This is a genomic window from uncultured Cellulomonas sp. (assembly GCF_963527515.1).
GTDB lineage: Bacteria > Actinomycetota > Actinomycetes > Actinomycetales > Cellulomonadaceae > Cellulomonas.
On record NZ_CAURTV010000002.1, the window covers coordinates 53,132 to 110,194 of the forward strand.

At 71.1% G+C, this 57,063-nt stretch carries 53 protein-coding genes (2 of these 53 only partly in view); 28 read left to right on the plus strand and 25 right to left on the minus strand.

The features are described from left to right. Positions 1–372: the 5' portion of a class I SAM-dependent methyltransferase gene (locus RYN42_RS01065; RefSeq protein WP_315092981.1), read on the minus strand. Its footprint begins 381 nt before the window's first position; 372 of the gene's 753 nt are visible here — the first part of the coding sequence; it begins with the start codon at positions 370–372; its stop codon lies off the left edge, out of view. Between the two features lie 127 nt (positions 373–499). Between RYN42_RS01065 and RYN42_RS01070 the strand changes: the two genes are divergently transcribed. Continuing rightward, a complete protein-coding gene (locus RYN42_RS01070; RefSeq protein ID WP_315092983.1) occupies positions 500–883 on the plus strand; it encodes a VOC family protein in 384 nt (127 codons plus the stop codon). Positions 884–1,003: 120 nt separating this feature from the next. Then, the gene (locus RYN42_RS01075; protein ID WP_315092985.1) at positions 1,004–1,522 is read left to right on the plus strand and encodes a sigma-70 family RNA polymerase sigma factor; all 519 of its coding nucleotides are present in this window, start codon (positions 1,004–1,006) and stop codon (positions 1,520–1,522) included. Positions 1,523–1,535: 13 nt separating this feature from the next. On the opposite strand, the gene RYN42_RS01080 is transcribed toward RYN42_RS01075, so the two are convergent. Continuing rightward, a complete protein-coding gene (locus RYN42_RS01080) occupies positions 1,536–2,450 on the minus strand; it encodes a helix-turn-helix transcriptional regulator (protein ID WP_315092987.1) in 915 nt (304 codons plus the stop codon). Positions 2,451–2,584: 134 nt separating this feature from the next. Here RYN42_RS01080 and RYN42_RS01085 point away from each other — a divergent pair, with 134 nt between their 5' ends. From RYN42_RS01085 to RYN42_RS01105, 5 genes are all read left to right on the plus strand, one after another. Further along, on the plus strand, positions 2,585–3,466 hold the full coding sequence (locus RYN42_RS01085; RefSeq protein ID WP_315092989.1) for an aldo/keto reductase: 882 nt from the start codon (positions 2,585–2,587) through the stop codon (positions 3,464–3,466). Between the two features lie 262 nt (positions 3,467–3,728). Beyond that, positions 3,729–4,265, plus strand: coding sequence for a sigma-70 family RNA polymerase sigma factor (locus tag RYN42_RS01090; protein ID WP_315092990.1), 537 nt, complete (start codon positions 3,729–3,731; stop codon positions 4,263–4,265). Beyond that, positions 4,262–5,524, plus strand: coding sequence for a hypothetical protein (locus RYN42_RS01095; protein ID WP_315092991.1), 1,263 nt, complete (start codon positions 4,262–4,264; stop codon positions 5,522–5,524). Before RYN42_RS01090 ends, RYN42_RS01095 begins: the two co-directional genes overlap by 4 nt. Positions 5,525–5,660: 136 nt before the next feature. Then, the gene (locus RYN42_RS01100; RefSeq protein WP_315092992.1) at positions 5,661–5,840 is read left to right on the plus strand and encodes a hypothetical protein; all 180 of its coding nucleotides are present in this window, start codon (positions 5,661–5,663) and stop codon (positions 5,838–5,840) included. Positions 5,841–6,034: 194 nt separating this feature from the next. Next, positions 6,035–6,808: a phosphotransferase gene (locus tag RYN42_RS01105; RefSeq protein ID WP_315092993.1), complete on the plus strand. Its 774-nt coding sequence runs from the start codon at positions 6,035–6,037 to the stop codon at positions 6,806–6,808. Between the two features lie 191 nt (positions 6,809–6,999). Here the strand turns inward: RYN42_RS01105 and RYN42_RS01110 are convergent, their stop codons facing one another. From RYN42_RS01110 to dnaB, 5 genes are all read right to left on the minus strand, one after another. Beyond that, entirely contained in the window at positions 7,000–7,266 is a 267-nt protein-coding gene (locus RYN42_RS01110) for a helix-turn-helix domain-containing protein (protein ID WP_315092995.1), read from the minus strand. Next, positions 7,263–7,988, minus strand: a complete 726-nt coding sequence (locus RYN42_RS01115; protein ID WP_315092997.1) for a hypothetical protein — start codon at positions 7,986–7,988, stop codon at positions 7,263–7,265. Before RYN42_RS01115 ends, RYN42_RS01110 begins: the two co-directional genes overlap by 4 nt. 210 nt (positions 7,989–8,198) lie before the next feature. After that, complete coding sequence (locus tag RYN42_RS01120) at positions 8,199–9,185, minus strand: hypothetical protein (RefSeq protein WP_315092999.1); 987 nt, start codon at positions 9,183–9,185, stop codon at positions 8,199–8,201. Then, complete coding sequence (locus tag RYN42_RS01125) at positions 9,182–9,799, minus strand: sigma-70 family RNA polymerase sigma factor (protein WP_315093001.1); 618 nt, start codon at positions 9,797–9,799, stop codon at positions 9,182–9,184. The genes RYN42_RS01120 and RYN42_RS01125 overlap by 4 nt, the downstream gene beginning before the upstream one ends. 395 nt (positions 9,800–10,194) lie before the next feature. Beyond that, positions 10,195–11,568, minus strand: coding sequence for a replicative DNA helicase (dnaB, locus tag RYN42_RS01130; protein WP_315093002.1), 1,374 nt, complete (start codon positions 11,566–11,568; stop codon positions 10,195–10,197). 274 nt (positions 11,569–11,842) lie between these two features. Between dnaB and RYN42_RS01135 the strand changes: the two genes are divergently transcribed. Further along, positions 11,843–13,252, plus strand: coding sequence for an MATE family efflux transporter (locus RYN42_RS01135; protein WP_315093004.1), 1,410 nt, complete (start codon positions 11,843–11,845; stop codon positions 13,250–13,252). Positions 13,253–13,426: 174 nt separating this feature from the next. Here the strand turns inward: RYN42_RS01135 and rplI are convergent, their stop codons facing one another. The 5 genes from rplI to RYN42_RS01160 all read right to left on the minus strand — a co-directional run bounded on the left by rplI (position 13,427) and on the right by RYN42_RS01160 (position 17,672). Further along, positions 13,427–13,876, minus strand: coding sequence for a 50S ribosomal protein L9 (gene rplI, locus RYN42_RS01140; protein WP_315093005.1), 450 nt, complete (start codon positions 13,874–13,876; stop codon positions 13,427–13,429). 14 nt (positions 13,877–13,890) lie between these two features. Beyond that, complete coding sequence (gene rpsR, locus RYN42_RS01145; protein ID WP_056018476.1) at positions 13,891–14,127, minus strand: 30S ribosomal protein S18; 237 nt, start codon at positions 14,125–14,127, stop codon at positions 13,891–13,893. A 77-nt stretch (positions 14,128–14,204) separates the two neighbouring features. Continuing rightward, a complete protein-coding gene (locus RYN42_RS01150) occupies positions 14,205–14,747 on the minus strand; it encodes a single-stranded DNA-binding protein (protein ID WP_315093010.1) in 543 nt (180 codons plus the stop codon). Positions 14,748–14,821: 74 nt separating this feature from the next. Next, positions 14,822–15,115 carry a 30S ribosomal protein S6 gene (gene rpsF / locus RYN42_RS01155; RefSeq protein WP_315093011.1) on the minus strand — a complete coding sequence of 98 codons (294 nt, stop codon included), beginning with the start codon at positions 15,113–15,115 and terminating at the stop codon, positions 14,822–14,824. Between the two features lie 178 nt (positions 15,116–15,293). Next, positions 15,294–17,672 (minus strand): transglycosylase domain-containing protein, encoded by a 2,379-nt coding sequence (locus tag RYN42_RS01160; protein ID WP_315093012.1) that lies wholly within the window; start codon positions 17,670–17,672, stop codon positions 15,294–15,296. Between the two features lie 287 nt (positions 17,673–17,959). On the opposite strand from RYN42_RS01160, the gene RYN42_RS01165 reads away from it, so the two are divergent. From RYN42_RS01165 to RYN42_RS01175, 3 genes are all read left to right on the plus strand, one after another. Continuing rightward, on the plus strand, positions 17,960–18,610 hold the full coding sequence (locus RYN42_RS01165) for a PadR family transcriptional regulator (protein ID WP_315093013.1): 651 nt from the start codon (positions 17,960–17,962) through the stop codon (positions 18,608–18,610). Next, positions 18,607–19,698, plus strand: a complete 1,092-nt coding sequence (locus RYN42_RS01170; RefSeq protein ID WP_315093015.1) for an inositol-3-phosphate synthase — start codon at positions 18,607–18,609, stop codon at positions 19,696–19,698. The genes RYN42_RS01165 and RYN42_RS01170 overlap by 4 nt, the downstream gene beginning before the upstream one ends. Before the next feature lie 265 nt (positions 19,699–19,963). Then, positions 19,964–20,947, plus strand: coding sequence for a hypothetical protein (locus tag RYN42_RS01175; RefSeq protein WP_315093016.1), 984 nt, complete (start codon positions 19,964–19,966; stop codon positions 20,945–20,947). A gap of 98 nt (positions 20,948–21,045) precedes the next feature. Here the strand turns inward: RYN42_RS01175 and RYN42_RS01180 are convergent, their stop codons facing one another. From RYN42_RS01180 to RYN42_RS01195, 4 genes are all read right to left on the minus strand, one after another. Next, a complete protein-coding gene (locus RYN42_RS01180) occupies positions 21,046–22,425 on the minus strand; it encodes a hypothetical protein (RefSeq protein ID WP_315093018.1) in 1,380 nt (459 codons plus the stop codon). Beyond that, on the minus strand, positions 22,422–22,970 hold the full coding sequence (locus tag RYN42_RS01185; RefSeq protein ID WP_315093019.1) for a sigma-70 family RNA polymerase sigma factor: 549 nt from the start codon (positions 22,968–22,970) through the stop codon (positions 22,422–22,424). Before RYN42_RS01185 ends, RYN42_RS01180 begins: the two co-directional genes overlap by 4 nt. Before the next feature lie 79 nt (positions 22,971–23,049). Continuing rightward, positions 23,050–24,468 carry a hypothetical protein gene (locus RYN42_RS01190; protein ID WP_315093021.1) on the minus strand — a complete coding sequence of 473 codons (1,419 nt, stop codon included), beginning with the start codon at positions 24,466–24,468 and terminating at the stop codon, positions 23,050–23,052. After that, positions 24,458–25,012, minus strand: coding sequence for a sigma-70 family RNA polymerase sigma factor (locus RYN42_RS01195; RefSeq protein WP_315093023.1), 555 nt, complete (start codon positions 25,010–25,012; stop codon positions 24,458–24,460). The genes RYN42_RS01190 and RYN42_RS01195 overlap by 11 nt, the downstream gene beginning before the upstream one ends. A gap of 94 nt (positions 25,013–25,106) precedes the next feature. Between RYN42_RS01195 and RYN42_RS01200 the strand changes: the two genes are divergently transcribed. Continuing rightward, a complete protein-coding gene (locus tag RYN42_RS01200) occupies positions 25,107–26,417 on the plus strand; it encodes an MFS transporter (protein WP_315093024.1) in 1,311 nt (436 codons plus the stop codon). After that, positions 26,414–28,069 (plus strand): SpoIIE family protein phosphatase, encoded by a 1,656-nt coding sequence (locus RYN42_RS01205; RefSeq protein WP_315093026.1) that lies wholly within the window; start codon positions 26,414–26,416, stop codon positions 28,067–28,069. Before RYN42_RS01200 ends, RYN42_RS01205 begins: the two co-directional genes overlap by 4 nt. On the opposite strand, the gene RYN42_RS01210 is transcribed toward RYN42_RS01205, so the two are convergent. Further along, complete coding sequence (locus tag RYN42_RS01210; protein ID WP_315093108.1) at positions 28,044–29,495, minus strand: CCA tRNA nucleotidyltransferase; 1,452 nt, start codon at positions 29,493–29,495, stop codon at positions 28,044–28,046. The two genes, RYN42_RS01205 and RYN42_RS01210, sit on opposite strands and share 26 nt — an antisense overlap. A gap of 119 nt (positions 29,496–29,614) precedes the next feature. On the opposite strand from RYN42_RS01210, the gene RYN42_RS01215 reads away from it, so the two are divergent. The 8 genes from RYN42_RS01215 (at position 29,615) to RYN42_RS01250 (ending at position 39,761) form a co-directional block, all read left to right on the plus strand. Then, entirely contained in the window at positions 29,615–30,169 is a 555-nt protein-coding gene (locus RYN42_RS01215; protein WP_315093029.1) for an NUDIX hydrolase, read from the plus strand. Next, positions 30,166–32,328 (plus strand): DUF6049 family protein, encoded by a 2,163-nt coding sequence (locus tag RYN42_RS01220; protein ID WP_315093031.1) that lies wholly within the window; start codon positions 30,166–30,168, stop codon positions 32,326–32,328. Before RYN42_RS01215 ends, RYN42_RS01220 begins: the two co-directional genes overlap by 4 nt. Beyond that, positions 32,325–33,971 carry a murein biosynthesis integral membrane protein MurJ gene (murJ, locus tag RYN42_RS01225; RefSeq protein WP_315093033.1) on the plus strand — a complete coding sequence of 549 codons (1,647 nt, stop codon included), beginning with the start codon at positions 32,325–32,327 and terminating at the stop codon, positions 33,969–33,971. The genes RYN42_RS01220 and murJ overlap by 4 nt, the downstream gene beginning before the upstream one ends. A gap of 69 nt (positions 33,972–34,040) precedes the next feature. Further along, entirely contained in the window at positions 34,041–35,966 is a 1,926-nt protein-coding gene (locus tag RYN42_RS01230) for a hypothetical protein (protein WP_315093035.1), read from the plus strand. Between the two features lie 89 nt (positions 35,967–36,055). Continuing rightward, a complete protein-coding gene (gene trxB / locus RYN42_RS01235) occupies positions 36,056–37,051 on the plus strand; it encodes a thioredoxin-disulfide reductase (RefSeq protein WP_315093037.1) in 996 nt (331 codons plus the stop codon). Continuing rightward, complete coding sequence (trxA, locus tag RYN42_RS01240; RefSeq protein ID WP_315093038.1) at positions 37,048–37,380, plus strand: thioredoxin; 333 nt, start codon at positions 37,048–37,050, stop codon at positions 37,378–37,380. Before trxB ends, trxA begins: the two co-directional genes overlap by 4 nt. Before the next feature lie 44 nt (positions 37,381–37,424). Next, complete coding sequence (locus tag RYN42_RS01245) at positions 37,425–38,771, plus strand: PLP-dependent aminotransferase family protein (protein WP_315093040.1); 1,347 nt, start codon at positions 37,425–37,427, stop codon at positions 38,769–38,771. A 39-nt stretch (positions 38,772–38,810) separates the two neighbouring features. Further along, positions 38,811–39,761 carry a D-alanine--D-alanine ligase gene (locus tag RYN42_RS01250; RefSeq protein ID WP_315093042.1) on the plus strand — a complete coding sequence of 317 codons (951 nt, stop codon included), beginning with the start codon at positions 38,811–38,813 and terminating at the stop codon, positions 39,759–39,761. 37 nt (positions 39,762–39,798) lie between these two features. Here RYN42_RS01250 and RYN42_RS01255 read toward each other — a convergent pair whose 3' ends face one another. After that, on the minus strand, positions 39,799–40,944 hold the full coding sequence (locus tag RYN42_RS01255) for a ParB/RepB/Spo0J family partition protein (RefSeq protein ID WP_315093044.1): 1,146 nt from the start codon (positions 40,942–40,944) through the stop codon (positions 39,799–39,801). Next, positions 40,941–41,996, minus strand: a complete 1,056-nt coding sequence (locus tag RYN42_RS01260; protein ID WP_315093045.1) for a ParA family protein — start codon at positions 41,994–41,996, stop codon at positions 40,941–40,943. Before RYN42_RS01260 ends, RYN42_RS01255 begins: the two co-directional genes overlap by 4 nt. A gap of 244 nt (positions 41,997–42,240) precedes the next feature. On the opposite strand from RYN42_RS01260, the gene RYN42_RS01265 reads away from it, so the two are divergent. After that, a complete protein-coding gene (locus RYN42_RS01265) occupies positions 42,241–42,630 on the plus strand; it encodes a hypothetical protein (RefSeq protein WP_315093046.1) in 390 nt (129 codons plus the stop codon). A gap of 453 nt (positions 42,631–43,083) precedes the next feature. Here RYN42_RS01265 and rsmG read toward each other — a convergent pair whose 3' ends face one another. The 6 genes from rsmG to rpmH all read right to left on the minus strand — a co-directional run bounded on the left by rsmG (position 43,084) and on the right by rpmH (position 49,426). Further along, positions 43,084–43,818: a 16S rRNA (guanine(527)-N(7))-methyltransferase RsmG gene (rsmG, locus tag RYN42_RS01270; protein WP_315093047.1), complete on the minus strand. Its 735-nt coding sequence runs from the start codon at positions 43,816–43,818 to the stop codon at positions 43,084–43,086. A gap of 2,950 nt (positions 43,819–46,768) precedes the next feature. Continuing rightward, positions 46,769–47,284 (minus strand): R3H domain-containing nucleic acid-binding protein, encoded by a 516-nt coding sequence (locus tag RYN42_RS01275; protein ID WP_315093048.1) that lies wholly within the window; start codon positions 47,282–47,284, stop codon positions 46,769–46,771. Positions 47,285–47,320: 36 nt separating this feature from the next. Then, entirely contained in the window at positions 47,321–48,586 is a 1,266-nt protein-coding gene (gene yidC, locus RYN42_RS01280) for a membrane protein insertase YidC (RefSeq protein WP_315093049.1), read from the minus strand. A gap of 21 nt (positions 48,587–48,607) precedes the next feature. Continuing rightward, positions 48,608–48,904, minus strand: coding sequence for a membrane protein insertion efficiency factor YidD (gene yidD / locus RYN42_RS01285; RefSeq protein ID WP_315093050.1), 297 nt, complete (start codon positions 48,902–48,904; stop codon positions 48,608–48,610). Between the two features lie 7 nt (positions 48,905–48,911). Then, a complete protein-coding gene (gene rnpA, locus RYN42_RS01290; RefSeq protein ID WP_315093051.1) occupies positions 48,912–49,277 on the minus strand; it encodes a ribonuclease P protein component in 366 nt (121 codons plus the stop codon). An 11-nt stretch (positions 49,278–49,288) separates the two neighbouring features. After that, positions 49,289–49,426 (minus strand): 50S ribosomal protein L34, encoded by a 138-nt coding sequence (gene rpmH / locus RYN42_RS01295; RefSeq protein WP_043601468.1) that lies wholly within the window; start codon positions 49,424–49,426, stop codon positions 49,289–49,291. Positions 49,427–49,871: 445 nt separating this feature from the next. Here rpmH and dnaA point away from each other — a divergent pair, with 445 nt between their 5' ends. From dnaA to gyrB, 6 genes are all read left to right on the plus strand, one after another. Continuing rightward, positions 49,872–51,419 carry a chromosomal replication initiator protein DnaA gene (gene dnaA, locus RYN42_RS01300; RefSeq protein WP_315093056.1) on the plus strand — a complete coding sequence of 516 codons (1,548 nt, stop codon included), beginning with the start codon at positions 49,872–49,874 and terminating at the stop codon, positions 51,417–51,419. A 684-nt stretch (positions 51,420–52,103) separates the two neighbouring features. Further along, positions 52,104–53,234, plus strand: coding sequence for a DNA polymerase III subunit beta (gene dnaN / locus RYN42_RS01305; RefSeq protein ID WP_315093057.1), 1,131 nt, complete (start codon positions 52,104–52,106; stop codon positions 53,232–53,234). A gap of 28 nt (positions 53,235–53,262) precedes the next feature. After that, positions 53,263–54,228: a phosphogluconate dehydrogenase (NAD(+)-dependent, decarboxylating) gene (gene gnd / locus RYN42_RS01310; protein WP_315093059.1), complete on the plus strand. Its 966-nt coding sequence runs from the start codon at positions 53,263–53,265 to the stop codon at positions 54,226–54,228. Between the two features lie 7 nt (positions 54,229–54,235). Beyond that, a complete protein-coding gene (recF, locus tag RYN42_RS01315) occupies positions 54,236–55,417 on the plus strand; it encodes a DNA replication/repair protein RecF (RefSeq protein ID WP_315093061.1) in 1,182 nt (393 codons plus the stop codon). Further along, positions 55,407–55,973, plus strand: a complete 567-nt coding sequence (locus RYN42_RS01320; RefSeq protein ID WP_315093062.1) for a DciA family protein — start codon at positions 55,407–55,409, stop codon at positions 55,971–55,973. Before recF ends, RYN42_RS01320 begins: the two co-directional genes overlap by 11 nt. 170 nt (positions 55,974–56,143) lie before the next feature. Then, a protein-coding gene (gene gyrB, locus RYN42_RS01325; RefSeq protein ID WP_315093063.1) for a DNA topoisomerase (ATP-hydrolyzing) subunit B crosses the window boundary here: on the plus strand, positions 56,144–57,063 show its 5' end (the start). It continues 1,120 nt past the right edge of the window; the window shows 920 of its 2,040 coding nt (coding positions 1–920); it begins with the start codon at positions 56,144–56,146; its stop codon lies beyond the right edge, outside the window.

Here is a 57,063-nt window from a genome sequence, read left to right on the forward strand (position 1 = left end):
CACCGACCGGAAGCAGTCGACCAGGTCCCGCACCTCATGCAGATGGAGCAGCGAGTTGGCGGGGATGATCACGAGGTCGAACGTCCGGCCCAGGTCGAACGAGCGCATGTCGCCCTGCACCCACTCCAGCTCCACGCCGCGCTCGTCCGCCTTCCGCCGAGCCTCGGCAAGCATCGCCGGAGAGAGCTCGAGCCCCACGCACGGGTGTCCGTCGGACGCGATCGGGATCAGCTTGTGTCCGGTGCCGCACCCGAGCTCCAAGACGCGTCCGCCTTGCCGATCGGCCGCGGCCCTGTAGAAGTCGACGGCTGGCGCGCTGGCCGGGAACAACCGGTCGTACAGCCGCCCGTCCGAGTAGAACGGTTCGCTCATGACGCGCATCCTGCTACGACCGGCCTCGGCCAGGGCCCTTCCGCTGCGCTGCAGTCACTCGGTAGTCGCTCAACCGGCCGCTCCGTCTCGGCAGGCGCCGACAGCCCTCGACGACGAGACTCGTCGCATGCGTTCACGCACGGCCGGGATGTGGTGGGGCATGGCCATCGAGGCCCCTGACCCGCCGGTGCTGGCCGCCTTCTACTCCGCCTTGCTCGGCTGGCCCATCGGTCACGAGGAGCCGGGCACGTCGATCCTGCAGGGACCCGGCGGCGCGACGTTCATGGTGCTCCAACAAGCCGACGGCTACCGGGCACCCGTGTGGCCGCCGGTCGAGGGAGAGCAGCGGCCGATGATGCACCTCGACTTCCAGGTGGGCGACCTCGAGTCGGCCGTCGAGGAGGCCCGTGCGCTCGGCGCCCGAGAGGCCGAGGCCCAGTTCCAGCCGAACGTGCGCGTGATGATCGACCCGGCCGGGCACCCGTTCTGCCTCTGCCTCGACCAGGACTGACCCGACCACGCTGCACTGGCGGAAAGAGTTGACCGGAGCGCGGAGCCCGACGCGCCTGGCGGCTCGACATCCAACGCGCCAGTGGCTGTTACTTGTGACCTGTCCCGGACACTTCCCAGTGTGGACCGAGATCACCCGACCGACGCGGAGCGCTTCTCCGCGCTATGGGAACGTCATGCCGGGCGCGTCCAGGCGTACGCGATGCGGCACGTCGATCGCGAGACGGCTCAAGAGGTAGTGGCTGAGACGTTCCTCGTCGCCTGGCGTCGACTCGAGGATCTACCGGGCGAGGCGCTGCCGTGGTTGCTGGTCGTCGCCCGGAACACGGTGCGCAACCACAGCCGATCGGTGTACCGGGCTCGCCAGCTGCACGCGGCCCTCGCCGCCCTCGCGCCCGCTGGGCCCACGGATCCAGCCAAAGCGGTTCACGAACGACAGATGCCGCTGCGCGCCCTGGCAGCGATGGCCGCCAGCGATCGCGAGGCGATCCTCCTCGTCGCTGCGGCCGTCCTCGGATGCACCGAAGCTGCGTTCAAGATGCGGCTGTCCAGGGCACGGCGCCGGCTCGCCGGAGCAGTCGAGGAAGGAACCGCACCCACAGTCGCCGAACCGTCAGGGAGTGGCCGACGCCGGACCTGACCTCGATCAATGGCTACGCCGGGCGGGCCTCATCAGCTGACCCGTATGGGGCCCCCGCGTGCGCTGCCTCGTCGGCGTGGGCGCGGTCCGCGGTCCAGATGCGCAGCAGGTTCATGGCATCCGCGGACGCAGTCGCCGGCTCGGTCAGGTAGGAGGCGAGGGTCAGCCCGGGCGCGGACGCGACCATCAGGCTCTCGAAGATGAGCGTCATCTCGCCGACGACGGGGTGGTGGATCTTCTTGGTGCCGGACGAATGGGTTCGGACGGTGTGGCCGCCCCACCAGGTGCGGAACTCGGTGCTGCGGGTGGCCAGCTCACCGACGAGGGCCATCAGGGCCCGGTCGCTGGGATCGTGGCCGGCGACTAGACGCATCGCGGAGACCGCCTCGCGGGCGCTGGTCTCCCAGTCGGAGTAGAAGGCCTTGGAGCGTTCGTCGAGAAACAGGTACCGAGCGCTGTTCAGCGGTGCCTTCCCGGCCGGGAAGAGGTCGGGGAAGAGTGCGCGACCCAGCGCATTGGATCCGGCCGGGTCGCCGAGGCGAGTCATCGCGATCACGGGGACCTCGCCCATGGTGTCGATCAGCTGCGCGACGCGCGGTGACACCCGCGGCTCGGGCTTCGTGCGGGGCGCGCGGCGCGGCCCGGTGGCGGCGCGAGCGAGGTCGAACAGGTGCGCGGCTTCTGCCTCGTTGAGGTCCAGCGCGCGGACCAAGGCGTACAGCACGCTCTCGGAGACCCCGCCCAGGTCGCCACGTTCCATCCGCGTGTAGTACGCGGTGCTCACGCCGGCCAGCTGCGCGACTTCCTCACGGCGCAGCCCAGGCACACGACGCTCGCCGCCGAAGACGGTGAGCCCGGCCCTCTCCGGGGTGATGCGTGCGCGCAACGCGGTCAGGAACTGCTGCACGTCGCCGCGGGAGGTGGTCATACCCCGACGCTAGACGCACCGCCGCCCGCCCTGGGAGCCACTGGCGTGCACCCCCAGCAGGGACACCGGCTGCTGCCTGGGGGTCAATGACAGTGACTCTCACCCCGGGCATCTGCCGACCTAGCGTGGCTGTCATGACCAACACGACCATCACCTTGAACAACGGGATCGAGATCCCGACGATCGGGCTCGGCGTCTTCCAGACTGCGCCCGAGGACACCGTCTCTGCGGTCGAGCAGGCGCTGCGCGTCGGCTACCGCCACATCGACACCGCAGCCGCATACGGCAACGAGGTCCAGGTCGGCGAAGGCATCCGCAACTCCGGACTTGCCCGCGCCGAGGTCTTCATCGAGACCAAGATCTGGATCAGTGACTACGGGTACGACGCCACCCTGCACGCGTTCGACAAGAGCGCTGCGAAGCTCGGCGTCGAGACCATCGACCTGATCGTGCTGCACCAGCCGCTGCCGTCGGAGTTCGACCTCACGATCGACTCCTACCGCGCGCTCGAGCAGCTCCTGGCCGACGGCAAGGTCCGCGCGATCGGCGTCAGCAACTTCCTGCCCGAGCACCTCGAGCACCTCCTGGCCGAGACCACGGTCGTGCCGGCCGTCAACCAGATCGAGCTCCACCCCTACTTCCAGCAGAAGGACATGCAGGCCCTGCACGCCAGCCACGGCATCCTCACCCAGGCCTGGTCCCCGATCGGTGGCATCACCACCTACATGCCCGGCGCGACGAGCACCCTCGACGACGCAACACTCCAGGCGATCGCCGCTCAGCACGGCAAGTCCCCGGCGCAGGTGATGGTCCGCTGGCATGTCCAGGAAGGCCGTTCCGCGATCCCGAAGTCGACCAAGGCCGAGCGCATCGCGGAGAACTTCGACGTCTTCGACTTCGAGCTGACCGCGGACCAGGTCGCAGCGATCGACGCCCTCGACACCGGCGTGCGCGGCGGCCCTCCGGTCGAGGCCATCACCCGCGAGGCCTACGCGTTCGAGATCCCCGAGGCCTGACCGAATCCGATCGGGCAGCCCTGTGCTGCCCGGTCGGGCCACACCTCCGGCGGCCCCTGTTGCTGCCGTACTTCAAGTATCCGGGCCTGATCTTCAAACCATCTTGCATCTCGTGTCGAGATGCAGGACACATTGACCGGGGCTGAGCGTCGCACTTTGGTGATCTGGCCTGTCTCGACCCTGCCGAAGACGTCCGAACGGGTGACCAACGATTCGCCGTACCTCGTCGTCCTGGACCATGACACTCGGGAGTGGAGGGCCGATGGCGGCGTGGGAACAGGTGCTCGACGACCTGGTGCAGGTCCGCGGGCACGCGCTCGCCCGGTACGCGACGCTCCTGACGGGCAGCCGTGCGGAGGCGGAGGACCTGCTGCAGGAGGCGCTGGTGCGCTGCTTCGGCCAGGTCCGACCGCTGCGGGACGTCGTCGCCGCCGAGACGTACGTGCGGCGCGCGATGCTGAACGTCTTCCTCGACGGGCACCGGCGCCGTGAGCGCTGGACCGGCGTGCGGCACCTGATCGCACGGCCCGCGCAGGTTGAGTCGCCCGAGGCGGCTGCTGCCGACCGGGTCAGCGTCGAGTCGGCGCTCGCCTCGTTGCGGCCCCGGCTGCGTGCGTGCGTCGTCCTGCGCTTCTACGACGACCTCACCGTCCCGGAGATCGCGCAGCGGCTCGGCCTCGCCGAGGGCACCGTCAAGCGCTACCTGTCCGACGCCGTCGGGCGGCTCGAGGACGTCCTGGGTCCGGTGATGTCCAGCTCGGAACGTCCCGACACGGTCGACATCAAGGAGGCCCGATGACCATCGACCTGAGCTCTGCCCTGCACGACCTGGTGGACGGTCGCCGTCCCGACGGTCCGCCGCCGGTCGACGTCCCGCGGGTGCGGTCGCGCGCCCGTCGGCGTCGTGCGGTGCACGTCGGTGCCGCGGGAGCCGTGGGGGTGGGCACCGCGGGTGCCGTCGCCTTCGGCGCGATGTACGTCACCGGCACCCGGGACGTCCGCATCGTCCTGCCCGCCGACCCCTCGACGGCACCGAGTGACGCCGCCACCCTTGACTCCCCCGTCATCCTGCCCTCCGATCCCTCGGCGGCGCCCGGTGAGTGCGGATCGAACATCTCACCGCTGCTGGGCACCCCTGACCCGACGCTCGGCATGCGCGCGTCAGCGTGGTCCGACCCATCGGCGCAGTCGGGGGAGCGGTCGGTGCCGCAGCCGCGTCCGCTCGGCGCGTTCGCGTCGAGCACGGTGTACCTGGACGTCGTGAGCTCCCTGCCGGAGGACGGTGCAGGTCCGCCGTCGACCGAGCTCTCGTCCACGCAGGACACTCTCGCGATGGTCGAGCAGTCGTACTCCGACCGGCTCGCCGAGCGCGACGCCGGTGAGGCGGTCAAGCAGAGCGTGCTCGACGATCTCGCCGGGGCGGTAGAAAGCCTCCAGACGTCGGTCGAGAAGAAGCTCGCGGCAGGCGAGGAGACTGCCCCACCGACAGCCCTGGCACGGGTGCGCGTGCTCGTCACCCAGGACGACCGGGTGGTCGCGACGGCGACCCTGCCGCGAGAGGGTCAGTCGGATGCAGACGCCGCGTGGGACCGGACACCGAGCGGGCTGCTGCGCGAGACGGTCATTCTGGACCTGGTCACCTGCACGGTCGACGGTGTCGGCGGCGAGCTGCTGCCGACCGGCACGTACGGCGCTCTCGTCGTGCGCGACGGCGAACCGCTCACCGGCCTGACCGGCCCCTGGACGATCGTCGTCCCGCCGCAGGTCGCCGTGTCCGGCCTGCCCGGCGACTTTCCCACCGACGTGGTTCCCATGCCGCCGGGTCGGCTCCTGTCAGTCTCCGGTGACGCGGCGACCGGGTGGGAGGTCCAGATCAGCGTCGAAGGGCTCGACCGGCTGAACGCGGCGGCGGCCCTGCTGACCGACGTCGACGGCGCGGAGGAGGAGGCCCTTGATCCGCTCGGCGCCACGGTGATCGTGCCCGGGTGGTCCGTCCATGTCGTGCCCGCGTCGGCCGACGGGCAGATGACGCTGTTCTACCGAGTCACGCCGGACTGACGCGGCAGGTCTCAACAGTCCGCCCCACCGTTTCCGCGTCCTGTGCGTCCTCTGCCCGACGACGGACACAGGCTGCACGTGGCGGCGTGAGAGCTGCCCTACGCTCATCGAGCTTCTGCGCTCATTCCTTGCGTCGATGCGCGACGCGAAGCTGGACCGGGCGGCCTTCGGCTGCGTGGACAACCGTGCCAAGCTCGAGGTCGCCTTCATCAGCAACGAAGCCCCGTGTGCGCTGTTCATTGCCGCGCGGGGGTCGGGCGGGCTGGCGGTTGAGTGCAGGTACCGAGTGCATCCGAACCTCGAGCTGGAGGGGTAGTCAGACTATCCAGGCCATTTAGCCAAACAAGCTTGCATCTCGACAACTGTCGAGATGCAAGACAGATTGACCGCCGCTGAGCGCCGTAGTTTGAACGAACGCATCGATGACCGAGCCGGCAGTCAAAGTAGCCCGGCGTCTCTCGCGCACCGTCCGCTAACAAGGAGCGACGCCGGTGATGGGACGATCGCGTCATGAGTCTCGAGGATCGGCACGATGTCGCCGCGCAGGAGCTGGACGGCGGCAACGTCAACACTGTGCTGCGTCTAGGTGACACCGTCCGGAGGACGGCCGGCCCCTGGACACCGGCCGTGCACGCACTGCTCGCGTGGGTACGGAAGCGTGGCGTCACGTGCGTACCGGAGCCGCTCGGCCTCGACGACGAAGGTCGGGAAGTCCTGAGCTGGATGCCCGGCGAGGTCGGCGGATGGCCCATCCCGGACTGGCTGTGGACAGCGCAGACCCGCGCCCAGGCCGGAGCGATGCTGCGCGCCGTCCACGACGCAACCGTCGGGTTCGACCTCAGCGATCGCGTCTGGCGCTCCCCGACGCACCATCCCGTTGAGGTGGTGTGCCTGAACGACGTCGCGCCATACAACATGGTCTTCAGCGGGACGGACCTGATCGGCTTGATCGATGTCGACATGGCCTCGCCGGGCCCCCGAGCGTGGGACCTCGCGTACCTCGCCTACCGGCTGTGCGGGTGGTGCGAAGACATGCCGGCACCGGACGACGTCACCCCGATGGACCGCCTCGCACATCTGCTGTCCAGCTACGGAGAGGACGCTGCCCCTCGGATCGAGGACGTCCTCTCGACCATCGTCACTCGGCTGAACGACCTGGCGGACTGGACCAACGAACACGCACGCGCAGCCGGCCGACCCGAACTGCACGACCACGCCGCCATGTACCGGCGCGACGCGATGCGACTGCTCGCGCAGCAGGTCAAACCGGATCAACGCGGGTAGTCAAACTAGCCGGCCCTCGGGTCCAAAGAACCCTGCATCTCGACAGCTACGGCCGTAGCCATACTTAAAGTATCCGGGCCCGGTTTTCAAACCATCTTGCATCTCGACACTTGCGTTGTCGAGATGCACGGCAGATTGACCGCTGCTGAGCAGCGTACTTCGCTCGGTAGGGCTGGTTTGGCCAGGTCCGGTCAATGTATGGAGTGCTCGGCCTCGAGATCAGAAGCAGGGGTCGGAAGCACCTCAAGAACGTCGCCCGGCTGGCATTCGAGGGCGTCACAGACCGCGGTCAGGGTGCTGAAGCGGATCGCTCTTGCTCGTCCGTTCTTGAGGACGGACAGGTTGGCGACGGTGATGCCGCTCAGCGCGGCCAGCTGGACGAGGGACATGCTCCGCGCCTCGAGCAGGGACGCGAGGTGGGAGACCACTCGGTGCTGGCCGGCATCGTCGTCGCTCACACCAGCCCCTCGGTATCCGAGGTCAGCCGGGTGCCTCGCCGCGTGGCCGCCGCGAGTGCAAGAAGCAGCAGGACGATGGCCACCGGCCACCACCCGACCACCAGCGAAGGAGCGAGCCAGTCGGTTGGCATCTCGAACGAGCCGGTCGGCGACCATCGTGGCGTGGCTTCGATGACCGCGATAATCCGGGACGCGGCGATGAAGTCTCCGACCGTCGCAAATACCCAAGCCGCCATGACCACGGCTGCCGCCCATCCCAGGCGACGTGCGTTGCCGGCCGCGAAGGGGCGACCAGACGCGGTGCTGCGAAGTGCCGGTATGAGGATCAGCCCGACAACGCCGCCAGCGATGAGGCCAGCCCAGGAGGCCGCCGTGGCCAGCAGCGCGGTCCCGGCATCAACGTCCGCTCCCGCGAGGAACCCCCCGCCGTGTCGAACCGGGAGTGGCTGGCCCTCAGGCCACAGTTCGGGCGACACGGCCGGCTCGCATGAAGAGCCGTCCATTGACCAGCCCTCGACGCATGGCCACGTCCCATCCATGTATCCGATGGGGGCCGTCAGCTGAACGGGCGCCTCGGCGCTGGAGCCCCGGCCCAGCGCAGCCATCCCGGCGTAGAAGAGGCCGCTCGCAACGGCGAGGTACGCGACGACGAGCATCAGCCCGATCAGCGCCGGCGGACCGAGTTGACGACCGAGCTTTTCGTGCTGAACCGCTGTCGTCATCGAACACTCCATCTCGATAGTCGATACGTCCCCACGATGGACCTATCGACAATCGAGATGCCGACTTGAGCGACATCACCCGTTCGCCGCAGTGTGTGCAACGGCGGGACTCGGGTCACCTCCCGCGCGCGTGATGCCTGGTGAGGCCTTTCGCCTCACCAGGCATCACTGCTTTCAGGTGCCATGCGTTCGCGCAGGTCTCAGCTGGGGTCAGCCCCCAGCTGAGGGATCGACCGCCTGGCCTCCGTCGCAGTTCTTGTCGAGGGTGCAGCCGAGCGGGAGGTCCGGGTCGGGCGCGGCCGGCGCGGTGTCGGCCGGTCCCTGCTCGAGAAAGGTGTCGCGGTACGGCGGGTTGTCGGTGCTGTCCCACCGGAGCCGCTCGAGCAGCCGCCCGGTGTCGGGATCGACGATCAGCTCCTCGTAGGGGCGGGTTACCTGGACTCCCGGGCGCCCGGTGCTGTCGGTGACGTCGCCACCGAGCTTCGTGTCAGGGAGCTGTGCAGCTACCTGCCACAGCGCCTGGCGCAACGCGGGCGAGGCCGGGCTGTTGACGAGCAGGTCCTCGACCGAGCCCCAGACGGTCTGGGCCGACATCGAGTCCGGGCTGGCGGGGTCGGAGTACCGGCGCAGGGCTTCCTCCAGAGCGATAGGTTCGGTCGGCAGGGCGAACAGCTCGTCCCAGGTGATCCCGGGGCCGAATAGGGCCCGGTTCCGCAGCGTCGGCTCGGGGAGTCGGGCCGAGTCGATGACGACGCTCCAGTCCTGGTGACCGGTCCACGTCTCGATGCGGGAGCTCTCGACTGCGTTGCTGGTGTCGCTCCACACGTCGGAGATCTGCACGGAGTGCCAGTAGGCGGCGTCACGGGCGGCGTCCGGCTGTTCGCCGGCGGCCTGCCCGGCGCGGATGAACAGCTCCGCGGCGCTGGCGGTGGAGACCGGGGTACCCCCGCCGGTGCTGAGCACCGGGATCGCGACGATCGCGAATGCTGCGGCGGCCCCGACCAGGACGGTCAGGCTGATCCGACGCGCCCGTCGCCGGCGAAGCGGCTGGACCACGGCGGAAGGTGGGGCGACGTCCAGGGCCGGAAGCTCGAGGCGGGCACTGAGCTGGGCGTAGGCGTCGGCCAGGCCGTCGGAGTCCGGGGAGCCGGTCGGGCCGATGCTGGTGAGGCGGTCATCGAGCGTCGGGGTGTTCACAGCGTCCTCCGGGCCAAGTCGTAGATGCGGTCGGTCGAGTCGGTGCCGGTGCGGTGATCACCGGGCGACGGTTCCTCGCCAGGTGGGTCGACCAGGCCGGCCAAGCGCCGACGTGCCCGGTGGAGGCGGACCTGGAAGGTGGGCACCGTGACGCCGTGCACGGCAGCGGCTTGTGCGGGGGTCAGTCCGTCCCAGGTGACCAGCAGCAGCGCCTCGCGATCGACTGACGAGAGGGCGGCCAGCCCACGGAGCATCGTCATGCGCTCGACCGCCAGCAGCTCGGCGCCCGGTGCCGGCGCTGGGGAGACCGACGCGAGCCGGGCGAGCTCGTCATGCAGGACGCGCTGCCGGTAGTGAGAGCGGTTGGCGTTGGCGATGGTGTTGCGGGCCACGACGATGAGCCACGGCAGAGCCTCACCGGGGACCTCCGCGAGGCGGCGCCAGGCCACCAGGAAGGTCTCGGAGACGACCTCCTGCGCGGTGTCGGGATCGACGTGCCGCATCGCGTAGGCGTGCACCCGAGGGGCGTGGGCGGACCACAAGCCTTGGAAGTGCTCAGCGGCGGTATCACGGCCACCATGCCGTCGCGCCGGGTCGTCCTGTGCAGTTCCCATGCTCTGAGATGTCCGGCCGAGCCTAGGACTTACAGCCAGCTCTGAGATGGGATGCGTGCAGTCCCGGCATCATCACCCGGACGGCTCAACCACGGCTGGGCGACGTCGTTCTCGGGCGGGCAGTCAGCGCGATCCAGATCGCCGCGGAGGTAGGTCACCACGCCGCGCAGCGTACGAGCCGCCGCTGCGAACTGAGAGGGTCGAGCCCCATCTGGCCTATCGCGTGTCGTCGGACCTCCGTGTCCGAACTCGCATGCACGTTGCCGCCGCATCGGCATCGGGAACTCTGGGGCCGACCTCGCCGCCGCTGGCTGACGGCCAGCCGTACTTAAAATATCCGGGCCCGATTCTCAAACTATCTTGCATCTCGACACATCTCGACACCCGGCGGGCGGTCAGGACTGCATGTCCACGAAGCGCGAGTAGTGCCCCTGGAACGCCACGACGAGGGTGTCCGTCGGCCCGTTTCGGTGCTTGGCCACGATCAGGTCGGCCTCGCCGGCACGGGGGGACTCCTTCTCGTAGGCGTCCTCGCGGTGCAGCAGGATCACGATGTCGGCGTCCTGCTCGATGGACCCCGACTCACGCAGGTCGCTCATCTGCGGGCGCTTGTCGGTGCGCTGCTCGGCGCCACGGTTCAGCTGCGAGATGGCGATGACCGGGACCTCGAGCTCCTTGGCCAGCAGCTTGAGCGCCCGAGAGAACTCCGACACCTCCTGCTGACGGGACTCGACGCGCTTGCCGGAGGACATCAGCTGCAGGTAGTCGATGACCACGAGCTTGAGGTCGTGCTTCTGCTTGAGCCGGCGGCACTTCGCGCGGATCTCCATCAGCGACATGTTGGGCGAGTCGTCGATGAACAGCGGCGCCTCGGAGATCTTGCCCATCGTCGCGGCGATCTTGGCCCAGTCGTCCTCGCCCATCTGACCGTTGCGGAGCTTCTGCAGGTGCACGCGCGCCTCGGCCGCCAGCAAGCGCATGGTGATCTCGTTGCGGCTCATCTCGAGCGAGAAGACGACAGACGTCATTCCGTGTTTAATTGACGCGGAACGAACAATGTCTATACCCATCGTGCTTTTGCCAATTGCCGGCCTGGCGGCCAGAACAATCATTTGTCCGGGATGCAAGCCATTGGTCAATCTGTCGAGATCCGAGAAACCCGTCGGCACGCCGATCATGCCCTCGCCGCGGTGGCCGGCCGCCTCGATCTCGTCGACCGCCCCGCCGATGATGTCGCCCAGGATCATGTAGTCCTCGGACGACCGGCGCTCGGTGACCGCGTAGACCTCGGCCTGCGCGTTGTTCACGATCTCGTCGACGTCGCCACCGTCGGTGCCGTAGCCGAGCTGCACGATGCGGGTGCCGGCCTCGACCAGCTTGCGGAGCACCGACCGCTCGCGCACGATCCGCGCGTAGTAGCCGGCGTTGGCGGCGGTGGGCACCGACGAGATGAGCGTGTGCAGGTACGGGGCGCCGCCGATGCGCTGGATCTCGCCGCGCTTGGTCAGCTCGTCGGCGACCGTGATGGCGTCGGCGGGCTCGCCGCGGCCGTACAGGTCGATGATCGCGTCGTACACGACCTCGTGCGCCGGGCGGTAGAAGTCGGTGCCGCGGATCTGCTCGACGACGTCGGCGATCGCGTCCTTGGAGATCATCATGCCGCCGAGCACCGAGCGCTCCGCGTCGAGGTCCTGCGGAGGGGTCCGGTCGTAGCCACCGCCACGGTTGGTCGCGGACGGCGCTCCGTACTCGAGCTCCTCGATCGTCACCTGATCCCCATCATTCGTCGTCCGAACACATGTTCCATGGGGGGTCTGACATTCCGCGCCCAGACGATCGCCCGGCGGGGTCCTCGCACTCGCGACGTTAGGGCCAGATGGGCGGTCGTCCAAACGGCGCGACGAGCCTGTGGGTAACCACGCCCGAGGGTGTGGGGAAGGGTGTGCACTCCTGTGGAGCGACCCCTCACCTACTGTGAGTGACGTTGTGGATCGCGTCCGATTTTGTCCACAGTCCGTGGACAGGGGTGTGGACAACGGGTGGATGTTTGCCCCAGATCGGCGCGTCACCCGCAGGAACGTCGTGCACCCGCTGTGGACGGGAGAAAGGTTGGACAACATTTCATCTGTCGGACACCGTCCGCCCGGCATCGACCGGCAGATACTGTCCCTCGCCGTCCCGGCGCTCGGGGCGCTGGTCGCCGAGCCGCTCTTCGTCCTGGTCGACTCGGCTGTCGTCGGCCATCTCGGCACCGCCCCGCTCGCCGGTCTGGCCCTCGCCTCGACCGTCCTGGTGACGGTCATCGGACTCTGCGTCTTCCTCGCGTACGCCACGACTGCGGCCGTCGCCCGACGCCTCGGAGCCGGTGACCGGAGCGGCGCGCTGCAGGTCGGCGTCGACGGTATGTGGCTCGCGCTGGGCCTCGGCTTGGTGCTCGCCGCGGCCACCTGGCTGAGCGCGCCCTGGCTGATCGAGGTGCTCGGGGCCTCCGACGAGGTCGCGCGCCAGGCCGTCATCTACTTGCGCTGGTCCTCGCCGGGCCTGCCGGGGATGCTCCTGGTCCTTGCCTCGACGGGCGCCCTGCGTGGGCTGCTCGACACCCGCACGCCGCTGGTCGTCGCCGCTGCCGGTGCCGTCGTCAACGCCGTGCTCAACGTGCTGCTGGTCTACGGCGCCGGCCTGGGCATCGCCGGCTCGGGGCTCGGCACCGCCCTGACCCAGCTGGGCATGGCGGCGGCGCTCACCGCGGTGGTGGTCCGGGGGGCGCGGGGCAGCGGAGCCCGGCTGCGACCCGCTGCCGGGGGCATCTGGGCCAACGCGCGCGCCGGCACCCCCTTGTTCGTCCGGACGCTGTCCCTGCGGCTGGCCATCCTGCTCACCGTCTGGGTGGCCACCGGGCTCGGTGCCGTCGAGCTGGCCGGGCACCAGGTGGTCAACGCGGTCTGGGGGCTCGCGGCCTTCGCGCTCGACGCCCTCGCCATCGCCGCGCAGGCCCTCGTCGGCCATGCCCTGGGTGCCGCCGACGTCCCCCGCGTCCGTGCGGTCCTGCGGCGGACCCTGCAGTGGGGTGTCGCCGGGGGAGCGGCTCTCGGGCTCGTCCTCGGTGGGCTCGCGTGGGCCTACGTGCCGCTCTTCACGTCCGACGACGCCGTCCGCCGCGCCGTCGTCGTCGCCCTCGTCGTCGCCGCCGTGACGATGCCGATGGCCGGGTGGGTGTTCGTGCTGGACGGCGTGCTCATCGGCGCGGGCGACGGCCGGTTCCTCGCCTGGGCCGGCATGGCGACGCTGGTGGTCTACGCGCCGGTCGCTCTCGCGGTCCGGCACGCGGCTCCACCGGGGACTGCGGGCCTGGCGTGGCTGTGGGCGGCGTTCGCGGGGGTCTTCATGCTCGCCCGCGCGCTCACCACCGGCTGGCGCGCCCGCGGCACGGCCTGGATGGTCACGGGCACCTAGCGTCCGAGCAGAAGTGTCCCCGAGCCCTCCTCTGCTCGGACGCAACAGGTTCTCGGCGGGGACGTCCGAGCAGATGTGGCGCCGAGCCTCCATCTGCTCGGACGCAAGGGAGGCCCGAGACGCAGAAGCGCCCCGCTCCCACCAGGGGAACGGGGCGCTTCCGGAGTGCTCAGCTCAGGCTGCGACGACCTTGACGGTCACCGTCGCGGACACGTCTGCGTGCAGACGGACCGACACCTGGTACTCGCCGAGGGCCTTGATCGGCTGACCGATCTCGACCTTCCGCTTGTCGATCTGCGGGGCGCCCGACTTCTTGACCGCCTCGGCGATCTCGGCGGTCGTGACGGCACCGAACAGACGGCCCGACTCGCCGGCCTTGGCCGACACGACGACCGGCTTGCTCTGCAGCGAGTCGCGGATCGCCTTGGCGTCGTCGAGCGTCGCGATCTCGCGGGCCTTGCGGGCCTTGCGGATCGCGGTGACGTCCTTCTCGGCGCCCTTGGTCCAGGCGGTCGCCAGGTTGCGCGGGACGAGGAAGTTCCGGGCGTACCCGTCCTTCACCTCGACCACGTCGCCGGGCTCACCGAGACCGGTGACCTCGTGGGTCAGGATGATCTTCGCCATGATGGTCCCCTCTCTCAGCGCGCCGACGACGAGTACGGCAGGAGAGCCATCTCGCGGGCGTTCTTGACGGCACGCGCGATCGCGCGCTGCTCCTGCGTGGACACACCGGTCACCCGGCGAGCGCGGATCTTCCCGCGGTCGGAGATGAACTTGCGCAGCAGCGCAGTGTCCTTGTAGTCGACGACGTCGATCTTCGCCGCCTTGAGCGGGTTCAACTTCTTCTTGGGCTTACGAACCACGGGCTTGGCCATCGTGGTGCTCCTTGTCTGCTGGAGCCCTGGGCGTTGCCGTGCCCAGGGATGGGGAATGTCTGAGTGTCAGGCGCCGATCAGAACGGGGGCTCGTCGGAGTAGCCGGCACCGCCAGCACCACCTGCGGGCGTCGCCCACGGGTCGTCCTGCTGAGTGCCGCCACCGCCGCCGGAGCCGCCGAATCCGCCGCCACCGCCACCGTTGTTGAAGCCGCCGCCGCCCCCGCCGCTGAAGCCACCGCCGCCGCCACCCGAACGCTGGGTCCGGGTGACCTTGGCCGTGGCGTAGCGCAGGGACGGGCCGACCTCGTCGACCTGGAGCTCGTACACGGTGCGCTTCTCGCCCTCGCGGGTCTCATACGAGCGCTGCACGAGCCGGCCGGTCACGATGACGCGGGTGCCCTTGGTGAGCGACTCGGCGACCGACTCGGCCGCCTCCCGCCAGATCGAGCAGCGGAGGAACAGCGTGTCGCCGTCCTTCCACTCGTTGCTCTGGCGGTCGAACGTACGGGGGGTGGACGCGACGGTGAAGTTCGCGACAGCGGCCCCCGAAGGGGTGAAGCGCAGCTCGGGATCCCCGGTCAGGTTCCCGATCACCGTGATGACGGTCTCACCGCTCATGCCCAGCTCCTCGTTCGTTCGATCAGTCGGAAGATGTGGAGCCGCACGTTACGGGCGGCCACCCACACAAGAGATCAGGCGTCGGCGCGCAGGACCTTGGTGCGCAGGACGACCTCGTTGAGGCCGAGCTGGCGGTCGAGCTCCTTGGCGGTCTCGGGCGTCGCGTGGAAGTCGATGACGGCGTAGATGCCCTCGGACTTCTTCTGGATGTCGTAGGCAAGCCGACGACGGCCCCAGATGTCGACCTTGTCGACAGTGCCACCGTCGGTCTTGACGACCGTCAGGTACTTGTCGAGCGACGGAGCGACGGTGCGCTCCTCGATCTCGGGGTCAAGGATGATCATGAGTTCGTACTGACGCAGGCTCATACCCACCTCCTCTGGTCTCAGCGGCCACGGTCGATCCGTGGCAGGAGGGTGTGTGCGTCGCTGCGCAGAGCGATCCGTCCATGACGACGGGCCGCTCAGAGCACAGCAGGGCCCCAGGCTACCCGGCCCGGAGCCACCGCCGAAATCGGCTGTGGACGGCCGGGCCGGGCCTGGAGGGTCAGGGGGCGGTCGTCGGTGCGGCTGCCGGAGTTTCCGTGACGGGTGGCGGTGGTGGCTCCACCGGCTTCGGGCCGCTCGAGACCACCAGGGTCACCGGGCTGCCGGGCGCGAGCATCGTGCCGCCCTTCGGGTCCGTGCGGATCACCCGGCCCGCGGTCACGGTGTCGGACGGTTCGGTGACCACGGTGGCGACGAGCCCCGCGTTCGACACCGACGCGGTGGCGTCGGCCTCGAGCTTGCCGTCGAGCCCCGACGGGACCCCGACTTCGGACGGTGCCTCGGGCGTGGCCTCCTCGGTCGGCAGCGCCGACTCGGTGGGCGTGGGCGTCGACGTGGCGGTCGGCTTGGCGCCGACGTTCGCGCGGGGCGGGAAGTCGACGACGGTCGTGTACGGCTCCTTGGTGAAGACGTCCGCCATGTACGCCTGCCACAGGAACGCCGGCCAGGTACCGCCCGTGACGAACTCGACGTCGCCGATCGGAGAGATCGACACCTGGGTGGTGCCGTCCAGCTGGCTGAACGACACCTCCGTGACGATGTTGGGGGTGAAGCCGATGAACCAGGCGGCCAGGTTGTTGTTCGTCGTGCCGGTCTTGCCGGCGATCGGGCGGTCGAGCGGCTTGATCCACTTCTTGCCCGATCCCCGCTCCACCACCTGGGTCATGGCGTAGGTGGCGTCGGCGATCACGTCCGGCGCGAACGCCTTCTCGGTCGGGTCCTTGTGCTCGAAGGCGACGGAGTCGTCGTCGTTGATGACCGTGCGCACGATGTAGGGGTCGACCCGGGTGCCACCCGAGGCGATGGTCGCGTAGGCGCCCACCATGTCGATCGGCTTCAGGGTCGCGGTGCCGAGCACGTTGGCCCTGTTGGCGTCGACAGGCTCCGGGACGCCCGCGCGCACGGCGACCTCCGCGGTCTTCTCCGGCCCCACCTGCAGGTTCAGCTGGGCGTAGACCGTGTTCACCGACTGTGCGGTGGCCTCGACCAGGTCGATGTTGCCGAACTGGCCGCCGCTGAAGTTCGGGACCTTCCAGTCGCCGAACGTCTGCGGCGAGCGCCCGCTGAACCGGGTGTTCAGGCTGACACCCTGCTCGAGGCCCGCGATGAGGGTGAACGGCTTGAACGTCGACCCGGGCTGGACGTTGTCGTACGTGACCGTGCTCTTCTGGTCGGACAGGAAGTCCGCGCCCCCGTACATCGCCAGGATCGCCCCGTCCTTGGGGTCCACCGAGCTGAGGGACACGCGGGTGAGCTCGCTGGGGATCGCGCCGTCCTGGTCGGGCAGCGTGCCCTTGCGGAAGGCGTCGACGTAGACCTCGGCGGAGGTCTGGAGCGGCTGCTGGATCGTGGTGACGACCTTGAGGCCGCGGCGGTTGATCTGGTCGTCGGTCAGCGCCAGCGGCTCGCGCTTGAGCTCGTCGCGGACCATCTTGAGCAGGTGCCCCGTGGGGCCCCTCATCGTCTCCTTCTCCTGGTACTCGACCGTGGGCGGGAAGACCATCGGCGCCCGCTCGGCCGCGGTGAGCCAGCCCTCCTCCTCCATGGAGTCGAGCACGATGTTCCAGCGTGCCTCGGCCTTGGCCGGGCTGACGGCCGGGTCCCAGTTGTTGGGCGACGGGATGATGCCGGCGAGCACGGCGGCCTGCTCGCGCGTCAGGGCCGCGGCGTCGACCGCGAAGTACGCCTGCGCGGCGGCCTGGATGCCGTAGGAGTCACGCCCGAAGTAGATCGTGTTGAGGTACCGCTCCATGATCTCGGACTTGGACTCCTCCCTGGCGATCTTCATCGCCAGCAGGGTCTCCTTGAACTTGCCGACGTAGTCGGTCGTCGTCTTGTCGACGTAGTACCGCTCCACGTACTGCTGCGTGAGGGTCGAGCCGCCCTGGGTGGGACCGCCCTGGATGTTGTTGAGGAACGCGCGCCCCATGCCGGTGATCGAGATGCCGCTCGTGTTGGTGAAGAACGTCTTGTCCTCCGCTGCGGCGACAGCCTGGCCCACGTACTCGGGGAGCGTGGCGTAGTCGACGAGCGTGCGTTTCTGCGCGGCGAACGTGCCCATGACCGCGCCGGGCGAGCCGTCGGGGTTGTTCGCGTAGTAGACCGTGGTCGTCTGCGCCCTGGTGTCGTCGGCGGCCTGGCTCGGGATCGTCGTGCTCGCGTACGCCGCGACCATGGCCCCCGCGCCGAGAAAGCCCACCGCGAGGATGGAGCCGAGCATGAACCGCCACGACGGCAACCAGCGGTGCAGGCCGTGGTACCCGGAGCGCGGGTAGTCGAAGAAGCGTCGTTTGGGGGCGCTGCTGCGCGTCGAGGTCGCCGAGCCGCGGGGCGCCGTGCGCTTGCCCCGGGCGGGTGCCCGTCGATTCGTGCCTGCCAACGCACTGCCTTCCGTCCGACGACTGGGGTGGGCGAGCCCGCCCGGACGAGGGCAGGCGTCAGCCGCGCTGCTCAGTATGGGGGAACCCGCTGTGCCGGTCGCGAGGTCGGCGGTGCGGATACGGCGACCCTTCACACGATCGGCACGGCCCACGCCAACTCCACGCCGTGCTGGGTGACGCCGGTCACACACGACGGCCCCGCTTGCTCGGATCGTCACACTCGACATACTCTCCAGATGTATCGAGTTGATACATCGAGATTGCCCAGACCCCGAGGAGGTGCCCCGTGCGCGGTCGTTCCGACGTGCTCGAGCCGGCCATCCTCGGGTTGCTGCACGAGTCGCCGATGCACGGGTACGAGCTGCGCAAGCGGCTCAACCTCGTGCTCGGATCGTTCCGCGCGCTGTCCTACGGCTCGCTGTACCCCTGCCTGAAGTCGCTGGTCGACCGCGGGTGGATCCAGGGCATCGAGTCGCTCGCGACGCCGCACGGCGTGGCGTCCAAGCGCGCCCGCATCGTCTACCAGCTGACCGCCGACGGCAAGGAGCACCTCCAGCAGGTGCTCGCGTCGTCCGGACCGGCCGCCTGGGAGGACGAGAACTTCGACGTCCGGTTCGCCTTCTTCGGGCAGACCGACGCCGAGACGCGTCTCCGGATCCTCGAAGGTCGGCGCTCGCGCCTGACCGAGCGTCTCGAGACGGTCCGCCAGTCCTTCGCCCGCACCCGCGAGCGCATGGACGAGTACACCCTCGAGCTCCAGCGGCACGGCCTCGAACAGGTCGAGCGTGAGGTCCGCTGGCTCGACGGGCTGATCGACAACGAGCGCGACCTGGGTCGCACCCGTCCTGCAGGCACCGGTCGACCGGCCGTGGCTGACACACCCGCGGAGGACGACGACGTCGCCCCCGCGCGAACCACCGAGAAGGAGCGAGGATGACCTCCATCCGCGTCGCCATCGTCGGCGTCGGCAACTGCGCCGCGTCGCTCGTCCAGGGCGTGCACTACTACGCCGACGCCGACCCGAGCGGCACCGTGCCCGGCCTGATGCACGTGCAGTTCGGCGACTACCACGTCCGCGACATCGAGTTCGTCGCCGCGTTCGACGTCGACGCGAAGAAGGTCGGCTTCGACCTGTCCGAGGCCATCGGCGCCTCGGAGAACAACACCATCAAGATCGCCGACGTCCCCCCGCTCGGTGTTCCGGTGCAGCGTGGCGTCACCAACGACGGCCTCGGCAAGTACTACCGCGAGACCATCACCGAGTCCGACGCGGAGCCGGTCGACATCGTCGCCGCCCTGCGCGAGGCCCGTGCCGACGTCCTCGTCTGCTACCTGCCCGTCGGGTCCGAGATCGCCGCCAAGTACTACGCGCAGTGCGCCATCGACGCCGGCGTGGCGTTCGTCAACGCGCTGCCCGTGTTCATCGCGTCCGACCCGGTGTGGGCCGCGAAGTTCGAGGCCGCCGGTGTCGCCATCGTCGGCGACGACATCAAGTCGCAGGTCGGCGCCACCATCACGCACCGCGTGCTGGCCCGCCTGTTCGAGGACCGCGGCGTCGTGCTGGACCGCACGTACCAGCTGAACGTCGGCGGCAACATGGACTTCAAGAACATGCTCGAGCGCGACCGCCTGGAGTCCAAGAAGCTCTCCAAGACGCAGGCCGTCACCTCCAACCTGAGCGGCCCGCTCGGCGGCAAGAAGTCGGACCGCAACGTCCACATCGGCCCGTCGGACTACGTCGCCTGGCTCGACGACCGCAAGTGGGCCTACGTCCGCCTCGAGGGTCGCGCGTTCGGCGAGGTGCCCCTGAACCTCGAGTACAAGCTCGAGGTCTGGGACTCGCCCAACTCGGCCGGCATCATCATCGACGCCGTCCGCGCCGCGAAGATCGCCAAGGACCGCGGCATCGGCGGCCCGATCCTGTCGGCGTCGACGTACTTCATGAAGTCCCCGCCCGTGCAGACCGAGGACACCGAGGGCCGCTCGCAGGTCGAGGCCTTCATCCGCGGCGAGCGCGAGCGCTGACCGGAGTGCAGCGAAGGGTGGGGGCGCGCCAGCGCACCCGCCCGTAGCGGAACGCAGGCCGGCGCGAGCACCAGGTGCAGCGCGCTGACCCGCTGCCTCGAAGGCGCGCATCCCTCCCGGGGGTGCGCGCCTTCGTCGTCCCCCGGCGGTGCGGGCACAGTGCGAAGCCTTCGTCGCGCCAGACAGGACGAGCTCTTCGCGATCTCCCGCGGGCGCCTGTGGAGGGCGGCGGCGGAGGCCGGTGGGTGTGCGCCACCCTGCGCAGATGGCCGTGAGCGGGAACCGGGCGTCGGGAGCACGACTGCCGACGGGGATCGATCCCGGGGCGTCGGCCCTGGTTGCGCACCAGGACACCGTCGCGACCACCGCACAGCTGCAGACGTGGGGCGTGCAGCGCTCACTCGTCGCGCGCCGCGTGGCCGCCGGCGAGTGGCAGCGGCTGTTCCGGGGGGTGGTCGTGCTGCACTCTGGCCCGGTGACGTGGCGCCAGCGAGCGCGCGCGGCGCTCCTGGGTGCGGGGGACGGGGCCGCGCTCTCGCACACGTCGGCCGCATTCGTGCACGGCCTCGTGCGGGCGCCGGGGGCCCCAGTCGTCGTGAGCATCCCCGGGCACCGAGCCGTCAGGTCGCAGCCCGGGCTCCTGATCCACCGCCGCGACCGGATGCCGTTCGCCGGCGGGGTTCTCCGCACCGTCGGCGTGGACCCGACGGTGCTCGATCTCCTCGACGAGCTCGACTCGGAGGATGACGTCGTGGGGCTCGTGTGCGCCGCGGTCCGCCAGGGAGTCCTGCCCGGTCGCGTGCTGAGGCACGCCAGGGAACGCCCGCGTGTGCGGCACCGGGAACTGCTTCTCGACCTCCTCGGTGAGGCCGGTCGCGGGATCGAGTCGCCGCTCGAGCATCGGTACGCCCGGGACGTCGAGCGCAGGCACGGGCTGCCGACGCCGCAGGCTCAGCTGTCCGAGCGGGTGGAGGACCGGTGGATCCGGGCCGACCGCGTGCACACCGGGCTCGGGGTGCGGATCGAGCTCGACGGCCAGCTGGCGCATCCGTTCGGTCGGACCGACGACGACACCTGGCGGGACAACGCCGTCCTCATCGCGCGGGGCGACGTGACGCTGCGGTACCGCTGGCGACACGTCGTCGTCGAACCGTGCGCCACGGCCGCCCAGGTGGTCGCAGCGTTGAGGTCGCGCGGCTGGACCGGTCACCCCAGGCGCTGCGCCGACGCCTGCCCGGTTCGCCCCTGACAAGCCGAAGACTTCGTCCTGCCACACAGGACGAAGTCTTCGCGCCGAGCACGAGGAGGGCCCGGCGACCCCTCCGGTCGCCGGGCACTCCGCGTCGCTCAGTACGACGTGCCGACCACCCAGTCGGCCAGCATGTCGACCCAGGTGACCTTCGCCAGCCCGTACGGCTCACCAGACTCGTCCGGCATCGGCATGAGGACCGTCGATTTGCCGGTCGTCGCGTCGTGGGCCGTGAGGGGGAACTGCGCCGCCTCGCCGCCACCGGCGGGACGGGTGATGACCCGGTTCCCGGAGGTGGTGAGCTCGAGGTCCCCGACGTCTGGCAGCGGGGCCATCACCTCCGTGACCGACGTGCCGGTGACGGCCCACAGCCCCCAGCCGGACTCGTCGATCGCCGAGACGACGTGCCGACCGTCGGCCAGCGGCAGGACGTCCGACAAGGCGGTCCAGCCGAGATCCGCGAAGACCGGGGTCGCCTGGGGCATCGTGGGCGGGTCCCACACCGGGGTGAACGTGCTGGCGTACAACCCCGAACCGCACTGGACGACGACCTGCGTGGAGGACAGCCACCCCCCTGCCAGGCAGGATCCGTCCGCACCCTCCGGCGGCTGGAAGAACTGCTTGGCACCTGTCCGGAGGTCGACGACCCCGCCACCGGCGTAGACGTAGCTGCGGTCCGGGCTCAGCTCGCCCTCCGTCTGCGGGAGGGTGTAGGCGAGCGTCGTGGCGGCCCCGTCGGGTGTCACCGCGACGAGCTCCATCGCCGTCTGCCAGATCAGGTTCCCGGTCGACGCGACACCGATCCACCGAGCATTGGCCGGCGTGCCGGGGACTGCGCTGAGGGTGCCGGTCGACAGGTCCAGCCACCGCGGCTCGCTGTCCGCACCGAGCACCAGGGCCCGGTCGTCGCCGGCCGTCCAGTGCAGGACGCCCAGCACCTTGTCGTCGTCGCCGGAGCGGAGGTCGAGCAGCTTGTACCGGTCGCCCGCCGGCGAGAGCAGCAGGAGCCGCTCCGCGCTGGTGGAGAACAGGTCCGAGCCCTCGACGTAGTAGACCGGCGCCTCGATGGCGAGGACCCACCCGGGGGTTGCACCCGCCACCAGGGCCGGGGTCGCCGGCTGCGTCGCGACCTGACCGAACGTCGGCGGCACAGGCTGCACGACCGGTGGCTGCGTCGAGGTCGGGGTCGGGGTCGGGGTCGCGGTGACCGAGGGCGTGGGCGTCGGGGTGGGCGTCACAGACACGGACGGCGTCGGCGTGTCCGCAGGGGCCGGAGCCGTGTACCGCAGACCGGCCCAGGCCGCGGTGCCGACGACGCCCGCGGCGGCGACGCCGACCACGGACTCCATGGTGTGCCGCTGCACGCGACGACGCCGGACGGACCGCACGATCCGCGCGAGGCCCAGGTCGTCCATCGGCTCGTCGGGCGACAGCTCCTGCGCTGCCTGCTCCAGCAGTGTTCCCAGCTCGTTCGTCATGCCGCACCTCCCGTGCCGTTGAGCAGCCGCACGTGCGCGGTCTCCTTGTCGGTCGTCGTCGTGCCTAGCGCGGCGTCCAGCCGCGCGGTCCCGTCGGACGTGTACCTCTTGACCGCGCCCTCGCTCAGCCCGAGCGCCGACGCCGTCTCCCGGACGGACATGTCCTCCACCTGCCGGAGCACCACACATGCACGCTCCCGCGGCGGCAGGGACTGGAGCGCCCGCTGCACGTCGGCGCCGAGGCCGCGTGGCTGGATCTCCACGGGCGTGGACGCTCGTCCGCCCAACCGTGCGGTGGCGGCCCGCTCGCGGGTGCGCCGTCGCGACTCGTCGATCGAGCGGGTGACGATCGCCCGCCGCACGTACTGCTCCGCCTGCGGCACGGTGGTGAACCGCGCGCGGCCGGAGAACGTGGAGATCAACGCCTCCTGGACCAGGTCCTGAGCGTCATGGCGTGAGCCGCACACGAGCATCGCGTGACCCACCAGACGCGTGTAGCGCTCGCGCACCAGCTGCTCGAGCACCACCTCCCACTGTGTACTCACATCCGTCCCCTCATCCCCCCAGTGCACCAGCGTTCCGGTCTCGCCAAGAAGAACGGCACTGGGGTGCCTGGAGGTTGGGTCAGGGTGCGACGCCTACGGCGAAGGACTCCATCGCGCCGGAGACGGGCGACATCCAGTCGACCGGGAGAAGGCTGGTCGTGGCTCCCGTGGCGGCGACGATGCGGCTCAGCGCTGGCATGGCGACGTCGACGCAGACGGGCATCGTCGTGGCGTAGACGTCGCCGCCCGTACCGGTCCACGGCACCACGGGGTCGTCCGGGCTGTCGGTGTCCAGTCGCTCAGTCGAGTCGGTCGAGCTCCACCACACGTACAGGCTGCCTCTGCAGGTGTCGAAGTCACCAGTGCCACTGCCCGTGAACGCCACGCCGCCGTCGCCGGTCGGCACGCCGTCACCCTGGGGATAGGTTTCCGCCGCACCGAGGACGGGGACGGCGTGCTCGCCGGTGGGGTCGGTGTTGACACGCCAGTAGGTGGGTCGGGCCACGGGATCCTCCTGGCACTGGACGAGGACCCAGCGCTCGTCGATCCACGAGGTCGTGGTGCACCCGGGCCAGGGCATTCCCCCAGGGGTCCAGGCCTCCCCGGTCGCGACGTCGACGACGACCCCGACCCAGTCCTGCGCCCTGTCGTGCAGCACCACCCTCTGACCGGTCGGGTCGAGCTGGGCATGCTGCGCGTCCGTGAGGAACCGGGTGGTGAGGCTCCTCGCAGCCCCGAGTCGGTCGACGGCCACGACGGTCCCTTGACCGACCCTCCCCTCGACCTCGTTCGACAGGACGATGCGCTCACCTGATCGCGCCCACCCGACCATGACCCCGGCCGGGACGGCGGGGGTCGTCGTCACGTCCCCCGTCAGCAGGTCGATCGTCCCCCAGGACTGTGCTGACTCAGCACTCCACACCGTCACGTCGGCCGTCGTCATGCCGGCGACCCAGCGGTCGATGCCGACCCAGAGGTCGAGCGGGAGGTCGACGACGTGGAACCGCTCGCCCTCGGGTGACGCCAGGACGAGGGCGTTGAACCCGGGCAGCTGCTCGAACGCTGCGTCCGCCGGGCCCTCGCCCGGCCAGACCGGGCCGGCGTACCGGAGCAGGACCCACCCGGGCGTCGCCGCGGCGATGATCTCCCGGGTGGCCGCGGGCATCGCTGGCAGGCCGGGGAGCAGGACCGTCTGCGGGGTGCTCGGTGTGGGCGTCGCTGTCGGCGTCGGAGAAGGCGCCGGCTCCGTGACCGTCGGCGACGGCGTCACGGCGGGCGTCGGGTCCTCCACCGCGCGCAGGCCGAACCACGCGGTCGCTCCCACGACCACCGCCACGCACGCCGCGGACGTCCCGCGGACCGCGGCCCGGGTCGCCCGCCGACGCCGGACGGCCGCGCGCATCCGCGAGACCCGGTCGGTGTCGTCGGCGGTGTCCGCGAGCGCGCCGGTGGCCCGGGCGAGCGCGTCGGTCATGAGCTCGTGCAGGTCACGCGCCACGGTCCACCTCGTTCACGGTCAGCAGGACGGTCGTCGCGTCGTCGCTGGGGACGCTGACGTCGAGGCGGGAGGACAGGGTCCGGACGGCGTCGGACACGTACCGCTTCACGGCCCCCTCACTCAGGCCGAGCACGTCGGCGGTCTCGCGCACGGACAGGTCGTCGAGGTGCCGCAGGACGACGCACGCGCGCTCCCGGGGCGGCAGTGCGGCGAGCGCAAGCTCGAGCTCGCCGGTGAGGCCGAGGTCGGCGAGGTCGTCGGCGACCGGCTCCGGTCGCGCCGCGATGCGCCCGAGCGCCGCTGTCTCGCGGCCCCGGCGGCGGGTGCCGTCGATGAACCGGGAGACGATCGCCCGGCGGACGTAGCCCTCGGCGTGCTCGACGGACGTGAACCTGGCCCGGCCGGAGAACGCCGACACCACCGCGTCCTGGACCAGGTCCTCCGCGGCGTGCCGCTCCCGCACGAGCAGCAGTGCGCGGGCGAGCAGCGCGGGGTACCGCTCCCGCACCACCTGCTCGAGCAGGGGCTCCCACTGCCTCGTCATCGCTCTCCCGTCATCGCGGCCACTACTCCTTCCACGACGCAGGGGTGCTCCGGGGTTGGGTCGGTGGGTCCGTGCTGGGTGCGAGGATGACACGGTGCAGGTGATCGCCGACCTCAAGGCCCTCTGGCCTCTGAAGGACTTCCGCAAGCTGTTCGCCGTCCGGCTGGTCAGCCAGGCGGCCGACGGCATGTTCCAGGTCGGGCTGGCCACGCTGTTCTTCTTCTCGCCGGAGAACGCCAGCACCGCCACGGGCGTCGCGACGGCCTTCGCTGTGCTGCTGCTGCCGTTCACCATCGTCGGCCCGTGGGCGGGCGTCCTGCTCGACCGGTGGCGACGCCGGCAGGTGCTGTTCGTCGGCAACCTGGTGCGCGTCGTGATCACCGTGGTCATCGCGCTGATCATGGTGACGGACGGGGTGGGACCGGCGGTCTACGTGCTGGCGCTGGTCAACCTCTCGATCAACCGGTTCCTGCTCTCGGCGCTCAGTGCGTCGCTTCCCCGCACGGTCGACGGTCCGCTCCTGCTCACCGCGAACTCGCTCACCCCGACCCTGGGCGCCGCGGCGGCCGGCGTCGGCGGCGCGACGGGCTTCGTCCTCGGGTTCGTGCTCCCCGCCGGGCGGGGCCGGGACGCGGCCGCCCTCTTCCTCGCCGCCACGGTCATGGCCACCGCCTCGGCGCTGGCCACCCGGCTGGGCAAGGACCGGTTGGGTCCCGACGAGCGTGCCGACGCCCGCCAGATGAAGGCTGCGCTGAGCAGCCTCGCGCACGGCCTGGTGGCCGGTGCGCGGCACCTGCTCCAGCGGGGGACCCCGGCCCGCGCGCTCGGCATCATGGCCGCGCACCGGTTCCTGTACGGCGTCACGTTCATCGCCAGCATCCTCATCGCCCGCAACCTGCTGTCCGACCCGGCGGATGCCGACGAGGGGCTGCGGACGTTCGGGGTGGTGCTCGGGGCGTCGGCGCTCGGCTTCGTGCTCGCGGTGGTGCTCACCCCCGTGCTGTCGCCGCGCACGGGTCCGCACTCGTGGATCGTGCTCTGCCTCGGGCTCGCGGCGGTGAGCCAGCTGCTGCTCGTCGCGTCCGCGAGCAGGCCGGCCGTGCTCGTCGCCGCCGGGTCCCTCGGCCTCGCCGCGCAGGGCGCCAAGATCGCGGTCGACACCATCGTGCAGCGGGACACCGACGACGCGTTCCGCGGCCGCGCGTTCGCGCTCTACGACGTCCTCTACAACGCCGCGTTCGTCGGCGCCGCCGCGCTCGGCGCCGTCACCCTGCCCGACACCGGCTACTCCCGAGGGCTGTTCCTGGTGCTCGCCGTCGGGTACGCCGGGTTCGCGCTGCTCTACGGGTCCGCGTCCCGGCGGGCCCTCCTGGTCCAAGCCCCCGCCGCGCAGGTGGTCTCGTGAACCAGCTCCCGCTCGACGCGGTCCTCGCCAGCGACCTCGCCATGTCGATCGCGGACGCCACGCTCCCCGACCTGCCGCTGGTCTGGGTCAACCAGGGGTTCACGCGGCTGACCGGATACCCGGCGGACGAGGCGCTCGGCCGCAACTGCCGGTTCCTGCAGGGCGCGGACACCGACCCGATCGCCGTGTCGCGCATCCGCACCGCGCTGGACGAGCACCGGACCGTCGCCACCGTCATCCGCAACTACCGCCGCGACGGCTCCCCGTTCTGGAACCAGCTGGTGATCAGCCCGGTGGTGGACGAGACCGGCCGGGTGACGCACCACGTCGGCATCCAGGCGGACGTCACAGACCGGGTGAACACCGACCGCGAGCGCGATCTCGAGCTGGACCTGGTCGAGCAGACGACGGCACGGCTCGACCTGCTGGCCCGGATCAGCGACGAGCTGGCCCAGCACCTGGACTACGACGACGCGGTGGACGCGCTGGGCGACACCGCCATCCCGGCTCTCGCCACCTGGGGCTTCGTCGCGATCACGGACGACCGGGGCCGGTTCTCCCGCGTGCACCTCGTCGCCGGCGACCCGCACGAACGCGACGCGGCCCGCGCGCTGGCCAACGAGGACCTCACCTGGTTGTCCGGGTCCCCCACGGTGGCCGAGGCCCTGGCCAGCAGCCCCGGGTTCGTCGCGACGCCGTTCCCCGTGGACATCGACTCCCTGCCCGCACGCACCACCCCCGTCCAGCTCGCCCTGCTGCACCGGCTAGGGCTCGGGGAGGCGATGGTGGTGCCGCTGCGGGCCCGCGACCGCGTGCTGGGCGTGCTCACCCTGGTCTCCGTCGAGCCGTTCACCGGGGGCGCGGTCGTGACGGCGGCGCACCTGGGTCGGCGTGCGGGGCTGGCGCTCGACAACGTCCGGCTGTTCCTCGCGGAGCGCACCGCCGCGCTGACCCTGCAGCACAGCCTGCTGCCGGAGATCCCGGACATCCCGGGGCTCGACGTCGCCGCTGCCTACGTACCGTCGGCCCGGCACGCGGAGGTGGGCGGTGACTGGTTCGACGTGCTCCCGCTGCCGGACGGCGCGATCGGTCTGGCGGTCGGCGACGTCGTCGGCCACGACCTGCGGGCCGCCGCGGCGATGGGCCAGCTGCGCTCGCTGCTGCGGTCCTACGCGTGGGAGGGCTCGTCGCCGGGTCAGGTCCTGGCGCGCGCGGACGAGCTGGTGCGCGGGCTCGACATCGCCGACATCGCGACGTGCGCGTACCTGCGCTGGCAGGCGACGGGTGACGGAGCCGTCGTGACCTACGCCCGGGCCGGTCACCCGCCGCCGCTGCTGCGCATGCCCGACGGCCGGATCGAGGTGCTGAACGGTGGGCTGTCCACGCCCATCGGCCTGTCCCCGGACGGCTCCGAGGCGACCGTCGACGTCCCCGCCGGCGCGATGCTCGTGCTCTACACCGACGGGCTGGTCGAGCGCCGCGACCGCGGGCTGCGCGAGGGGATCGCCGCCCTCTCCGCCGAGCTGTCGGCCACGCCCGACGGCGCCGACGCCGCGATGGTGCGGGACCTGCTGGTCAAGACGCTCGTCGGTGCCCACCACGAGGACGACGTGTGCCTGCTGGTGGTCAGGACCGCGCCGACCACCAGCTGAGCAGCTCCTCGCGCGCGGCGTCGGGACCGAGGGGTCCTCGTTCCATGCGCAGCTCGAGCAGGTGCTTGTAGGCCTCGCCCACCTCGCGCCCCGGCGCCAGGCCCAGGATCTCCATGATCTGGGTGCCGTCGAGGTCGGGCCGGATCGAGCTCAGCTCCTCCTGCTCCCGCAGGCGGGCGATCCGCTCCTCCAGGTCGTCGTACGCCGCCGACAGCCGGGCGGCCTTGCGCAGGTTGCGCGTGGTGCAGTCCGACCGCGTCAGCCGGTGCAGCCGTTCCAGCAGCGGGCCCGCGTCCGTGACGTACCGGCGCACCGCCGAGTCGGTCCACGCGCCCTCGCCGTACCCGTGGAAGCGCAGGTGCAGCTCGGTCAGCCGCGCGACCGCCTGGACGGTCGCCTTGTCGAACCGCAGCTCCTTGAGCCGCTTGGCGACGAGCTTGGCGCCGACCATCTCGTGGTGGTGGAAGCTGACGCCGCCCGCCTCCTCGAACCGGCGCGTGCGCGGCTTGCCGATGTCGTGCAGCAGCGCCGCCAGCCGCAGCACCAGGTCGGGTCCGGGCACCGCGCCGTCGGGACCGGTCTCCAGGGCGATGGCCTTGTCGAGCACCATCAGCGAGTGCTCGTAGACGTCCTTGTGGCGGTGGTGCTCGTCGATCTCCAGCCGCAGCGCCGGCAGCTCAGGCAGGACATGCTCGGCGAGTCCGGTGTCGACCAGCACCTCCAGGCCGAGCCGGGGCTGCGCCGAGACCAGCAGCTTGCTCAGCTCGTCCCGCACGCGCTCCGCGGACACGATCGCGATCCGGTCGGCCATCGCCACGATCGCCGCACGCGTGGCGGGCTCCACGGCGAAGCCCAGCTGAGCGGCGAAGCGGGCGGCGCGCATCATGCGCAGCGGGTCGTCGTCGAACGACTGCCGGGGGTCCACGGGGGTGCGCAGCACGCCGGCGGCGAGGTCGGTGAGCCCGTCGAACGGGTCGACGAACGTCAGCTCCGGCACGCGGACGGCCATGGAGTTCACCGTGAAGTCGCGGCGGGACAGGTCACCCTCGAGCGAGTCGCCGAACGCCACCTGTGGCTTGCGCGACGTGGGGTCGTACTCGTCCGACCGGTAGGTGGTGACCTCGACGACCACGTCGTCCGCGAGCGCGGAGCGGCGGCCGGCGAACCGGCGGGCGCCGATGGTGCCGAACTCCTTGCCGATGTCCCAGTGCGCGTCACCCCAGCGGGCCAGGATCGCCTCCGTCTCGTCCGGCGTCGCGGAGGTGGCGAAGTCGAGGTCGGCGGACGTCCGGCCGAGGAACGCGTCGCGCACCGGGCCGCCGACGAGAGCGAGCTCGTGGCCGGCGGCGGCGAACAGCCCGCCGAGCTCCAGGGCGTCGGCCGGCAGTCCGGCGAGCACGCCCAGCGCCCGCTTCTGCAGCGTCACCAGGGCGGCGCTGAGGTCGGACGGCTCGGGACTGGCGGGCGGATCGAGGGGCGGCACTCGTCCAAGCCTGCCAGACGTGCCGGGCCGGAGGGTGCGCCCCGAGTCGTTACAGTGTCGATATGTCGAGCCCGGCGCGTCCACCTGTACCCGGGGGCGTCCCAGCGCCTCCAGGTGGGCACCCGCTGCGCATCGACCCCCGGCACACGCTCCTGCGCGTCCCGCCGACGCCCCTGCCCGTGGTGGACGAGACGTCCGCCGGCGGCATCGTCGTGAGCCGGCGCGAGGGCGTCGACCACGCCGCCGTCATCGCGCGCCGCAACCGCGCGGGCCGGCTCGAGTGGTGCCTGCCGAAGGGCCACCTCGAGGGCGACGAGACGCCCGAGCAGGCCGCGGTCCGCGAGATCGCGGAGGAGACGGGCATCACCGGCGAGGTCCTGCGCCGCCTCGGGGTCATCGACTACTGGTTCAGCGGCGACGACCGCCGCGTGCACAAGGTCGTGCACCACTTCCTGCTGGGCGCGACCGGAGGAGACCTCACCGTGGAGGGCGACCCGGACGGCGAGGCCGAGGACGCCGCGTGGGTGCCGGTGGCGGAGCTCCACGGCGTGCTGGCCTACCCGAACGAACGCAGGCTCGCCGAGGCGGCGCTCGTCGTGCTCGTCGGCGAGGCATGACCGCCCGGTCGCCGCGACGTCGGGCGCTGCACGCCCCGCGACGTCGGGCGCTGCGCGCCCTGCGACGTCGGGCGCTGCGCGCCACCCTGGCCGTCGCCGGAGCCCTCCTGCTCGCGCTGCCCCTCGCCGGCCCCGCGTCCGCCACGGCCACCGACGACCCCGAGCTGGACGTCTCCGTGCGGATCACCGAGGTCTCGCCGAGCGTCCTGCGACCGGGCGAGGACCTGCTGGTGCGGGCGACGCTGCGCAACGACGGCGACGAGACGATCGACCGGCCCAGCGCCGTGCTGCGGATCAGCCGGTTCCGCGTCAGCTCGCGTGCCGAGGTCGACGCGTGGGCGTCGGCGGGGACCACCCGGTTGAGCCGCATCCCGCTGGCCACCGCACCGGTGGCCGAACCGCTGCTGCCGGGGGCGAGCGTCGCGGTCGAGCTCCCCGTCCCGGCCGCGAAGGTGGGGCTGCTCGACGGTGCCGACACGTGGGGTCCCCGCGGCCTCGCGGTGGAGGCGCTGGACGGCTCGCGCCGGGTGGGGCTGCAGCCGACCTTCCTGCTCTGGCTCACCACCGACGACGTCCCACGCACGCCCGTCTCCGTCCTGGTGCCGATGGTCGGCCCTCCGTCGACACCGGCGCGCGCGGAGGACGGCCGGGTCGTTCCGGACGAGACGACCGTCGCCGAGCTCGACGACCAGACCGCCTCGGGCGGACGGCTGCGCGCGCTGACGGCCGCGATCGCCGCCGCGCCGGGCATCGGCGTCGCGGTGGATCCCGCCCTGCTCGACGCGGCCTCCGTGGGGACCCCGAGCACCCGAGCCTGGGCGGCCGCGCTGACGGAGGAGCTGCGCTCGCACGACGTCGTCGCGCTCCCGTGGTCCGACCCGGACATCGCCGCGGCCGCGCACGCCCAGCGACCCGACCTCGTCGACCTCGCGGTCGCGCACGCGGCGCAGACCGGCGTGCCCGGCCTCACCACGACGTCGGGCGTGCTGTGGGCGCCCGGCCCCGGGCTGCCCGACCAGGCCACCGCGGCCTTGACCTCCGAGGTCGACGCGTCGGTGATCGTGGTCCCCCCGGTCGTCGACGACGACGCCCGCCGGACGCCGGACGCGGCCGCCCGGGTCCAGACGTCCGCCGGAGCGGTCACCGCGCTGCGGCCCGACGCCGTCCTCACCTCGCTGCTCACCGAACCGCGGAAGGTCGATCCCGCGGCGACGCCGGCGTCGACCGTGCAGCGCGCGCTCGCCGAGCTGGCCGTCATCACGCGCGAGAGCGAGACCGACCAGCCGCACCTGCTGCTCGCCCCCGACCGCGGCTGGGAACCCGACCAGGCCACCGTCACCGCGCTGGCCGGCGCCCTCGCCGGCACGCCGTGGGTCCGGCTCACGCCGGCCTCGACCCTCCTGCGCTCCTCCGGCGCCGACGCGCGGGCGACGCTGCCCACGGCCGCGACGGACGACACCGAGCTGGCACCCAGCAGCGTCTCCGCCCTGGGGGACGCCCGGTCGCGCGCGGTCGCGTTCGCCGGTGTCACCAGCGACCCCGCGACCCTGCTGGACGGCCTCGACATGGAGGTCCTCGCGCCGCTGTCGGTGGCCTGGCGGGAGTCCCCGGGCCGGCGCGACGCCCTCGTCTCCTCGGTCGTCGACGCCGTCGACGCGAGGACCACCGGCCTGAGCATCGCCCACGTCAGCGACGTCGGGGTCATCGGCGCCCAGAGCGACATGGTCATCGTCGTGCGCAACGCCCTGGCCGTCCCCGCGACGGTCCTGCTCGACGTCAACCCGCGCAAGGCGTGCCTGGAGGTCGGCGAGGTCGACCCGGTGAGCGTGGACGCGCAGAGCGAGACGGCCGTCCGGGTCCCGCTGTACGCCAAGGCCAACTGCTCCGTCGTCGTCACGGCGCACCTGACCGCGACCGACGGGCTGGCCGTGTCCGCGCCCGTGCAGTTCACCGCGCAGCTGGCCCCGACGATCGAGGGCATCGGCACCGTCGTGGTCGGCATCCTGCTGGCGATCGGCCTGGTGCTCGGCATCGTCCGCACCGTCCGCCGGGGACAGAGCGCACGCCGCGGCGCCCGCACGGAGGCGGAGGCCGACGCCCCGACCTCGCTCCCCGTGCTCGGCGGCACAGCCCCTGACGAGCCGGTGGAGTCCAGGTGACCGACGACGGGATGCGCCGCGGCGCCGCACTCATGGCGTCCGGCACCGCGGTCTCCCGCGTGCTCGGCCTGCTGCGCGGCATGGTCCTGGCCACCGCGATCGGGGCGACCGGCCAGGCCGCCGACGCGTTCGCGGTGGCCAACAAGCTGCCCAACGTCCTGTACATGCTGCTCGCCGGCGGGGTGCTCAACGCCATCCTGGTCCCGCAGGTGGTGCGCGCGTACAAGCGCAAGGCCGGGCAGGAGTACGTCGACCGCCTGCTCACCCTCGGGTTCGTCCTGCTCGCCGGCGCGACGCTGGTCCTCACGCTCCTCGCGCCCTACCTCGTCGGCCTGTACTCGGACTTCGGCAACCCGACGCAGGAGGCGCTCGCCACGACGTTCGCCTACTGGTGCATCCCGCAGCTGTTCTTCTACGGCGCCTACGCGCTGCTGGGCCAGGTGCTGAACGCGCGCGGTTCGTTCGGTCCGTACATGTGGGCGCCGGCGGTCAACAACCTCGTGGCGATCGCCGGGTTCGGGGTGTTCATCGCGCTGTTCGGCGGGTGGAAGACCTCCGACGTCGTCGACGCCTCCACCTGGACCGCCGGGCAGACCACCCTCCTGGCCGCCGCGGCGTCCCTCGGTGTGGTCGCGCAGGCGGTCGTCCTCATCCCGTCGCTGCGCCGTGCCGGGGTGCACTACCGGCCGCGCTGGGGTCTGCGCGGGTCCGGCCTGAGCGCCGCCGGGACGGTCGCCACCTGGACGTTCGCAGGCCTGGCGATCGGACAGCTGGGCTACCTCGTCGTCTCCCGCGTCGCCTCCGCCGCGCCGAACGCCGCCGTCGCGGACGGCTCCGCCGCCACCGCCGTGGCCGGTCCCGCGGCCTACGACGTCGCGTTCCTCGTCTTCATGCTCCCGCACTCGCTGGTCACCGTGTCCCTGGCCACCGCCCTGTTCACCCGCCTCTCGGGCCAGGCCAGCGACGCCGACCTGCCGGGGGTGCGCGCGACGCTCTCGTCGGGCCTGCGGGTGGTGGGGGTGTTCACGATCTTCGCGACCGCCGCCATCGCCGTGCTCGCGCTGCCCCTGACCCGCGTCGTGCTGGCGACCGCCTCGGAGGGGTCGGCCGACGCGGTCTCCACGGTCGTCCTGACGATGATCGTCGGCCTGCCCGCGTTCGGTGCCTGGTCGATGTTCCAGCGCGCGTACTACGCGTACGAGGACGCGCGGTCGATGGTGCCGATCCAGGTGGTGATGGCGGCCGTCGTCGTCGCCGGAGCGATGCTCTCGCAGATGTTCCTGAGGCCCTCGCTGTGGGTGGCCGGTGCCGGTGCGGCCATGAGCGTCTCGTACGTCGTCGGCGCGCTGGTCGCCCAGTGGCGGTTGCGCCGGCGGCTCGGCGGGATCGACGGTGCCCGGGTCCTGCGCGTGCTGGTCCGCGCGACGCTGGCCGCCCTGGTGTCCGCCGCGGTCGGGTACGGGGTCCTGCGCCTGCTCGGGCTCGGCCTGTCCACCGACTTCGTGGCGTCGGTCCTGCAGTGCGCGGTCGTCGGCACCGTGATGGGTCTGGTGTACCTCGGCTGCCTGCGCGCGCTGCGCGTCCGTGAGCTGGACGAGCTGGTCGCGCCGGTGGTCCGACGCCTGCGCGGGGGACGCAGATGAGTCCGCCCGTCTAGCATGCAGGTTGGCCGTGCGGATGCGCGTGCGCAGGTGAGGGTCGCGGAGGTGCTGGTGAGCGAGGTCGTCGGACGAGGCACGGTGCTCGCGGGCCGCTACCGCGTGCTGTCCCCCGTCGTCTCCGACCTCGAGGGCGCCAGCGCGTGGCAGGCGACCGACCAGATCCTCGACCGACCCGTGCGCGTGCGGATCCTCGAGCACGGTGCCGTCGCACCCGCCCTGGACGCCGCCCGCCGGGCAGCCCTCGTCACCGACTCCCGGCTGGTCCGCGTCCTGGACGTCGGCACGCACGAGGGCTACGGCTACGTGGTGTCGGAGGAGCGGATCGGACCGTCCCTGGCCCGGCTCGTCGCGCAGCGACCGCTCACCCCGGAGCAGGCCCGCGCCGTCGTCGGCGAGGCCGCGGCCGCCCTCGAGGTGGCCCGTCGCCGCGGTGTCCACCACCTCGCGCTGCGCCCGTCGGTGCTGCACGTCAGCCCGGACGGCCGCGTGCTGCTGGGTGGACTGGCGCTGGACGCCGCGCTGCTCGGGGACTCGGGTGGCGACGCCCGATCGACCAGCCGTGCCGACGCCGTCGGACTGGTCCGGCTGCTCTACGCCGCCCTCACCGGCCTGTGGCCCGCCGACCCGCGCGCGCCGCAGACCCCCGGCGGCGAGACCCTGCCGCCGGCACCGATCGTCAACGGCGCCCCGGTCGCCCCTGCCGACCTGGTCCCCGGTGTGCCCAACGACCTGGACACGCTCTGCGTGGTGACCCTCGGGCCCCACGAGGACGGACCGCACAGCCCCGCCGAGCTGGTCCGCGAGCTCGAGCCGTGGGGGGAGATCAGGGCGGCGGTCGCCGATCCCGCCACGCCCGGTGGCGCCGTCACCGCGCAGTTCCCGCCCACAGGTGCCGCGGCACCCGGAGGAGGCGTCCCCGTGCCCGAGGACAACGACCAGGACACCGCCCCCGTGACGGTGCAGCGCCAGTCCGTGCGGACCGCGTTCCAGCAGCAGGACCCGCCCGGGGCCAACCGTCCCGGCACACCCCCGCCGGCCACCCCCTCGCGGGCCGGCTCGCTGGGTGCCGGTCCCGCCGACGTCGCGACGCCGCCGTCCGGGGTGCCGATGCCGCCGCCTCCCACGCCCGTTCCCGCCCCGGAGCCGCTGCCGCCCCCGGTCCTGCCGACCGTCGTCCGCCGGCCGGTGTCCCAGACGTCGTCGGTCGCCACCCCGTCCTCGGTGCCCCCGGTCGCCCGGGTGAGCCCGCACCCCACCGGACCGTTCGGTGAGCCGCCCCCGACCCCCCTGTCGGGATTCGATTTCGGCGAGGTCATCGGGTCCGAGCCCGAGGCACCCGGCAAGCGACGCTTCGACCCGACGGCGATGGTGCTCGTCGTGGTCGTCGTGGTCGTGGTCGTCGGCGTCATCCTCGCGTTCCGGGCGCTGTTCGCGTCGATCGACCCCGGCACGGCCGCGGCGGACCCCGACCCGACGCCGAGCGCCTCCGCACCCGCCGTGCCACCGACCGACGCCGCCGCACCCGAGCAGCCGGCCCCGCCCGTCGGAGGTGCGCCGGTCATCGCGTCCGCCACGACGATCGACCCGTCCGACGCCGACGGCGAGCACCAGGAGGACGTCGCCAAGGCGTACGACAGCGACCCCGCCACGTTCTGGTACACGATGACCTACAAGCGGGACGACTTCGCCGGGTTCAAGGACGCCGTCGGATACGCCGTCACCCTGACCACGACGACCACCGTGAGCACGGTGACCCTGCACGCCAACGGCACGGGCGGGAACGTGGAGATCCGGGCGACCGACGCCGCGAACCCCACCGCCGGCGAGGTGCTGGCGTCGGGACCGTTCGGGCCGGACGCGGTGTTCACGCTCGACCCCGCCACCGAGACCCAGTCGCTCGTCCTGTGGGTCACCCAGCTGCCCACGGCGGCGGACGGCGGGTTCCGGCTCGAGCTGACGGAGATCGCCCTGTCGTAGGCGGGCGCAGGAACAGAACCCGCCTAGGATCGGTTGACCCGACAGCCCCGTCGGATCACCTCCGGCATGCCGAACCGCAAGGAAGTCTCGTGACCGAGCAGTCCACCACCGTCCGCGACCTCGTCATCGTCGGATCCGGTCCGGCCGGCTACACCGCGGCGATCTATGCGGCCCGTGCCGGTCTGGCGCCGCTGGTCATCGCCGGCTCCGTGACCGCCGGCGGCGCGCTGATGAACACCACCGAGGTCGAGAACTTCCCCGGCTTCCCGGACGGAATCCAGGGTCCCGAGCTGATGGAGGGTCTGCAGAAGCAGGCCGAGCGGTTCGGTGCCGAGGTCTTGTGGGACGACGCGTCCTCGCTGGACCTGACCGGTGACATCAAGACGATCCAGACGCTCAACGGCGAGACGTTCCAGGCTCGTGCCGTCATCCTGGCGACCGGCTCCGCGTACCGCGAGCTGGGCCTGGACGACGAGAAGCGCATGTCCGGCCGCGGCGTGTCGTGGTGCGCCACGTGCGACGGGTTCTTCTTCCGCGACCAGGACATCATCGTGGTCGGCGGCGGCGACTCGGCCGTCGAGGAGGCCACGTTCCTCACCCGCTTCGGCAAGCGCGTCACCCTGGTGCACCGCCGCGACCACCTGCGCGCCTCGAAGATCATGGCGGACCGCGCCATGAACGACCCGAAGATCGAGTTCGCCTGGAACAGCGAGGTCGTCGGCATCCACGGCGAGAACAAGGTCACCGGCGTGACCCTGCGCGACACCGTCACCGGCGAGACGCGTGAGCACCCCGCCACGGGGGTCTTCGTCGCCATCGGCCACGTCCCGCGCTCCGAGCTGGTCAAGGGCCAGGTGGACCTGGACGACGAGGGCTACGTGCAGGTGATCGGCCGGTCCACGGCCACCAACCTCACCGGCGTCTTCGCGTGCGGCGACCTGGTCGACCACACCTACCGGCAGGCCATCACCGCCGCAGGCTCCGGGTGCGCCGCCGCGCTGGACGCCCAGCACTTCCTCGCCTCCTTGGGCGACCTGGTGGCGCCGGTCCCCCCGATCGAGTCCTACGCGCAGGAGATCCGATGAGCGCCACCACCCCCGTCACCGACGCGACCTTCCAGAGCGAGGTGCTCGAGTCGGAGATCCCCGTGATCGTCGACTTCTGGGCGCCCTGGTGCGGACCGTGCCGCATGGTGGCCCCCGTGCTGGAGGAGCTGGCCACGACGTACGCCGGCCGGGTCAAGATCGTCAAGCTCAACTCCGACGAGAACCCCCAGGTCACCGGCGACTACGGCATCGTGTCCATCCCGACGCTGAACTTCTACGCCGGCGGTGAGCTGGTGAAGTCCGTCATCGGGGCGCGTCCGAAGTCGATGATCACGGAGGACATCGAGAGCGTGCTCGCCGCCGTCTGACACCTTGCGCTGTTCCGGGGTCCGGTCGTGACAAACTCACGTGCATGACTGCGCACCCCGTTCCCGACGGCGAGACGTCGGGCCCCCCCACGTCCTCGGCCGCCGGCACCGGCACGCGCCTCGACCCCTGGCTCGGCGCCTACGCCGAGCGCACGCACGGCATGCGGTCCAGCGAGATCCGCGCCCTGTTCGCCGTGGCCAACCGGCCCGAGGTGGTCTCCCTGGCCGGGGGCATGCCGTTCCTCGAGGGTCTGCCGCTGGACGTCCTCGGCGACCTCGCCCAGCGCGTCGTCGCCACGCGCGGCCTGCAGGCGCTGCAGTACGGCTCCGGGCAGGGCGACGAGACCCTGCGTGAGCAGATCCTCGACGTGATGGCCCTCGAGGGCATCGACGCGCACCCCGACGACGTCGTCGTCACCACCGGGTCGCAGCAGGCGCTCGACCTGGTGACTCGCATCTTCATCGACCCGGGCGACGTCGTCGTCGCGGAGGCCCCCTCCTACGTCGGCGCGCTCGGCGTGTTCCGCGCCTACCAGGCCGACGTGGTGCACGTCCCCATCGACGCCGACGGCCTCATCCCCGCCGCGCTCGAGTCCACTCTCGCCGCGCTCGCCCGCGAGAGTCGGCGCGTCAAGTTCCTCTACACGGTCCCGAACTTCCACAACCCTGCGGGGGTGTCCCTCTCCGTCGAGCGGCGACCGCAGATCCTCGAGATCGCCCGGCGGTACGGCGTCCTGGTGCTCGAGGACAACCCCTACGGCCTGCTCGGCTTCTCTTCCGAGCCCGTCGCCGCCCTGCGCTCCCTCGACGACGAGGGCGTGCTCTACCTCGGCTCGTTCTCCAAGACGTTCGCGCCCGGCTACCGCGTCGGCTGGGTGGTCGCCCCGCACGCCGTCCGGGAGAAGCTGGTCCTGGCCAGCGAGTCCGCCATCCTGTGCCCGTCGAACGCGTCGCAGATCGCGATCTCCACCTACCTGGCCACCTGCGACTGGAAGGGCCAGATCAAGTCCTACCGGGAGCAGTACCGGGAGCGGCGCGACGCCATGGTCGCCGCGCTGGCCGAGCACCTGCCCGAGGCGTCGTGGAACGTTCCTGACGGCGGCTTCTACACGTGGGTCCGCCTGCCCGAGGGTCTCGACGCCAAGGACATGCTCCCGCGTGCCGTCACCGCTCGGGTCGCCTACGTGCCGGGCACCGCGTTCTACTTCGACGGCTCCGGCGCCGACCACATGCGCCTCTCGTTCTGCTACCCGACGCCCGAGCGCATCCGAGAGGGCGTGCGCCGGCTCGCCGGGGTGGTCGCGGGCGAGCGGGAGCTGGTGGAGCTCTTCGGCACCACCGGGTCGGCCGGTCACGGCGACGTGCAGCAGCCGGGGCCCGATGTCGCCTGACACGCTCCTGCCCCACCTCGCCATCGGAGTCCTCCTACCGTGACCGTCACCCCGTCCCCCCGCGTCGTCGTCCTGGCCGGGGGGTTGTCCCACGAGCGTGACGTGTCGCTGCGGTCCGGCCGCCGGGTGGCCGACGCCCTGCGCTCCGTCGGGGTCGAGGTCTCGGTCCACGACGTCGACGCCGACCTGGTCCCGGCGCTCGTGCAGCTGCAGCCCGACCTCGTGTGGCCGCTCCTGCACGGCACCAGCGGTGAGGACGGGTCGGTGCGGGACGTCGTCCAGATGCTCGGGCTGCGCCTGCTGGGCACGGGGCCGCGCGAGAGCCGAATCGCCTGGAGCAAGCCCATCGCCAAGACCGTCGCCGCCCGCGCCGGGCTGGCCACCCCCGAGTTCGTCACCCTGCCGCAGTCGCTGTTCCGCGAGCTCGGCGCGCGGCAGGTCCTCGACGCCATCGTCCACCGGCTCGGTCTGCCGGTGGTGGTGAAGCCGTCCCGCGGCGGGTCCGCGCTCGGCGTCACGCTCGTGACCAGCCCCGATGCACTGCCGCAGGCCATGGTCGACTGCTTCGCCTACGGTGACACCGCCCTGGTGGAGCGGGCCGTGGCGGGGACCGAGGTGGCCGTGAGCGTGGTCGACACCGGTGACGGGCCGGTCGCGCTCCCCGCCGTCGAGATCGTGACCGAGGGACCGTACGACTTCGACGCCCGCTACAACCCCGGCCGGACCGAGTACTTCGCCCCGGCCCGGCTCTCCGCACGCGCGGCCGGCGACGTCGCCGCGGCCGCGCTGCTCGCGCACCAGGCCCTCGGGCTCACCGGGCTCTCCCGCACCGACCTGATCGTCGACGACGAGGGAACCGTGTGGTTCCTCGAGGTCAACGTGGCGCCGGGCATGACCGAGACGTCGCTCCTGCCGCAGGCGGCCGAGGCCGCCGGGCTCTCGCTCGGGGCGCTCTACCGATCACTCGTGGACGCCGCACTCACTCGCTGACATTTTTGTACAACTTATCCGTTCTCTCCTGTACGCCTCAGCCCTTGAGCAGGCCCGGGTCCTCCGGCGCGAGGCTGGCGAGGATCCGGTTGAGGTCCTGCACCGACGCGAACTCCACCGTCAGGCGGCCGCGCGACTTGCCCAGGCTCACCTTGACGCGGGTGTCGAACCGGTCGGAGAGCCGGGCAGCGAGGTGGTCGAGCGCCTCGTTCTTCACACCCGCTCGCGGGGCCGCCCTGCGCGCCGCGGGAGCCGCGTCCCCACCCAGCGACACGATCTCCTCGACCGCGCGCACGGAGAGGCCCTCCGCCACGATCCGCTGGGCGAGCCGCTCGATGGCCGCGCCGTCGTTGAGGCCGAGCAGCGCGCGGGCATGGCCGGCAGACAGGACCCCGGCCGCCACCCGACGCTGCACCAGCGGCGGCAGCTTGAGCAGGCGCAGGGTGTTCGAGATCTGCGGCCGTGAACGCTGGATGCGTGTCGCCAGCTGCTCGTGCGTGCACCCGAAGTCGTCGAGCAGCTGCTGGTAGGCGGCAGCCTCCTCGAGGGGGTTCAGCTCGGACCGGTGCAGGTTCTCCAGGAGCGCGTCCCGCAGCAGGTCGGAGTCACCGGTCTCGCGGATGATCGCCGGGATCGTCGCCAGACCCGCGGCCTGCGTGGCACGCCACCGCCGCTCGCCCATGATCAGCTCGTAGCCGTCACCGGCGTCGCGCACGACGATCGGCTGGAGGACGCCGACCTCCCGGATCGAGCCGACCAGCTCCTCGAGGGCGTCCTCGTCGAACACGGTGCGCGGCTGCTTCGGGTTGGGACGGATCTCCCCCACCGGCAGCTCGGCGAACCGCGCGCCCGGGACGGGAACCAGGCCGTCGTCCGGCGCGGCAGGCTGTGCGCTCGGGGGTGCCGTCTCGACGACGGGCTCCGTGACCTCCGGTGCCGAGTCCGTGGCGTCCACCGGCGGTTCCTCAGTCAGCGTGGCGGTCGCCACGCCGTTCTGGGCAGCCGCTGCGGCCGCCTCACCGTTCGCTGCAGCGGCTGCTGCCGCCGCCTCACCGTTCTCCCGCTCCCGGTCAGGGAAGAACACGTCCACCGGTCGCTCGGCACCCGTGGGCCGCTGGCCGTCCAGGCCGGTGGGGATGAGGGCCCCGAGACCCCGGCCGAGCCCGCGTCGCTTCTCGCTCACTGTTCCTCCTGAAGGACGGGCGAAGCCGTCCCGTTCTCATGGTCTGCGTGGTGGGAGTCGCCGTTCGACGACGTCCCGTCGGTGTAGCTGTCGGTCAGGTCGGTGGCTCCCCGCTCCGCCACCTCGCGCGCTGCCTCGAGGTAGGCGAGCGCACCGGACGATCCCGCGTCGTACGTCATCACGGTCTGGCCGTAGCTCGGCGCCTCTGAGATGCGCACCGAGCGCGGCACCGTCGTGCGCAACGTCCGCTCCGGGAAGTGCGTACGCACCTCCGTCGCCACCTGCTGCGCGAGGTTGGTCCGCGCGTCGTACATGGTGAGCAGGATCGTCGAGACGTGCAGCCGCGGGTTGAGGTGCGCCTGGATCAGCTGGATGGTCTTGAGCAGCTGACTGAGTCCCTCCAGCGCGTAGTACTCGCACTGGATGGGGATGAGCACCTCGCGGGCCACCACGAACGCGTTGACCGTCAGCAGGCCCAGGCTCGGCGGGCAGTCGACGAAGACGTAGTCGATCCGCTCCTGCCCGCTGGCCACCCGTCCGTCCAGGTACGCGTCGAGGGCGTTCCGCAGGCGGGTCTCCCGGGCCACCATCGACACGAGCTCGATCTCGGCGCCGGACAGGTCGATCGTCGCCGGCAGGCACCAGAGGTTCGGCACGTCCGGGCTCTCCTGGACCGCGTCCGCCATCGGTGCGCCGTCGACCAGGACCTCGTAGATCGACGGGGTGCCCGCCCGGTGCTCGACCCCGAGCGCCGTCGAGGCGTTCCCCTGCGGGTCGTTGTCGAGGACCAGCACGTTGAGACCCGCCTGGGCCAGTGCGGCTGCCAGGTTGACCGTCGTCGTGGTCTTCCCGACGCCACCCTTCTGGTTGGCCACCGTGATGACGCGCGTCTGCGGAGGACGCGGGAACCGACGTCCCCGCAGCTCGATCCGGCGCCGCGCGTCCTGCTTCAGCTCGGCCATCAGCGGGGTGTCGTCCGAGACTGCCGGCAGGCTGTCGACCAGGGCGGCACGGCGACTGTCCTCGGGGTCGAGGTCGTGTCGCGGCGCCATGGGCGTGATGGTGTCATGGTCGACCGCCACCTCGGCTGAACTTCCGTCGCCGTGCTGGTGCGCGTCCTGCGCACTGTCAGCGAGCGCCGACAGGGTGGCCGCCGCCTCCGTAAGCCTGTCGCCCTGACCAGCGGGAACGTCCTGGTCATCCCATGAACCCGCGGAGCCTTCGGTCCGTGCCTCACTCGGCGATGTTTCACGTGGAACGGCGTCGCCCGCCGCTTCCGATGCCGCCGGAGCTGCCATGGTCGGCACGTACGGCTCACCCGCGCTGACCGGGACGGGCTTGGTGCTCCGGCGGGTGCGGGCCGGGCTCGCGCCGCCGTCGGAGGTCGGGTCCGGAGCGGACTCTGGGGACGCCCCGCTTGCGGCTTCCTGCGTCGGTGACTCCGGGGCGGCCGGCGTGGCTTGCTGGGAGGACGACTGCGGCGCCCTCTCGTGCACGGCCTCGCTCTGTTGCGATGCGGCGCCCGGCGCGGTCGACTGCGCGGCGTTCTGCGGGGTCGACTGGGTCGGCCGGGTCGGCTGCGCGGCGTTCTGCGAGGTCGCCTGGGTCGGCCGGGTCGGCTCGGCAGTGCTCTGCTGGGTCAGCTGCGTGGCCGGCGCGACAACCGGCGCGGGCTTCGGCGGCTGACCTCCCGGCTGCTCGGTGGGTGTGGTCGGCGCGGCCGGCCAGGCAGCAGCAGGCGGCGGACCAGCGGTCGACTGCGTCGGCCGGTCGTTCGGCGTGAAGGGATGCGCGACCGGCGCGTGGCCCAGAGGCGGCTGAGCGGCGGGAAGTTCGACCGGCACGGACGTCTGCTCAACCTGCGCGGACGCCTGCTGGGTCGGTGCGGTCGGCTCCTGGGTCGGAACGGCGGGCTGCTGGGTCGGTGTGGTCGGCTGTTGGGTCCGTACGGACGGCTGCTCGACCGGCGCGGTCGGTGTGGCCAGCTGTGGGCTCAGGGTATGGAGCGTCGCTGGTGACACCTCGGGCTGCGCCCCAGCAGCCTGCTCTGGAGCCCACGCCGGAGAGATGGCGCCACTCGTGCCGGCGACTTCCTCGACGACCTGGTTACTCTCGGTCTCTTCGTTCCGACGCTTCTTCCTACCGAACACCAGGCACTGCCTCCCGTACGACGCGGACCACCCTCGTCATCTCGACTCCCTCGATCGTGGCAGCGTCGACGACCGACGCCGTTCCCGCCCCGAGCTTGCGGCCCACGTGCTTGGCCGCGTCGATCTCCTGCTCCGCCCTGCCGCCCTTCAGCGCGACTAGCGCACCACCGGGCACCAGCAGCGGCATCGTCATGCGGTAGAGCTTGTCGAGCGACGCCACCGCTCGCACTGTGACGGCGTCTCCCCGCAGGGAGCCGTGCTCGTCCTGAGCACGTCCCCGCCGCACCACGACGTTCTCGAGTTTCAGCACCTCGGCCACCTCGCTGAGCCAGTCCGTCCGTCGCTCCATCGGTTCGAGCAGGACCACCTCGGCGCCCGGAATCATCGCCGCCACGACGATCCCTGGCAGACCCGCCCCGCTACCCACGTCGATGATCCGACCAGAGGTCGGCAGGAACGGGACCACCGCGGCCGAGTTGAGCAGATGCCGTTCCCACAGCCGCGAGAGCTCACGCGGCCCGATCAGACCCCGGAGCTCGCCCTGCGCGACGAGCAGGTCATGGAAACCCAGCACGGCAGGCCACGCCAAGCCGAAGAAGGGCTCGAGGCGCGAGTCGCCATCCAGCGGGTCCACTCGGTCGGCGACTCCCGACTGAGCTTCCGTCACTGTCGGGCCCCCTGGTTTCACGTGAAACGACTCTCTGAAGCGTCTCTGGTCATGCACCTGAGCCGTCGCGCGTCCGACAGACCTGCCTCGGCGCGGCCCTACGGTACCGTGCGCTGCTGGCCTCGTTCCCCTCATCCCCAGGCGTGTGCCGGATTGCCCCGCCGCTCGCTCAGGTACGTTCGTCGACGCCTGCACCAGATCGGGTGCCATGGGCTCCGGCAGGACTCGCCTGCAGCGGGCAGGTCGACGGGACGGCGCTGCGTCAGTCGCCGAACGTCGGTGCGGGAACACGTGGTTTCACGTGGAACATGCGCATGCGCCAACTGCAGGGCCGACGGATGCGGTGGTCTGTGCCGACATCAGTTCCTCATACAGGCAGTCGGCTCCGGGTCGTCGATGTCGCTCCACCACGGCGGTCGATGCCAAGGCGGAGGAGGAACTTGAGGTGGGCACCTGCGGACTCTTCGAGCCGGGAAGTCAGATCCGAGACCCCGGGGCTGGCGCGCCGGGCGTAGCGCTGCACGAGTCGCTGCATCTCCCGGTCTCGCTGAGCACGTGCCTCCGTCGGGACACGGCGGCGCAGTCGCCATCGCAGCTCTGCGAAGCCTCGGAGGAGCCGGCAGTCGCACGGTCTGAGCGACCCCGACTCGCCGCCCGCACGCATGGCAGCGGCACCACGAACTCTCGGCATCACGTCGCACGCCCGCATGTTCAGGGTCCTGGCTCCGGGCTGCGCGTTCCGGGCGCCGTGTCCCCGGGCCGCGGGTCCCCAGGTTCCAGGTTCCTGGAATCCGGTCTCCGGGCACCAAGGCCCCACCGCAGACTCCGGGCACCAAGGTCCCGCCCCAGACTCCGGGCACCAAGGTCCCGCCCCAGTCTCCGGGCACCAGGGTCCCGGCGCAGTCTCCGCACCAGGGTCCCGGCGCAGTCTCCGGGCACCAGGGACCCGTCGCAGTCTCCGGGCACCAGGGACCCGTCGCAGTCTCCGGCACCAGGGACCCGTCGCAGTCTCCGGGCACCAGGGACCCGTCGCAGTCTCCGAGCACCAGCGTCTCGTCGCAGTCTCCGAGTACCAGGGCCCCGCGCAGTCTCCGGGAACCGGAGTTCCGCTGCAGTGCGGGGGTAGCAGGACCCGGGCAGCTCGGACTCGGAAGCAGTCGGCGGGCTCAGAGCTCGAGCACGTGACAGCTTCCGCATCACTGCCCAGCCCCAACTGCCGATCAGCGGGTCCCCACGCGCCTCGACCGTCGCGTCCAGTTCCCTTCTCCCCTTGCGGCGTGCTCGGTTCACCACCGGAACTCCCGAAGGTCCTTGCGTGCTCACCCGCGCCTCTCTCGGAGGGCCGCAATCCCGCCCTTCCAATCCGCGAGGGGTGCACCTCCTGTCGTCAGTCGCTCCCGCCCGGGACTGGTCGGCAATCGAGGTTCGGGGCGTGGGCGAGGAGGTGAGTCTCGCCCCGGTTAGGTGCTCATCGAGCCGAGGCCCTGATCAGCGATGGCGGGTCGTTTCACGTGAAACGTTCGGCCTGCCGAAGGCCCGTCGTCCACGCGGCGCCGGATCTTCCGGGCTCCAGGTATAGCCGCGCCACACTCCGCGGTAGCCAGCGGCTTGAGGGAGTCGGATCCCGCGGGAGTGGTGCCTCCAATGAGAAGGTGGCCCTCAGATGAGCTCTGCCTTGTCAGGGCCTGAGCCGGACCTGGCTGCGGCTCAGCGTCGTTGCCAGTGCAACGTCCCGCGTGGGTGCCGTGGGGTCGTCGGCTGCCGGACGACGGTCGGCCCGCTCCTCGAGTCGTCGCAGGCGTCGGCCATCGGTTCGCGCCGTAGCACACACCGCGCCGGCGACGCGTGCTCGCGAATGTCGATCGGGTAGTACACGCGCAGTCCGCTGCGACCACCCGAGGCGCCTCGGAACAGAAACTCTGGTCGGGGACCTTGACTCCGAACGTCTAAGTGCCTCCCGATGGCCGCAGACTTCCCGCTGCCCGCTCGCGGGTGCGGTTCCGCGCCCAATGGCAGCGATCGTCTGTTCGCTGGCCCGGTGTGTGGTTCCGAGCCCAACGGCAGCGATCGTCTCATCGCTGGCCCGGTCGGCCCCGCCGAGGGGCATGACGTTGCATGACTCACCTCCGTTTCACGTGAAACACAACGCTGCCCGACGCTCCTGAACCGGGCTCAGCCAGCGCTCTCTGCCTGATCGCCCTACGCTGCCGCCTCCGATGGGTCGTTCCGCGAGAGTCCCAGGCCTAGCCATCTCGAGGCGGATCCAACCGGTTCGTCCTTCGCGTCGTACAGGTGACGCCGTGCGACACCTTTCAAGTCGGCTGCTCGGCTGACGCGGGGCCCGCCAGCTCGCGGCCACCCGCGAGCGCAGCCGTCGCATGGCCCTGGAGTCGAGGAGAACCGTCCAAACCCGACATCGACCGGCCGCAGCGGAGCGCTTCGTCGGGTGCCTCTCAGGTCGGGACCCGTCACCATCGCGCACGCATGACGCATCACGCCTTGAGCCCACCCAGCCGGTGTAGCGACCCTTTGCCCCGTACGTGCCTGACCACCTGCCATCGCGAACCTCTGTTTCACGTGAAACAGCGGTTGCGCGCACGTTCAGACGTCCCGTTTGCTACGCGGAGCACGGCGGCATGGTCGTCGTTGAGAGGAGGTCGCCAGTCCGCCGAGGGAAATGACGCGCCGCTCCTCTCGCCACCCCCATCGGGCGCCGGGCGAGGCTGGCGCAAACAACTTCGGCGGGTGGCGAAGACACGCCCCCACAGCGATCGCTCGCGTCACCATCGGGACATTCAGGCCATCAGTCAGCAGCCCCGGCGACGGGCAGTTCCACGTGAAACCCGGGAAGCACGTGTTGAGCGAGTGGCCATGCGCGGAACGGACTGGACGCCTTGTTTCACGTGAAACGGTGATCATGAAGAGCGTGCCACCCACAACGTGAAGGAGGGGCGAGCCGCAAGGCCCGCCCCACCATCACACGCCCCGCGAGCGGAGCGGCCTCACCTCACGCCGGCCGGATCACCACGTGCCGGTTCGGCTCCACACCATCAGAGTCGCTCGACATCCCCGCAGCAGCCACGGCATCGTGCACGACCTTGCGCTCGAACGGGTTCATCGCATCGAGCGCGACGGCCTCGCCGGACTCCTTAGCACGTGCGATCGCCTCCGCAGCGACGGCCACCAGCTCGGCTCGGCGACCCGCCCGGTACCCGGCGACGTCGAGCATGAGGCGGCTCCGCTCCCCGGTCTTCGCCTGCACGGCGAGCCGCGTCAGCTCCTGGAGTGCGTCGAGAACCTCGCCGTCGTGACCGGCAAGGCGGGAGAGGGAGCGGTCCGCCGGGTCCTCCGAGACGATCTCCACCGCGGCACGACCGTGGTCGATGTCGATGTCGATGTCACCGTCGAGGTCGGCGATGTCCAGCAGCTCCTCGAGGTAGTCAGCGGCGATCTCCCCCTCCTCCTCCAGGCGCTTGGTGCTGGGGGTCTCGGTGGGTGCGGCGTCAGGCTGGGTCGAAGTCATGGAGTTCTCTTCTCCGATCATCGTCGCGCGGATGCGCTAGTTCTGTGGCTTGGTGGGTGCGTCGGAGCTCGGCGTACCCGGTCCGTCGGTGCTGTCGGCGGACGGCGTCGGGGGCTTGCCGGCAGCACGGGGCTTCGCGGCCGGGCCAGACTTCGCGGTGCCCGGCTTACCGCCGGCCGTCGGCTTCGACGGGGCGGTCCCCTTCCGAGCAGGCGTGCCCGGCTTCGCGGCAGGCGTGCCCGACTTCGCCGCAGGCGTGCCCGACTTCGCGGAAGCAGTGGTCGGCTTCGCAGCAGGGGTGGACGGCTTCCCCGCCACCGGCGGCGCGTCGGCGGTGTCATCCCCGGGCACGCGCGGCTTCACGCGGTCCTTGCGCTTCGGCTGCTCGCGCTGCCCGCGGGGCTTCTCCTCGATGAGCAGCGTCGGGGGAGCCTCCTCGATGGTGGCGCCGCGCGCCTTCGCCTTGCGGGCCTTGCGCTCCTTCATCGCCAGCTCGGCCTGCGACCCGGGCGCCGGCATCCGCCGGATCGTGTAGAACTGCTGGCCCATCGACCACAGGTTGGTGGTGGTCCAGTAGATGAGGACACCGATGGGGAAGTTCACGCCGGAGAACGCGAAGATCAGCGGCAGCACGTAGAGCAGCACCTTCTGCTGCTGGGCCATCGGGCCCTGCAGTGCGGCCGGCGGCATGTTCTTCATGGTCAGCTGGCGCTGCGTGAGGAAGGTGGTGGCCGACATCGCGACGATGAGCAGGATGGTGACGATGCGGATGTTCCAGTTGTCACCGGCCTGCATGAACGTGCCGGACAGGGGAGCGCCGAAGATCGTGGCGTTCTCGGCCTGGTCGGCCAGCTCGGGCGTCATCGGCCCGATCTGCGGGTAGGCACCGGTGGCGATGCGCGGCAGCTCGATGAGCACGCGGAAGAGCGCGAAGAAGATGGGGGACTGCAGCAGGATCGGCAGGCACGAGGCGAACGGGTTGGTCCCGTGCTCGCGGTAGAGCGCCATCGTCTCGCGGCTCATCGCCTCACGGGAGGCGGGGTCCGACTTGCCCTTGTACTTCTTCTGGATCGCCTGCATCTCTGGCGCCAGCAGCTGCATGCCGCGGGACGCCTTGATCTGCCGGAAGAACAGCGGGATCAGCAGGATCCGGATCACGATGACGAGGCCGACGATGGACAGGCCCCACGCAGCACCGCTCTCGGGGTCGAGCCCGATGGCGGTGAGCAGCGAGTGGAACTGGACCATGATCCAGGCCACGACGACCATGATCGGTTTGAGCAGACCGTCGAACCAGCTCATCGGGGAGAACTCCTCGGGGGATCAGTGTGTGGGCGAGGCCACGTCGAGATGGTGGTGGACGGGTCGTGCTGGTGGAACGTCGTCCACACCACCCAGGTTCCAGGGGTTGCAGCGCAGCACACGCCAGACGGCGAGCGCCGTGCCGCGGACAGCGCCATGGCGCTGCACGGCGATCACCGCGTACTGCGAGCACGACGGGTAGAACTTGCAGGTGGGCGGTGTCATCGGGGAGATGAACCGCTGGTACCCCTTGAGCACGAGCAGGAGCAGCCGCGCAGGTGCGCGCAGGATCACGCGCGCCACCGAACGACTAGTCATGGGATGACTAAGCCTCGATCCGGCGGCGAGCGCGGCGGGCTGCCGTCTCGAGCGCGGCGTCGAGGTCGGCACCCAGAAGTCCGTACGGCCGCGACGCCGCGGCCGGAAGTGCACGGATCACGATGCCCGCGTCGGCCGGCACCAAGGACATCCGGGCCCGGACCAGCTCCCGCAGCCGTCGCTTGACGAGGTTGCGGGTCACTGCGGTGCCCACGGCCTTGGACACGACAAGACCGATCACCGGCCCGGTGGGCGAGTGATCGGTCCTGGTCGTCAGATGCACCACGAGGGTGTCCCGTCCGCCGCGCGCGCCTCGGCGCACCGCCTGCTCGAAGTCGGCAGCACGGCGCATCCGGTGCGCGGCGGGCAGCACCGACGCTGGTGTCAGGCCGAGAGCTCCGCGCGGCCCTTGCGGCGACGAGCCGCGAGGATCGCGCGGCCTGCGCGGGTGCGCATGCGCAGGCGGAAGCCGTGGGTCTTGGCCCGGCGCCGGTTGTTCGGCTGGAAGGTGCGCTTGGTCACGAGAGTCTCCAACTACATCGGGTGGGCCTCGCATGTGCCGCGCGACCAGGTTCAGGCTGCCGGTCCGAGGCTCCGGGACACGCACATCGCATGCGTGCGGCGTCAGGGCGCGCCAGGGAGGAGCCATCGAGAAGGCTGCAATACCGTACTTCCCGCCGTACTGGCCGGTCAAATGCGCGCGACGCGCCGAACCAATCCTCACCCGCTGGGGCACTGCCCGTTCCCGACGCCTGCCACTACGATCGGTCATCGTCGCCAGGGGGTCGCAGCCTGTGGACCACGCTGCGGTGGGCAGATGCCGACCGCGGCGACCACGACGGGGGAAGCCGCGTGGAACGCGAGGACGTCGGCGTATCCATCCGCTCACAGGTGTGGACAAGTATGTGGACAACTCCGCCCGTGCGAGACTCGACCACCCACGCGATCGAGACAACCGAGGTAGCACGTGTCACAGGACGAAGAGCTCTCCCGGGTCTGGGGGCATGTGGTGTCGACCCTCGAGTCGAGCCCGGACATCACGCCGCGACAGATCGCGTTCGTCCGGCTGGCCCGTCCGCTGGGGCTCCTCGACGGCACTCTCCTGCTCGCTGTGGGCAACGACCTGACCAAGGACTACCTGGAGTCCCGCGTGCGCGGCGAGGTCACCGCCGCGCTGAGCACCGCCCTCGACCGTGAGGCTCGTTTCGCCATCACGGTCGACCCCGAGCTGGCCGAGGACGCCCCGCCGGCCCTGCGTGTGGTCGGGTCGAGCCCCGAGCAGCGCCACGAGCCGTACAGCCCGTCCCGGGACGAGCGCGCCGCGGACGAGGCCGACGCCCGTCGCGACGCACGGCCGGACCTGTCGCTGGTCACGGACGACGACGACGAGCCGAGCTCTCGCGACGACGTCCGGGAACGCCGCTACGGCGGGCGCAACGACGACCGACCGCCGGCGCCGAACCGCCGCATGCCGGCCGAGCCGGCCCGCCTGAACCCCAAGTACCTCTTCGAGACCTTCGTCATCGGCAGCTCGAACCGGTTCGCGCACGCCGCGGCCGTGGCGGTCGCCGAAGCCCCGGCCAAGGCGTACAACCCGTTGTTCATCTACGGCGACTCCGGTCTGGGCAAGACGCACCTGCTGCACGCGATCGGTCACTACGCGCAGAACCTGTATCCCAGCGTGCGCGTGCGGTACGTGAACTCCGAGGAGTTCACCAACGACTTCATCAACTCGATCAGCGAGGGCAAGGCCGGCGCGTTCCAGCGGCGGTACCGCGAGGTCGACGTGCTCCTCATCGACGACATCCAGTTCCTGCAGGGCAAGGAACAGACGATGGAGGAGTTCTTCCACACGTTCAACACCCTGCACAACGCCAACAAGCAGGTCGTGATCACCTCCGACCTGCCGCCCAAGCAGCTCAACGGCTTCGAGGACCGGATGCGGTCGCGGTTCGAGTGGGGCCTGATCACCGACGTGCAGCCGCCGGACCTCGAGACGCGCATCGCGATCCTGCGCAAGAAGGCCGGCAGCGAGCGCCTGCAGGCACCGCCGGACGTCCTCGAGTACATCGCGAGCAAGATCTCCACCAACATCCGCGAGCTCGAGGGTGCGCTGATCCGCGTCACGGCGTTCGCCAACCTCAATCGCCAGCAGGTGGACCTGTCGCTCGCGGAGATCGTCCTCAAGGACCTCATCACCGACGACCAGACGACGGAGATCACGGCCACGCAGGTGATCGGGCAGACCGCCGCGTACTTCGGCCTGAGCATCGACGACCTGTGCGGCTCCAGCCGCTCCCGGGTGCTCGTCACGGCCCGCCAGATCGCGATGTACCTGTGCCGCGAGCTCACCGACCTGTCGCTGCCGAAGATCGGTCAGGCCTTCGGCGGGCGCGACCACACCACGGTCATGCACGCCAACCGCAAGATCCGCGAGCTCATGGCCGAGCGCCGGTCGATCTACAACCAGGTGACGGAGCTCACCAACCGGATCAAGCAGCAGAACCGGGGCTGAAAAGCCCGTTCTGCCGGGCCTTCTCCCCGTAGTTATCCACAGCTGTCCACAGGGACCTGTTGATGCTTGTGACGTGGTTCACCCGTCTGGCCCATCGAGTCCCCAGCAGGCGCCCGCAACCGAGCTGACCTGCGACAACCCTGCAAAGCGGACAAACTTCGGGCAATGTGCGCGTTCCCACAGGCCCATCGCGATGAGACGACTCTCATGGTCGAAACGTTCCAAGGCCCTTGACGCGAACCTTCACCCCCAGGATGAGACATGCATGGGACGAATCTCCACACCTGTGCACTCACCTGTGGACGACGGTGGACGACCCCGCGTGTCGGTGTGGACGAGACACCCTCTCTCGGTGGACGGAGAACCACCCACCCGCCGCCGTCCACCGCCGTCCACGAGGTGTCCGGATCGACCCACAGGTCACATGCACAGGCCGATCACGGGGTGACCTGCACGGACACCGATGATCCACACAGTGCACAGCACCGATGACGATGACTAGACATCTCTCTGAGGGGGATCCACACACCGCCAGAGGGAGCGGACAGCCACGGGAGTCATGTCATCCACGTGCCCGTACCGAGCGTCGGATCCCTCGCGTAGTGTTCGCGTGTTGCCTGCCTGCCCGGATGTCCCCACACCCGTGACGCACGCCGGCCAGGCCAGCTCGACGAGAGGTGAGGCATGAGGTTCCGGGTCGACCGTGACGTTCTCGCGGACGCTGTCACATGGACGGCACGCAGCCTGCCCACACGACCGCCCGTCCCCGTCCTGGCGGGTGTCCGGCTCGAGGCCGACACCACGGGCACGGTCCAGCTCTCGAGCTTCGACTACGAGGTCTCGGCGCGGTCGCAGATCCCCGCGGACGTCAGCGAGGCCGGCACGGTGCTGGTCTCGGGCCGTCTGCTCGCGGAGATCTCCCGCTCCCTGCCGGACAAGCCGGTCGACGTGGTGCTCGAGGGCACCAAGGTCGTCGTCACCTGTGGCGCCAGCCGGTTCACGCTCCTGACGATGCCGGTGGAGGACTACCCGAACCTCCCGGTGATGCCCCCCACCACGGGCACGGTCGACGGCGACGAGCTCACCCACGCGGTGGCTCAGGTGTCCGTCGCTGCCAGCCGGGACGACACGTTGCCGCTGCTCACCGGCGTGCGCGTCGAGATCGAGGGCGAGAAGGTGACCCTGCTGGCCACCGACCGCTACCGCCTCGCGCTGCGGGAGCTGACGTGGAAGCCGTCCTCCCCGGACATCTCCACGGTCGCCCTGGTCCGCGCGCGCACCCTGTCCGACGCCGCCAAGTCGCTCGGCAACGCCGGCTCCGTCACCGTGGCGCTGTCCACCGGGTCGGGCGTCGACATGATCGGCTTCGAGGCCGCCGGCCGGCAGACCACCAGCCTCCTGGTCGACGGCGACTACCCCGCCGTGCGCCGGCTCTTCCCCGACGAGACGCCGATCCACGCGGTCGTCAACACCCACGCCCTGGCGGACGCCGCCAAGCGCGTGAGCCTGGTGGCGGAGCGCAACACCCCGATCCGGCTGTCGTTCAGCGAGGGCCAGGTCGTCCTCGACGCCGGACAGGGCGACGACGCCCAGGCCTCCGAGGCGCTCGAGGCCACGCTGGTCGGCGAGGACATCTCGGTGGCGTTCAACCCGCAGTTCCTGCTCGACGGGCTCGGCGCGCTGACCACCACGTTCGTCCGGCTGTCGTTCACGCACCCGAACAAGCCGGTGGAGTTCACCGGCCAGGAGACGCTGGACGGCGAGGACAACCCCGAGTACCGCTACCTGCTGGTGCCCATCCGCTTCGCCAGCTGATCGGCGCACCGCCGCGTCCTGCGGCAGAGTGAGACCCGGTCGCGACGCGAGAGAGGCACACGCCATGCACATCGGTCTGGTCGGTCTGGGCAAGATGGGCGCGAACATGCGGACGCGCATCCGCGCCGCGGGCATCGACGTCACGGGGTACGACAGGAACCCGGACGTCACCGACGTGCCGTCCCTCGAGGCGTTGGTCGAGGCGCTGCCCGCGGGTGAGCGCATCGTCTGGGTCATGGTGCCGTCGGGGGAGATCACCGACGCCGTGGTCCGCGACCTCGCGGGCCTGCTCACCACCGGCGACATCCTCATCGACGGCGGCAACTCGTACTACCAGGACGACAAGCTCCACGCGGACGTCCTGGCGGAGAAGGGTGTCGACTTCCTCGACGCCGGCGTCTCGGGTGGTGTCTGGGGCCTCGAGAACGGGTACGGCCTGATGATCGGGGGCGATGCGGCCGTCGTCGCCAAGGTCATGCCGGTGTTCGACGCGCTGCGTCCCGAGGGTCCGCGCGACGAGGGCTTCGTCCACGCCGGCACGGTCGGCGCCGGCCACTTCGCCAAGATGGTGCACAACGGCATCGAGTACGGGCTCATGCAGGCGTACGCCGAGGGCTACGAGCTGCTCGCCGCGAAAGACCTGGTCACCGACGTGCACGGCACCATGAGGGCGTGGCAGCGTGGCACCGTCGTGCGGTCCTGGCTGCTGGAGCTGCTGGTCAAGGCGCTCGAGCAGGACCCGGGTCTGGGCGAGATCGACGACTGGGTGGAGGACTCGGGCGAGGGCCGGTGGACCGTCGACGAGGCGATCGACCTCGCCGTGCCCGCGCCGGTGATCTCCGCGTCGCTGTTCGCCCGCTTCGCCTCGCGCCAGGAGGAGTCTCCGGCCATGAAGGCCGTCGCCGCGCTGCGCCAGCAGTTCGGGGGCCACGCGGTCAAGCCGGCGGGGACCACGGGACCGGTGACGGGCACCCCGCCGACACAGTCCGGCTGACCGCACGATGTACGCCGCCCACCTGTCCCTGACGGACTTCCGCTCGTACGCGCAGGTCGAGCTCCCGCTGGAACCCGGCATCACCGCGCTCGTCGGACCGAACGGCCAGGGCAAGACCAACCTGGTCGAGGCTCTGGGCTATGTGGCGACGCTGGGCAGCCACCGGGTGCCCACGGACGCGGCGCTCGTCCGCGCGGGTGCCACCCGGGCGGTCGTGCGCACGAAGGTGGTGCGCGAGCTGGAGCCGGGGCACCCACGCTCCACGCTCGTCGAGATCGAGGTCACGCCGGGCAAGGCGAACCGCGCGCGCGTGAACGGCGGCTCGCCCACCCGGGCCCGCGAGGTTCTCGGCATCCTGCGCACCGTCCTCTTCGCGCCGGAGGACCTGTCGCTGGTCAAGGGCGACCCGGACGGCCGGCGGCGGTTCCTCGACGACCTGCTGGTGCAGCTGACCCCACGGGTGGCCGGCACGATCGCGGACTACGACCGGGTGCTGCGGCAGCGGTCGGCGTTGCTGAAGTCGGCGGCGGTCGCGCGGCGGGGTGCGGGTGCCGACCTGCGCACGCTGGACGTGTGGGACGCGAAGCTGGCGCAGACCGGCGCGCAGATCATGGTCGCCCGGCGCAGCCTGGTCCGGTCGCTCGCACCGCACATCGAGCGCGCGTACGCGCAGGTCAGCGCGGGCCAGGGCGACGCGATCGTCACGTACAAGGCGTCCCTGGACGCGGTGCTGGAGATCGACGACGACACCGCTGCCGTCGAGCTGGTCGAGGCGCAGCTGCTCGAGGCGATGGGCCGGCTGCGCAGCAAGGAGATCGAGCGCGGGGTCAGCCTGGTGGGACCGCACCGCGACGACCTGGTGCTCACGCTCGGTGGCCTGCCGGCCAAGGGCTACGCGAGCCACGGGGAGTCCTGGTCGTTCGCTCTCGCGCTCCGGCTGGCGTCGTACGAGCTGCTCACGCGCGGTGACGAGGGCGTCGGCGGCGACTGGGGTCCTGACGGCGAGCCGGTCCTGATCCTGGACGACGTGTTCGCGGAGCTGGACACCCGGCGGCGCGACCGCCTGGCCGAGCTCGTCGCCCCCGCTCGGCAGGTGCTCATCACCGCCGCTGTGGCCGACGACGTGCCGGAGCCGCTGGCGGGTGCGCGGGTGGACGTCATGGGTGGCGAGGTGGCGCGTGTCCTCTGACGGTGGCCTGTTCCCGCCCACCAAGGCGCCTGACGGCATCCCGTTGCGGGACCTCGTCGACCTGACCCCGCCGCGGCAGGTGGCGCTCGGTGCGCTCGGCCGGGCGAAGGCGGCGGCGGCGAAGCGCGGGTTCCGGCCCGGCGACCCGGCGCGGCGGCGACCGTTGGTCCAGGTACAGATGGGGACGGCCGGTCCGGGGGCGCGGGACCCGCAGCTCATCGGCTCGACGGTCAGTGGTCTGCTCGACCAGCTGGGTGGCACGTCGGACCAGGTGGCGGGGGTCATCAAGCACCGGTGGTCGGAGCTGGTGGGGCCGCAGGTGGCCGAGCACTGCGAGTACGTGTCGTTCGAGGGCGGGGCACTCACGCTCCGCGCCCACTCGACGTCGTGGGCGACCCAGCTGAAGTTCCTGGCACCCGCCATGCTCGGCCGCTTCGCGGCGGACCTGGGCGACGGGATCGTCCTGGAGATCACCGTGCTGAACCCGGGCGGGCCCCGGTTCAAGACCGGTCCGAAGCGGGTCCCGGGGCGCGGGGAGCGCGACACGTTCCGCTGACGGGCGACTCCTGTGGGAAAAGGGGGTCCCGGCCGTTCCACCAGGTAGACTGTGAAGGTCATTCCTGGCGCATCTGTGCCCGGAACTCCAGCGTCATGGAGTGATCCGCCCCGGCGAAGTCCGGTCGGCGCGCTCCGTCGCGTGTGAGAGCTTGAGGAGCACCACCGCCCGTGGCTGAGCAGAGCACCACCCCGTCCACCACTCTCAAGAGCGGAAACGGCGGGTACGACGCCTCCGCGATCACGGTGCTCGAGGGCCTCGAGGCAGTGCGCAAGCGCCCCGGCATGTACATCGGCTCCACGGGAGCGCGCGGCCTGCACCACCTGGTCACCGAGGTGGTCGACAACTCGGTCGACGAGGCGCTGGCCGGCTACTGCGACCACATCGAGATCACGCTCCTGCCCGACGGCGGCGTGCGCGTGGTGGACAACGGCCGCGGCATCCCCGTGGCGATCCACCCGACCGAGGGTCGGCCGACCGTCGAGGTCGTCATGACGATCCTGCACGCCGGCGGCAAGTTCGGCGGCGCGGGCTACGCGGTCTCCGGCGGGCTGCACGGCGTCGGCATCTCCGTGGTCAACGCGCTGTCCACGCGCGTGGAGACCGTGGTCAAGCGCGACGGATTCGTGTGGCAGCAGAACTTCTCCGACGGCGGCAAGCCGCTGGGTGAGCTGCACAAGGGCGAGCCGACCGACGAGACCGGCACGATGCAGACGTTCTGGGCGGACCCGGCCATCTTCGAGACCACCGAGTTCGACTTCGAGACGCTGCGTGCGCGCTTCCAGCAGTACGCGTTCCTCAACAAGGGCCTGCAGATCACGCTCACCGACGAGCGCCCGGAGCACCTGGACACCGGCGACGAGGTCACCGGCGAGGCTGAGGTGCCGGAGGGTGACGCCGCTCCGTTCCGCACCGTGACGTACAAGTACGACGACGGCCTGGTCGACTACGTCAAGCACCTCAACGGCGCGAAGAAGGTGGAGGTCGTCCACCCGGAGATCATCGACTTCGAGTCCGAGGACACTGAGCGCCGGATCGCCGTCGAGATCGCCATGCAGTGGACCAACGCGTACTCCGAGTCGGTGCACAC

Excerpts from the sequence above, each read along its gene's own strand:
- RYN42_RS01070 (WP_315092983.1), top strand. The coding sequence starts at position 500 with ATGCGTTCACGCACGGCCGGGATGTGGTGGGGCATGGCCATCGAGGCC.
- RYN42_RS01080 (WP_315092987.1), bottom strand. The coding sequence starts at position 2,450 with ATGACCACCTCCCGCGGCGACGTGCAGCAGTTCCTGACCGCGTTGCGC.
- RYN42_RS01085 (WP_315092989.1), top strand. The coding sequence starts at position 2,585 with ATGACCAACACGACCATCACCTTGAACAACGGGATCGAGATCCCGACG.
- RYN42_RS01090 (WP_315092990.1), top strand. The coding sequence starts at position 3,729 with ATGGCGGCGTGGGAACAGGTGCTCGACGACCTGGTGCAGGTCCGCGGG.
- RYN42_RS01095 (WP_315092991.1), top strand. The coding sequence starts at position 4,262 with ATGACCATCGACCTGAGCTCTGCCCTGCACGACCTGGTGGACGGTCGC.
- RYN42_RS01100 (WP_315092992.1), top strand. The coding sequence starts at position 5,661 with ATGCGCGACGCGAAGCTGGACCGGGCGGCCTTCGGCTGCGTGGACAAC.
- RYN42_RS01105 (WP_315092993.1), top strand. The coding sequence starts at position 6,035 with ATGAGTCTCGAGGATCGGCACGATGTCGCCGCGCAGGAGCTGGACGGC.
- RYN42_RS01115 (WP_315092997.1), bottom strand. The coding sequence starts at position 7,988 with ATGACGACAGCGGTTCAGCACGAAAAGCTCGGTCGTCAACTCGGTCCG.
- RYN42_RS01125 (WP_315093001.1), bottom strand. The coding sequence starts at position 9,799 with ATGGGAACTGCACAGGACGACCCGGCGCGACGGCATGGTGGCCGTGAT.
- RYN42_RS01135 (WP_315093004.1), top strand. The coding sequence starts at position 11,843 with ATGTTTGCCCCAGATCGGCGCGTCACCCGCAGGAACGTCGTGCACCCG.
- rplI (WP_315093005.1), bottom strand. The coding sequence starts at position 13,876 with ATGGCGAAGATCATCCTGACCCACGAGGTCACCGGTCTCGGTGAGCCC.
- rpsR (WP_056018476.1), bottom strand. The coding sequence starts at position 14,127 with ATGGCCAAGCCCGTGGTTCGTAAGCCCAAGAAGAAGTTGAACCCGCTC.
- RYN42_RS01150 (WP_315093010.1), bottom strand. The coding sequence starts at position 14,747 with ATGAGCGGTGAGACCGTCATCACGGTGATCGGGAACCTGACCGGGGAT.
- rpsF (WP_315093011.1), bottom strand. The coding sequence starts at position 15,115 with ATGAGCCTGCGTCAGTACGAACTCATGATCATCCTTGACCCCGAGATC.
- RYN42_RS01170 (WP_315093015.1), top strand. The coding sequence starts at position 18,607 with ATGACCTCCATCCGCGTCGCCATCGTCGGCGTCGGCAACTGCGCCGCG.
- RYN42_RS01175 (WP_315093016.1), top strand. The coding sequence starts at position 19,964 with ATGGCCGTGAGCGGGAACCGGGCGTCGGGAGCACGACTGCCGACGGGG.
- RYN42_RS01180 (WP_315093018.1), bottom strand. The coding sequence starts at position 22,425 with ATGACGAACGAGCTGGGAACACTGCTGGAGCAGGCAGCGCAGGAGCTG.
- RYN42_RS01195 (WP_315093023.1), bottom strand. The coding sequence starts at position 25,012 with ATGACGAGGCAGTGGGAGCCCCTGCTCGAGCAGGTGGTGCGGGAGCGG.
- RYN42_RS01215 (WP_315093029.1), top strand. The coding sequence starts at position 29,615 with ATGTCGAGCCCGGCGCGTCCACCTGTACCCGGGGGCGTCCCAGCGCCT.
- RYN42_RS01220 (WP_315093031.1), top strand. The coding sequence starts at position 30,166 with ATGACCGCCCGGTCGCCGCGACGTCGGGCGCTGCACGCCCCGCGACGT.
- trxA (WP_315093038.1), top strand. The coding sequence starts at position 37,048 with ATGAGCGCCACCACCCCCGTCACCGACGCGACCTTCCAGAGCGAGGTG.
- RYN42_RS01245 (WP_315093040.1), top strand. The coding sequence starts at position 37,425 with ATGACTGCGCACCCCGTTCCCGACGGCGAGACGTCGGGCCCCCCCACG.
- RYN42_RS01260 (WP_315093045.1), bottom strand. The coding sequence starts at position 41,996 with ATGGCGCCGCGACACGACCTCGACCCCGAGGACAGTCGCCGTGCCGCC.
- RYN42_RS01265 (WP_315093046.1), top strand. The coding sequence starts at position 42,241 with ATGGTCGGCACGTACGGCTCACCCGCGCTGACCGGGACGGGCTTGGTG.
- RYN42_RS01275 (WP_315093048.1), bottom strand. The coding sequence starts at position 47,284 with ATGACTTCGACCCAGCCTGACGCCGCACCCACCGAGACCCCCAGCACC.
- yidC (WP_315093049.1), bottom strand. The coding sequence starts at position 48,586 with ATGAGCTGGTTCGACGGTCTGCTCAAACCGATCATGGTCGTCGTGGCC.
- yidD (WP_315093050.1), bottom strand. The coding sequence starts at position 48,904 with ATGACTAGTCGTTCGGTGGCGCGCGTGATCCTGCGCGCACCTGCGCGG.
- dnaN (WP_315093057.1), top strand. The coding sequence starts at position 52,104 with ATGAGGTTCCGGGTCGACCGTGACGTTCTCGCGGACGCTGTCACATGG.
- recF (WP_315093061.1), top strand. The coding sequence starts at position 54,236 with ATGTACGCCGCCCACCTGTCCCTGACGGACTTCCGCTCGTACGCGCAG.